Here is a 49,096-nt window from a genome sequence, read left to right on the forward strand (position 1 = left end):
GTGAGTATGGGACAGTGACACGCCGACACCACGGCGTGTCACTGTCCCATACTCACCGCAACTCAGGGCATCCGCGGGCATGGCGTGAGAGCACACCGGTGCCGTGCGTCGTCGGCTCATCCCGCTGGCGTGGTGCGGTCACCTCGGCCCACACCGTCTTCCCCGGTCCTTGGCGATCCCGCACACCCCAGCGCTCGGCGAACGCATCGACCAGAAGCAGGCCCCTGCCGTGCTCGTCGTCCCGCTCGGGCATGACCCGTGCGGGCCGCCTGTCGTGCGTGTCCGACACCTCGATGCGTACGACGCCGGTCTCGTCGTCGTACCGGAGCAGCAGCGCGAAGTCCCGCCCCGGGACGAGGCCGTGCACCACGGCGTTGGCGGCCAGCTCTGCGACGACCAGGGCAGCGGCCTCGAAGCCGCTACTGCCCCGGGGGATCCCCCAGGCGGCGAGCTGATGCGCGGCCAGGAGCCGGGCCAGCCGGGCGCCACGGCGAGTGGCGGAGAAGCGCTGGGCAAAGGTGCATACGGTGACAGGCACTTGGGCCTGGGGAGCTGTCATGGCGGAATCGTTGTGGCGATGGGGCCTCGCCATACAGGCATGACACCCACCCAGATCAGCCTGTATCAGTTCACGCCATGGACTGGGTCGGTGACTTTCTGTGAGTATGAGGAGTTGATCGGAACGGCGCGGGGGTGCACAGGAGGCGACGCGGCGATGGCAGCGGACAACAGCGGCAACAACACCGGCGAACCTGAGATGTCGGACAGTCTCAAGACCTTTGGCGCGGTTTTGAAGGCGTTGCGGGAGGAGGCGAGGCTGACGCAGGAAGAGTTCGCACCACAGGTGCGGTACTCAGCGCCCTACATCGCCAAGATCGAGCAGGGGAGGCGGTTCCCGCCGAGGGACCTCATCGATCGCTCGGAGGAGGTCCTGGGCGCGACGGCCGCCCGCGTCCTGGCGGCTGCGGCCCGCAGCCTGACGCGCAAGGCGGGGCTGGCGTCGTGGTTCCAGCAGTGGGCGGGGATCGAGGAGGAGGCGGTGTCGCTGTATGCGTATGAGTGCCGCGTCGTGCCTGGACTGTTGCAGCCGGAGCCGTACATTCGCGAGATCTTCGAGCGGCGCATCCCTCATCTCTCCGAGGAGCAGGTCGAGCGGCAGGTGGCTGCCCGCTTGGCCAGGCAACAACTGTTCACGGAACGACCGAACACGTCCTTCTGTTTCCTGATCGAACAGGCGCTATTGGACCGGCGGTTCGGTGGTACTGAGGTCACAAGGACACTTCTCGACCACCTGCTTGAGCAGGGAGGCCACCGGAATGTGGAGATTCAGGTTATGCCGCTACGGCAGGAGGACCACTTCGGCTTCGAAGGGCCGATGTACCTCGCCGAAACAGCCGACAACCGGTGGGTCGGCTACATCGAAGGGCACGAGAGCAGCATCCTGATCACTGACCCGAAAGCTGCCAGTGCCATGCTTCAGCGCTATGGCAAGATGCGCTCACAGGCTCTGAGCCCTCAGGCCACTACGAGCCTGCTGGAGCAGATGCGAGGAGCGCTATGAGCACCACTGAACTCGACTGGTTCAAGAGCAGCTACAGCGGCGGCGGCGGCGACAACTGCGTCGAGGTCGCTATCCGCCCCGACGTGGTCCGCGTCCGGGACTCCAAAGACACGCAGATAGGCTCGCTGGTGGTGTCTCGCGAAGCCTGGTCAGCGTTCACCGTCCTCGCGGCGGACGCCCAGGTCTGAGGCCGCCGGCCTCGCCGCCTCCCGGATCTCGTCGAGCAGTTCCGCCTGGCGGAGCGTGGCGGCCTCCCGCTCGCCGAGATCTCGCCCGTCCCGGACGGTGCGTACGAAGGCGGCCAGGGTGTTCGCCACCTGGTCGTCGGGGGACACCGGCAGCTCCTGGTCGCCGTCCGCGCGCCGCAGCCGGACCTGGGGCTCGAAGTCGGCGGGCGGGGTGTAGGCGCGCTCCACGGTCAGCCGTCCCTCGGTGCCCCACAGCTCGTAGCTCGCCACATAGGGGTGGTCGAGTCCGAAGGTCAGCTGGGCGGTGACCCCCTCGGGGGTGTGCAGCACGGCGGCCCCTGAGGTGTCGACCCGCCGTCCCTCGCCCTGGGTGAGCACCGCGCCCGCGACCCGCAGCCCGGGGCCCAGGAAGTGCAGTGCCGCGCGCACCGGATAGACGCCGACGTCCCACAGCGCGCCACCGCCCAGGCCGGCGTCGTAGCGGATGTCCGTGTCCTGGAGCCGGGGGATGGCGAACGCCGCGTGCATCGCGCGCAGTTCGCCGATCGCGCCCTCGGCGAGCGCCTTGCGCACGGCCTCGTGCTGGCCGTGGTGGACGAACATCACGTTCTCCATCAGCACCAGGTCCAGCTCACGGGCCAGGGCCAGCAGCTCGGCGGTGCGCGCCAGGTCGGTGGTGAGCGGCTTCTCGGCCAGCACATGCTTGCCCGCGCGCAGCGCCGCCTCCACCCACGGCGCGTGCAGGGCGGCGGGCAGCGGTACGTACACCGCCTCCACCTCCTCCAGCGCCAGCAGCTCCGCGTACCCGGTGACCGGGCGGCAGCCGTACGTCCGCGCCGTCTCCACGGCCTTGGCCGCGTCCCGGCTGGCCACCGCCACGACCTCGGCGCCCGGCGCGGCCACCATGGCCGGCAGCATCCGGCGGCGCGCGAAACCGGCACAGCCCAGTACCCCGACGCGCAGCCTGGCGTCACTCATCGGCGCGTCACTCATCGGCCGTCCCCTCCCATCGCTCCCAAGCAGGCCAGCAGCGTACGCGCTTGGACGTTGACGTAGTGGCCGTGCCGGACCAGCGAGCGCAGCTGGGCCGGGGTGGCCCAGCGGTATCCCGGCGGCGGGTCGAGCGGGGCGTCGTCACACTCCACGACCAGGGTGCGGCTGTCCGCGTTCAGGAACCGCCCGCCCTCCTCCGAGTGCACCGCCTCGTACCGCACCCGGCCGCCGCCGGGGTCGCCGGCCTCGAGGACCAGGTCGAGGAACGGCGGCCGGTCCGCAGACGGGAGGTGGTCCCAGTTCCCGGGGGTGCACTGGACGGTGGGGCCGAGCTCGACCGTGTCGAGGAAGCCGCCCTCGACACGTGCGTGCGCGAGCACATGCAGCACCCCGCCGATCCGCCGCGCCACGAACGCCGTGACCCCGGCCCCCACCGGCTCGAACAGCGGCTGGGTCCACTTGCTCACCTCACGGCTTGCGGCCCGCACCGACACCGCCACCACCTTGAAGTACCGGCCCTCCTCATGGTCGACGGACCGCTCACCGCGCACCCAGCCAGGGACGGAGGCCAGCGGGACGCGCTCGACCCGCAATTCGCGCCGGGAGCGCTCGCCAGTGAACCAGGACCGCAGCTCGGCGTCGGTGTGCAGCGCGCGCTCCCCGGCGCTCGGCCCGTGCTCGGTCCCGAGCTGCTGTCCGTACTCCGGCATACAGGACAGCACCGTGCGCGCGTCCATGTTGATGACCAGGTCCTGGTGGAGCAGTTCATTGATCTGCCCCAGGGTCAGCCAGCAGAAGTCGTCGTACAGCGGGACGTCGTCCAGCGCCTCGACGATCATGTTGCGGTTGCTCTTGCGGTAGAACCACGAGCCGTGTTCGGACTGCAGGGCGTCGGCCAGGACCTGGCCGCGCCCGGGGGTGACGAAGTAGTCCAGGTACTTCACGTCCAGTCCCTTGTGGACCTTGGTGTAGTTGGAGCGGGTCGCCTGCACGGTGGGCGAGACCTGGAGCAGATTGGGGTTGCCCGGCTCCATCTTGGCCTGCATGAGGAAGTGCAGCACCCCGTCGAACTCCTTGGCCAGGATGCCGAGAATGCCCACCTCGGGCTGGACGATGATCGGCTGGTGCCAGCCGCGGTGCGGGCCCTCGTCGGTGGCGGCGGACAGCCCCTCCACGGTGAAGAAGCGCCCGCTGCGGTGCACCAGATTGCCGGTGCCGGGCTCGAACGACCAGCCGTCGAGATCGGCGAACGCGATGCGGTCCACGCTGAAGTCATGCGCGCGCCCTCGGTCGGCGAGCCAGCCGCCGAAGTCCTCGGTGCGCAGATGGACCCCCTGGTTCGCGGCGGCCGACCGGGCCAGCCGGGCGGGCAGCCCGGGGTCCTCCCGGGGCCGCAGTACGGGGCGGGTCGGCAGGCTGGTGGTCGACACGGGGCTGCTCCTCGGGCTGGAGATACATGGGTTCGGATCGGCGGTGCCGGTGTGGCCTGGATGTGGCCTGGTGTCGTGTGCCTATGGTGCAGGTGACGCTTGTGCCGGGCTTACGAGCCTGGTCACCGCCTCGTCAGGACCCGGCATCGACAGCACCTCGGCGCGCAGTTCGCGCGCGGCGGCGGCGTACGAGGGCTGCTCCAGCAGCGCCGACAGCTCGGCGAAGAGGCGGGCGGGCGACGCGTCCGCCGGCACCAGCCGCCCGGCGCCCACGAGGGCCAGCCGCGCCCCGTTGAGCTGCTGCTCCGGGCGCGGCGCGACGATCAGCTGCGGCACCCCCGCCGCGGCGGCGGCCACCACGGCCGTACCGCCGCCCTGGTGGAGCACCGCCCGACAGCCCGCCGGGAGCCGGTACGGCGGCCCGGCCGCGCCTCCCGGGCCTGGCCACGACACCACCTCCGCGCCGCGTGTCTCGGCGTGCCGGAGGGCGGCGCGTACGGGCTTCGGCGGACCGCCGGGGTCGTCCCAGGCGACACAGACCCGATACGCGGCCTTGCCCTGCTCAGGCGCTCCGTCCTGCCCGTCCGGCACAAAGCGCACCGCCATCCGCCGCGCCGACGAGGGCAGGGCCAGGCTGGGCGGGCACGGGTCAAGCCACAGGCCGGGCTCGTACGCCGGGTCCACGCCGTAACGCCGCATCAGACGGGCGTAGCCGGGCAGCGGCGGGCCGTGCAGATCCTGCCGGTCCAGCCGGAGTACGGCCGCGCTCCCCCACATCTGGCCTACCGCGGGCACCCCCAGCACCGCCGCGGCCACCGTGCCCGCGTACGCGCTCGCGTCGTGCACCACCAGGCCGGGCTGCCAGCAGCGGGCGAAGGCCACCAGGCCCTGCGCCATCGCCTCGGCGATCCGCACCTGTTTCTCGCCGAGCGCGCGCAGCATGCCGCGCTCCTCCGCGCCGAGCCCGGCGGGCCGCACCGGCCAGTCCGCGGGCCAGTTTCCGATCCGGCGGGGCACCGCGCCCGCGGCCCCGGACGCCTTGGGCATCGGGCCGACCGGGACGGGGACCAGACCGGCGTGGGCGACGGCAGCCGCGCAGCCGGACGGCACCGCGACCCGCACCTGGTGGCCGGCCGCCAGGAACGCCCGCGCGAGCGGCACCATCGGGGCGAGATGCCCGCCCGAGGACCAGGTGGTGAACAGAACGCGCACGGGACTCCTCCGGAAGGTCGAGAGCGCGATGGCCCATAAAGCGGTTCGCTCACCGCCCGCCGGACACCGTCAACACCTCGCCGGTGATGTTGCCGTTGGCCGCCGAGCACAGGAACAACAGCGTCCGGGCGATGTCCTCGGGTGTGCTCAGCCGCCCGGTGGGGGTGGCGGCGAGCTCCCGCTCCCGGACCGCGCCCGGCAGGCCGGCGAGCACCCGCTCGGTCGAGGTCAGCCCCGGGCATACGACGTTGACCAGCACCCCGTCGCCGCCCAGGTCCCACATCAGGCTCCGGGCCAGACCGTGCAGACCGGCCTTCGCCGCGCCGTAGAACTCCTGGCCGCGGGCGCCGTCCAGCGCGTTGTGCGAGGAGACCAGGGCGATCCGGCCCCAGCCGCGCTCGCGCATCCCGGCGACGGCGCACTGGACCGTACGGATGGCGGGGGCCAGGTTGTCGGAGACGATCGGCAGCCACTCCTCTTCCGGTACGTCCTCGAACCGCTCGCGCGGTCCGCGCCGCACCCCCCACCGCCATGCGTTCGCCACCAGTACGTCCAGGCTCCCCCAGCGCCGCTCCACCGCGGCCACCACCCAGCGCGGCGAGGCGGGGTCGTCCAGCGCGTACGGCACGGCGAACGCCTGCCCCTGGCCTGCCGCCCCGCACAGCTCGGCGGCGAACGCCTCGGCCGCCTCGCGCTGATGGCGATAGGCCACCGCCACCCGCGCGCCCTGCGCGGCGAAGGCGCGCGCCGTGGCCCGCCCGATGCCGCCGGTGGCGCCGGTGACCAGGACCGTACGTCCCTCCAGGCCGAGGTCCATCACGCCGTGGCCGCCCGGTGTCCGGGCGCCGGTTGAGTCCGCAGCGCCTGCCCCGCGCCCCGCGCCCCGCGGGTCGCCACGAACTCGCGGATGGACGCCGCGACATAGTCCAGCATCTCCTCGGTCAGCCCGGGATAGACGCCGACCCAGAAGGTCCGCTCGGTGATCAGATCGCTGTTGCGGAGGTCGCCGGACACCCGGTGCGGCAGCCCGATGTACGCCGGGTGGCGGGTGAGGTTGCCCGCGAACAGCAGGCGGGTGCCGATCCGCCGGGACTCCAGGAAGTCCACCAGCTCGGCGCGGCCGAACGGGGCGTCAGGCGCCACCGTGACGACGAACCCGAACCAGCTGGGGTCGGAGCGCGGGGTGGCCTCGGGCAGCAGCAGATGCGGCACACCTTCCAGGCCCTCGCGCAGCCGCCGCCAGTTGCGGCGCCGCGCCGCGCCGAAGTCGTCGAGCTTGGCCAGCTGGGTCAGCCCCAGCGCGGCCTGGAGATCGGTGGCCTTCAGGTTGTAACCGACGTGGGAGAAGATGTACTTGTGGTCGTAGCCCGCGGGCAGCGTCCCCATCTGGTAGTCGAAGCGCTTGAGGCACTTGTTGGACTCGCCCGGCTCGCACCAGCAGTCCCGGCCCCAGTCCCGCAGCGACTCCACGATCCGCGCCAGCGCCAGGTTCGAGGTCAGCACACAGCCGCCCTCCCCCATCGTGATGTGGTGCGCGGGATAGAAGCTCACGGTGGTCAGATCGCCGAAGGTGCCGGTGAGCCGGCCGTCGTAGCGGGAGCCCACCGCATCGCAGTTGTCCTCGATGAGGAACAGCTCGTGCTGCTCGGCGAGTTCGGCCAGCTCGGTCGCGGGGAACGGATTGCCCAGCGCATGGGCGACCGCGATGGCGCGGGTGCGCGGGCCGATGGCGGCAGCGACGCGGTCGGCCGTGGTGTTGTACGTGCCGAGGTCGACATCGACGAAGACCGGCACCAGTCCGTTCTGCAGGATCGGATTGACGGTGGTGGGGAAGCCGGCCGCGACGGTGATCACCTCGTCGCCCGGCCGCAGCCGCCGGTCCTCCAGCTGCGGTGAGGTCAGCGCGGCGACGGCCAGCAGATTCGCCGAGGAGCCCGAGTTCGTCAGATGCGCCTTGCGCAGCCCCAGTTTGCGGGCGAACGCGGACTCGAACTTGCGCGAGCTGCGCCCCGCGGCGATCCGCATCTCCAGGGCGGCCTCCACCAGCGACACCCGGTCGTCCTCGTCCAGCACCGCGCCGGACGGCCAGATCTCGGTGACTCCGGGGACGAACGCCCGGCGGGGCTCCCGCTGCTCCCGCTCCTGGTGGTACTTGCGGACCTCATCGAGAACAAGCGCCCTGTGGTCGCTCATCGCCATGTCCTTCCCATCCATAACCGCTCACCGCCGGACACCGCTGTGCCGTCATCCGTCATCCGTTCCGTACGGACCGGACACTTCCGCCCCCGGCTCGAACCGCTCTCGACACCCGGTCGGGCGGCAGCCCCGCGGCGGTCAGCTGGTCCCGCAGCGAGCGGTCGGCGCGGTACCTCGGCCGCCAGCCCAGCAGTCGGCGCGCCGCGGAGATGTCCAGCAGCTGCCAGTCGGCGCCGCTCCCGGCCGGCCCCGGAACCACCGGCGCCTCGACGCCGCTGAGCTCGATCATCCGGTCGACCAGCTCACGCACCGGCCTCGCCCGCCCCGAGCCGACGTTGACGATCCACGCGCCGGTCCGCGCCACCCTCGGCGCGACCGCCGCGGCCAGTACGGCCTGTCCGACGTCCCTGATGTCCACGAAGTCCCGCCGCGCGGTCAGCGGCGCCAGCCGCAGCACGCCCTCCGCCGACCGGCCGCGCGCCGTCTCGGCCAGGTGGTGGGCGACCGTGCCCAGCAGGCTGGTGCGGGGCGCGCCGGGACCGTAGACGTTGGCGATCCGCAGCACCGTCCCGTCCACCGCGCCACTGCGCGCCGCGCGCAGCATCGCCTCCGCTCCGAGCAGCTTCGTACGCCCGTACGCGGACACCGGCGCGGGGGGCAGCCCCTCGGTGATCGCCGTGCCCGGCGCCACCGGGCCGTACTCGTGGACCGTGCCCAGCTGGACCAGCCGCGGCCGGTGCGCAAGGCCGGAGACGGCCTCCACAAGACCGCGCACCAGCCCCGCGTTGGCCGCCCCCAGCTCCTCTTCACAGCCGCCCCAGGCCAGGCCCGCGGCGTTGACGACGATGTCCGCCCCCGCCCCGGCCAGCACACCGGCGAGGCGCGCGGGCGAGGTGCCGGTCAGGTCCAGGCAGATGTGGCTCCCGCCCCGGCCGGCCGAGAGCCGGTCGGCCGTGGCGCGGGAGACGGTGAGCACCCGCGCGCCCTCGGCCTCGAACACCTCGCTGATGTGGCGCCCGAGCGAGCCGGTGCCCCCGAGTACGACGACCGACACCCCGGCAGCGACCGACACCCCGGCAGCCTGCGACACCATCGGCGTCTCCTCACGGCAGTCGACATCATCTGACAGCGCCGCCATCGTGCTCGCCACGACTCGAGTCCCCCTCGACCCGCACCGCCTACCGTCGGGGGACCATGGAGATCCATGAGACCGCCGTACCGGACGCCTACCGCATCGTGCCGCGTCACCACACCGATGCGCGGGGCAGCTTCTTCGAGTCGTACGCGTACGGGCAGCTGGCCCGGCAGACAGGCCATGTGTTCGTCCCCCTACAGGTCAACTACTCGGTGTCGGCCCGCAACACGCTGCGCGGTGTGCACGGTGTGCGGCTGCCGCCCGGGCAGGCCAAGTTCGTGACGTGTGTGCGCGGGGCGCTGCTCGACGTGGTGGTGGACCTGCGGCTCGGCTCACCCACCTTCGGCGCGTACGACACCAACATGCTCGACGCCGAGCAGGGCACCGCGATGTACGTGGCCGAGGGGTTGGGCCACGGCTTCGTGGCGCTCACCGACGACACCTGCATCAGCTATCTGTGCTCCACGCAGTACGTCCCCGGCACCCAGATCGACCTCCAGCCGCTGGACCCCGCGCTCGGGCTGCCGTGGCATCTCGGGCTCACCGACGAGCCCCTGATCTCGGAGAAGGACGCCCGCGCCCCGTCCCTGGCCGAGGCCACAGACCAGGGACTACTGGCCACCTACGACGCCTGCCGCAAACACTACGAACGGCAGCTGCGCGCCGCCGGCGCCGCCGAGCCCACCGCGCACGTCTTCGCGAAGGCGTCGAGAACACGCCGGTAGTAGCCGGGGCCGAAGCCCATGCGGGCCGTCTGGGGGACCAGGGCCCGCAACTTCTCGGTGCAGATGACGTGCTGGGCCCCGGCCTCCCGGTACTCCCGGTCGGCCACCAGGCCCAGCCGTCCCTCCAGATGGTCGACGATCCGCTCCACCGGAACCGCCTCCCCGGAGGCCACATTGACCGTCTCGCCCCGCAGATCCTGGGCCAGCAGCAGGTCGATGACGCGGACCACGTCCACCACGTCGATCAGATCCCGCGCCGCCCCCTTGTGGATACGGACCAGGCCCTCCCGCATCTGCCGCACCAGCGCGGGCAGCAGCTGATGCGGCGGCTGCCCGGGGCCGACCAGATGGCCGAGGCGCAGCACCAGCCAGTCGGCCCCGGAGGCGTGCAGCTGCCGCTCCAGGCCCAGCTTGTGCTCGCCGTACGGGGTGCAGGGGACGATGGCGCTGTCCTCCCGGCCCGGGCCGTCCACCGCGCCGTACATCCCGGTGGCGGCGGTGGAGAAGAACAGCAACCGCCGCCCGGTGGCCCGGCACCCCCGCGCCACCTCCCGCAGCAGCGCCGCCTCCCGCGCGAAGTCCGCGTCCGAGGTGCCGCTCGCCCAGGACACACCGGCCGCGAGGACCACGGTGTCCGGGTGCTGATGGGCGATCGGCTCAAGGCTCCGGGCGAGAAACCCGTTTCCCACAATCTCCATGCCACGTCCTGAGGTTGAGAGTCGGTGCGGGGGTGAGGGGCGTGCGGTAGGTGAGGGGCGGGGCGCGGCTGCGCGTGCAATCAGCCGCGTACCAGCAGCGCGTCCGCGGCCAGCTCTTCCAACCGGGACACCAGCGCCGAGGGGTGGGGGCCCGCCGCCATCTCCTCCTGGAGCCGGAGGGCCGTGGCCCGGTACGCCGGGTCGCCCAGCAGGGCCCGGGCGGCCGCGCGGATGGCCGGGACGTCCGCGGTGGCGTTGGGCAAGGCGATCCCCGCGCCCGCCGCCACGATCCGGTCGGCGATCGTCTCCTGGTCGAGGCCGCACGGCAGCATCAGATGCGGCACACCGGCGGCAAGACCGGTCATGGCGCAGCCCCCGCCGGCGTGGTGGACCACCAGATCGCAGGAGGGCAGCAGCAGATGGAGCGGGGTGTGCTCCAGCAGCCGCACCCCGGGCGGCAGGGTGCCGATCCGCTCCCGGTCGGCGCCGGTGACGGTGAGCAGCACCTCGACGTCCAGCTCGGCCAGCGCCTTCACCACCTTCGGCACGGCGAAGGAGCCGGGCCCGAACGTGACGCTCACCGAGGTGCCCCACACCACGCAGACCCGCGGCCGCCCGAACGACGCGCCCGACTCGGGCAGCGCCTGCAGCCATGGCGGCATGGCCCCGGGCCCGTTGTAGGGCACATGGCGTACGGGGATGCGGTGGGCGGTCAGCGGCGGGGCGGCGCCGGCCGGGCAGGGGTCGATCGCGTACTCGTAGGTCTCCCGCCGCAGCGCCCCGACCTCGTAGCGCTGAAAGGCGCGGCTGGTGTCCAACGGCACCAGGGGCACCCCGCGCACCCGGTCGTCGGGCCCCACCGGGCCCCACAGATGGAGCAGCGCGGGCACCCCCAGCACCCGTCCGACCAGCGGTCCTTCGAGGCTCAGCAGGTCGTGCACCACCAGCTGGGGCCGCCACCAGCGGCCGAAGGCCACCGCCGCGTCGGTGGAGCGGTGTGCCATGTCGATCAGCTGCTCGTGGTGGTCGCGCAGCCAGGCGCCCGGTTCGAACTCCTCCAGTGAGGCGACCGGGTGGCCGGTGACCGGGTGCGGCGGAAGCTCCCGGTAGGGCCAGCGCCCGCCCTGTGCGGCGGAGTAGTTGAGCAGCCGGGCCATGAACGCCAGGTCCGGCGCGTCGAGTACGGCGAGCGGGGTCAGCCCGGCCCGCCCGACGGGCTCCGCCTGGCTGGGCGCGCACACCACCCGTACGTCGTGTCCGGCCGCCTGGAGCGCCCAGCCCAGCGGCACCATGGAGAACCAGTGTCCTGGCCAGTTGGACACCACGAAGAGAACACGCATCAGCGCTCGCCTCCCCGCGCCTCGGGCCGCTGCGCGGCCTGCCCGGCCTGCCCGGACTGCCCGGCCGGCGGCGCCACCAGGTGCAGCACCGGCCGCAGCCCCAGCGCACCGAGCGCGTCGCGCGGGCGGTCCGAGGCCGTGCCGCGGGCCGCCGCGTAGCCGTCCGGCCGGATCAGCAGCCAGCCGCCGGGCGCCGCGCGCAGATCGGCTCGCAGCCGCGCGCCCGGGTCGGCCAACGGGCCCGGCGCGCCCTCGACGGCGCCTTCGGGCCCATCCGTCACGGCCGTCACGACCGTACGGACGCTCAGACAGCCCCCGTACGCCTCGGCGAGCGCGCACAGCGACGGGTACTGGTCCGGGGTGGCGAAGGCGAGCAGCGTCCAGCCGGGCCGGGACAGTTCGGCGATCAGCTCCCGCCATCCGGGGCTCCGCGCCGCCCGCCGCGGCCCGACCGTGGCCACCCGGGTGCCCGCCGTCTCCCCCAGGACCGCGGGCCCGGACCCGTACACCAGGTCGAGCGCGGTCATCCCGCCCATGATCCGGCGCTGGATCCGGGCCTTGAGCGGTGGCAGCGCGCGGACCACACCGAACGCCGCGCGCAGCAGCGAGGCGGCGGTACGGCTCTTCAGCTGCACCAGGGCGGTGGCGAACCGCGTGGAGTGCAGCAGCCGTTCACCGACCGGCACCCGCTCCGCGCCGTAGGACTCCAGCAGCCGCGGGCCCGCCTCGCCGCGGATGACGGCGGCGAGCTTCCAGGCGAGGTTGACCGCGTCCTGGACACCGGTGTTCATGCCCTGCCCGGAGGCCGGGCTGTGCACATGGGCGGCGTCGCCCGCGACGAACACCCGCCCCGCGCCCATCCGCGGCACCATGCGCTGCTGGATGGAGAACACCGACACCCAGGTGGGGGTGGAAACCCGCGCGGCGCGGCCGGTGCCCGCCCGGATCTTGGCGGCGAACCGCCGCGCCACCGCCGCGTCCTGCGCCTCGCCGCCGTCGTATTCGACGTCCGTGGTGTCCAGCAGCCGCCACTTGCCGGGCTCCGGGAAGGGCACCATCATCACGGTCCCGGCCGGGGTGCGCATCCAGTGGATGCTGTCGCGCGGCAGATCGCAGTCCACCTCGGCGTCCGCGATCAGCCAGGTCTCGCTGGAGTCGCCGAGCAGCGGCAGCCCGAGTTTCTTCCGTACCGTGCTGTGCCCGCCGTCGCAGCCGACCAGCCACCCGGCGCGCGCCTCCTCCACGCGGCCGTCCGGGTGGCACAGCCGGGCGCGTACGGCGGTGCCCAGGTCCTCGAACCCGTCCAGCCGCACGCCCCACTCCACCTCGATCCCGTGCCGGGCCGCGGCGCGGCGCAGCACCTCCTCAGTGATCACCTGGTCGACCATGAGGGTGAAGGGGAAACGGGTGGGCAGCCGGCTGTAGTCGGTGTCCAGTCGGATGAGGCGGCGGCCGTTCTGGTGCAGGGTGAAGTGCTCCACCCGCTGTCCGCGGGCGATCAGTTCGTCGGCCACGCCCAGCTGGTCGTAGGTCTCGAGGGTGCGCGCATGGGTGGCCAGGGCGCGGCTGGTGGTGGCCGGGCCCGCGGCACCGTCGACCAGCCGTACCCGCACCCCGTGCCGGGCCAGTTCATGCGCCATGGCGAGCCCCACGGGCCCGGCGCCGACCACGAGCGCCTGGGTGGCGACGTGGTCCCGCGAGTCTTCCCGCCGGGCTTCCTGCGGCTGCGGGGCGTCCCCCGGGTGGTGCTGCCGCGTCGGACTCATCCGCGCGTCACCTGCTTCCACCAGCCCGGGTTGTCGCGGTACCAGGCGACGGTGGCGGCCAGGCCGGTGTCGAACGGCACGCGCGGGGCATAGCCCAGCTCTTCGCGGATCTTCGTCTCGTCCAGGGAGTAGCGCAGATCGTGCCCCTTGCGGTCCGGGACATGGCGCACCATGCGCTCATCGGCGCCGCACAGCTCCAGCAGCCGCCGGGTCAGGGCGGCGTTGGTGTACTCGTTGCCCCCGCCCACGTTGTAGATCTCGCCCGCCCGGCCCCGGTTGAGCACGAGGTGGATGGCGCGGCAGTGGTCGTCGGCGTGCAGCCACTCGCGCATGTTGGAGCCGTCGCCGTAGAGCGGGACCTGCTTGCCCTCCAGGAGGTTGGTGACGAACAGCGGTATGAGCTTTTCGGGGTGCTGGTACGGGCCGTAGTTGTTGGAACACCTGGTGATCGACACATCGAGGCCGTGGGTGCGCCAGCAGGCGCGGGCGATCAGGTCGGAGGCCGCCTTGGACGCCGCGTACGGGGTGTTGGGCGCGAGCGGCCACTCCTCGGTCCACGAGCCGTGCTCGATGGAGCCGTAGACCTCGTCGGTGGACACATGCACCACCCGGGGGATACGGGCGCGCAGACAGGCGTCGAGCAGGATCTGGGTGCCGCAGGCGTTGGTGGTCACGAAGTCTGCGGCGGCCTCGATGGAGCGGTCGACATGCGACTCGGCGGCGAAGTGCACCACCGCGTCGTGGCCCGGCAGCACCTCGTGCAGCAGCGCGGCGTCGCAGATGTCGCCGCGTACGAAGGTCAGGCGCGGATCGGCGGCCGGGAGGCTGTCCCGGTGTCCGGCGTAGGTCAGCTTGTCCAGGACGGTGACCCGGGCGCCCGCGCAGCCGGGGTAGCCGTCGGCGAGCAGGGTGCGGACGTAGGTGGAGCCGATGAAGCCGGCGCCGCCGGTGACCAGGATCCTCACGCGGCCACCTCGATACGGGTGTGATCGCCGACGACGAGCCGGTGGCGGCTGGTGGCGGGGGTGCCCGCGGCGCTCTCGGCGGGGGCCGGCTCCGGGGCCGGGACGGTGGCGATGGCCGCCGAGCGGCCGATGACCGAGCCGTACAGCCCGCGCACCCGCACCAGGGACGCGCCGTCCAGCACGATCGAGTCGTCAAGCCGGGTGTCCCGCAGCACACAGTCGCTGCCGACCGAGGTGTGCGGCCCCACGTGACTGTCCTCCACCAGCGTGCCCGCGCCGATGATCGCCGGTCCCTCGATCCGGGACCGCACCACCCGGGCGCCGGACTCGACCACCACCGGGCCGGTGATCTCGCTGGCCTCGTCCACGTCCGCCGCCACCGAGCGGGTGAGGGTGCGCAGCAGCTCGCGGTTGCAGTCCAGGACGTCCTCGACCTGGCCGGTGTCCTTCCAGTAGCCGGAGTACTCGCTCGCCCGTACCGTCTCGCCCCGGGCCACCAGCCACTGGACGGCGTCGGTGATCTCCAGCTCGCCACGGGCGCTCGGCGCGATCGCGGCGACGGCCTCGTGGATGGCGGGGCTGAAGAAATACACGCCGACCAGGGCCAGATCCGAACGTGGCCGGGCGGGCTTCTCGACCAGCCGCAGCACCGAGCCGTCCACCGCCACTTCCGCCACCCCGAACGCCTGCGGATCGGGGACCTTGTGCACCACCACCTGCGCCGCCGGCCGCCTGGCGCGGAACTCGGCCGCGATGTCCGCCACCCCGTCCGGGAGCATGTTGTCGCCGAGGTACATCACGAAGTCGTCGTCGCCCAGGAAGTCGCGGGCGATGGCGACACAGTGGGCGAGACCCAGCGGCTCGTCCTGCGGGATGTAGGTGATCCGCACGCCGAGGTCGGAACCGTCGCCCAGCGCCGCCGAGATCGCCCGGAGCTGATTGCCGACGACGATGCCGACGTCGGTGACGCCGAGGTCGCGGATCGCCGTCAGGACGTGTTCGAGGACCGGCTTGTTGGCGATGGGGATGAGCTGCTTGGGCATTGAATAGCTGAACGGGCGCAGGCGGGTCCCCGACCCGCCGGACAGCACGAGAGCCTTCATGTAAGTCCTCCTTAGCGGACAGCGCGAGCATGTGAGCGCCCGGTCGAGGACCCCTCGAAGACCGGTGAACCCCCGGCGAAGACCGGTGAACCCCCGCCGCGGGTCCGCCATGTACCGGACCTCCAGCCCGGCTTGAGCCGCATTGCCGACCATCTGCCGGGTCCTGCACATCGAGCACATCGAGCACATCGAGTGCGGCGTCGGGCGTCGGGCGTCGGAGGAGAGAGAGTCCATGCGCTGGGAGAACATCCACATCGCCGCGGTCGGCACCTGGCTTCCGGAGCCGGTGGCCGTCGAGGCCGCCGTACGGTCGGGGGAGCTGACCCCGGAGCGGTGCGAGGTCTTCGGCTACCGGTCGGTGCTCGTCGCCCCCGACGGGATCGCCCCGCCGGACATGGCCGTGCACGCCGCCGAGACGGCGCTCAAGCGCTCCGGTATCGCCCCCAAGGAGTTCGGGCTGCTGCTCCACGGCAGCCTGTGGTTCCAGGGTCTTGACGTCTGGCCGGTCGGCTCGTACATCGCCCAGCGCACCGTGGGGCGCACCGTCCCCGCGCTGGATGTGCAGCAGCGCTGCAACATCGGGGTCGGTGGCATCGAGCTCGCCGCGACCCACCTGGCCGCCGGGGCGCGTGGCTCCGCGGTGATGCTCACCACCGCGGACCGCTGGGACGGCGGGGTCAACCGGTGGTCCCTGCACGAGGACCATGTGTACGGGGACGGCGCCACCGCGATGGTCCTCTCCCGCCGGGGCGGTTTCGCCCGGCTGCTGTCCACGGCGACCGTCGCCGACAACTCGCTGGAGCCGATGGCGCGCGGCGACGAGCCGTTCCACCCGGTGTCCCCCGCCGCCCACGTCCCGCTCGACCTGACCCGCAGGTCCCGCCAGTACAAGGCCGAACACGACGAGGACGAGGCCGCGCTGCGGCACGCCCGGGTGATGCTCCAGGCGAAGGTCAAGGCGCTGGCCGCGGCCCGTATGCCCTCCTCCGCCCTGGCCAAGGTGGTGATCCCGGCGACGGGGCGGCGCAAGGGCGAGTACCAGCTGCACCATCTGCTCGGTGTGGAGGAGCACCAGACCACCTGGGAGTACGGGCGCACCACGGGCCATATCGGCGGCGGGGACCTGGCCGCCGGCCTGGCCCATCTGGTGGAGACGGAGGCGGTCGGGCCCGGTGATCGGGTACTGCTGTTCGGCGGCGGTTCCGGGTTCACCTGCACCACCGCCCTGCTGGAGATCACCGAGGTCCCGCAGTGGACATGACCGCCACCCCCAGCCCGCCCCGGGCCACCTCCGGCACCGTTCACGCGCTGCTGGAGACCGCGGCGGCCACCCGGCCGAACGCCCGGGCGGTCCGGGACCGTACGGGCGCGTGGACGTACCGCCAACTCGCCGAACAGGCGACGGCGTTCGCGGCGTGGCTGGACGAGCGGGGCGTACGGCGCGGTGAGCGGGTGCTGGTCCGGGTCGGCAACCGGCGGGAGTTCGCCGCCATGCTGTTCGGTACGGTGCGCCACGGAGCCGTGTTCGTCCCGGTCAACCCGGCGATGCGGCCGTTCCATCTGACCACGGTGGCGAACGACTGCGACCCCGCGCTCGTCATCGCCCGCGCCGACGACCCCGCGACGCTGCCCGGGCTGCGGAAGGTGACCGGCCGCCCCGTCCATGACCTGGACGCGGTGTGGCGAGAAATGGAAGCGCTACGGCCGCCACCCGACGAAGCGGCCAGTGCCACCGGCCGCGAGGCGGCGCCGGTGTCCCCCGACGACCTGGCGCTGCTCATCTACACCTCCGGCTCCACCGCCGCGCCCAAGGCCGTGATGTGCCCGCACACCGCCATCTGCTTCGCGGCCCGCGCCATCGCCTCCCGGCTCCGCTACCGCCCGGACGACGTCGTCCTCACCGCCCTCCCGCTCTCCTTCGACTACGGCCTCTACCAGATCTTCCTGGCCGCTCTCGCGGGCGCCGAGGTCGTCCTGACCGAACCGGACCACCACATCGGGCTGCTGGCCACGGTGCGCGAACACGGCGTCACCGTCGTCCCCGTGGTGCCCTCGCTCGCCGAGATGCTGCTCCGGCTGGCCGGCCGGGAGCGCTCCGCCGCGGCCCCGCCCGTCCGGCTGTTCACCAACACCGGCGCGGCGCTCACCTCCCCGCTGATCGCGGGGCTGCGGCGGACGTTCCCGGGCGCGGCGGTGGCCCCGATGTTCGGCATCACCGAGTGCAAACGGATCACCGTGCTCGAACCCGACGGCGACCTCGGTAAACCGGACTCCGTCGGCACCGCCCTGCCGGGCACCCACGTGGCCATCCTGGACGACGCGGGGCAGCCGCTGCCCGCCGGGCACACCGGGCAGATCGCGGTCCGCGGCCCGCATGTCATGCGGGGCTACTGGCGGGCGCCGGAGCTCACCGCGGCCCGGTTCCGTACGGATCCGCTGACCGGCGAAACCACCCTGCACACCGGCGACTTCGGCCACCTCGACGAGGACGGCCATCTCTACTTCCACGGGCGCCGCGACGACCTGTTCAAGCGGCGCGGCGTACTGACCGGGGCGCTGGAGATCGAGGCGGCGGCGCTGGACATCGACGGGGTCACCGCGGCCGCCGTACTCCCGCCCGGCCCGGACGCGGACCTCACGCTCTTCGCCGTCACCGAGCTGACGCCGGAGCGCGTGCTCGGCTCGCTCGGCGAACGGCTGGAGGGCTCAAAGGTTCCGGCCGACTGCCGGGTCCTCCCCTCGCTCCCGCTCACCCCGAACGGCAAGACGGACAAGCAGCGGCTGCGGCAGCTGCTCCAGGCGCCCCGTAAGTAACAGAAAAGGAAGAGGTCACCGCCATGCACTCGGATCGTTCCGGCCCGCCCGGCTCGTCCGGCCCCTGGGAGCAGCGCTTCGAGGACCTGGTCCTCGGTGTCCTTCCCCAGCACTCCCGGCACGCGCCACTCGACCCCGCCCTCGACCTGAAGACGGCCGGGCTCGACTCGATGGCCACCGTCGAGCTCCTGGTCCGCCTGGAGGAGGCCTACGGTGTGGACTTCCCCGACGCCACGCTGAGCGGGGAGACCTTCGCCACCCCGGCCGCGCTGTGGCGCGTGCTCGCCGCGCAGCGCACGGACGACGCGGTCACCTCCGAGGGGGAGCCCACATGCGCGTCCTGATGACGACCACGCCCTCGCCGTCCCATCTCGCCCCGATGATCCCGCTCGCCTGGGCGCTGCGGGCCGCGGGCCACGAGGTGCTGGTGATGGGGCAGCCCGACATCCAGAAGACGGCCCACTCGGCCGGGCTGACCAGCGTGAGCGTCGGCGCCCCGTACTACGGCAACGACTCGGTGCTGCCGTATCTGCCACCGGGCATCCGGCCGCTGCAGGCCCTGGGCCGGAACAACAAGGAGGTCCTGTCGGGCGCCGCCAAGGTGTACGCCACCCACGCCCGTTACATGGTCCGCGGCTATCTGGACGTGGCCCGCGAGTGGCGGCCGGACCTGGTCGTGGGCGAGCAGTTCGACTACACCTCGCTGATGATCGGCGGCGCCCTGGGCGTACCCGCCGTACACCACCGCTGGGGCGTCGACCCGCTGACCGGCCCGGCCCGGCCGATCGCCGCCATCTTCCTGGACGGGCTGTGCCGCCGGCTCGGCATGGACGGCCTGCCCGAGCCGCACGCCGTCCTCGACCCGTGCCCGCCCTCGCTCCAGGACCCGGACGCCGCGCGCGGCACCCCGATCCGGTTCGTGCCCTTCAACGGCGTCGGCATCAGGCCCACTTGGGTCACCGAACCGCGGGCCCAACGCCGCGTCTGTGTCACCCTGGGCCGGCAGACCCTGGTGACGAACGGGCTGCCGCTGCTGCGCCATGTGCTGGAGGCGTTCGACGGGCTGGGAGACGAGGGAGACGAGGCCGTCGAGGCCGTGGTGACGGTCGACCCCCGCTTCCGGGACCAGGTGGGCGCGGTGCCCCCGGCCGTACGGATCGTCGACCCGACCCCGCTGAATCTGTTCCTCCACACCTGTGACGCGGTCATCCACCACGGCGGCTGCGGCAGCGCGCTGACGGCGACCGCGGCCGGGCTGCCCCAGCTCGTACTGCCCCAGCTCCTGGACCAGTTCACCGTCGGCGACGCGCTGGCCGACGCCGGCGCCGGGATCAGCCTGGACACCGCGGCGGCGCAGGACGATCCGGAGCGGGTGCGCGCCGCGGTGTCCGACCTGCTCACGGACGGGGGACACCGCCGGGCCGCCGCCGAACTGGCGGACGAGGTACGGAGCATGCCCTCGCCCGCGGCTGTTGCCGCCGATCTCGAACAGCTCGTCTCGGCGGCCACCGACAAAGTCTCTGCCCCGGCCCTGGCCGCCGCGTCATGAGCACCGGGTCCGACCGGCCCGCCATGTCCGAGGGGCAGATCCAGCTCTTCTCGCTGGGTGCCCTGCTGACCATGCTGCTCTCGCTGCTCGACGAGAACATCGTGGCCACCGCCGCCTGGCCGATCGCCCAGGACCTGGATCCGGCCGGCGGCGTCGGCGCCATCCCCTGGCTGATCACCGCCTACGCGCTGGCCGCGACCGCGTCCCAGCCGCTGTACGGGAAGCTCAGCGACACCCTCGGCCCCCGGCGGGTCTACCTCTTCTCCGTCCTCGTCTTCCTCCTCGGCTCCGCGCTGTGTGGAACCGCCACCCATATGGGGGAGTTGATCGCCTACCGCGCGCTGCAGGGTCTGGGCGGCGGTGGGCTGATGAGCCTGACGCTGATCATCCTCGCCACCGTCTACCCGCCCCGGCAGGGCAGTGGCGGCGGTGGCATGGGCATGGGCGGCGGACTGGTGGCCCTCGGCATCCTCGCGGGTCCGCTGCTCGGGGGCTTTCTGACCGAGCATCTGTCCTGGCGCTGGATCTTCTACGTCAATCTGCCGCTGGGCGCCGTCTCCGTCGCCATCACCCTGGCCACTCTGCGGCTGCCGCACCGCGCCACCGGCCACCGCGTGGATGTGACGGGGGCGGCGCTGGTCACGGCGGGCGCCACCGGGCTGCTGCTGGTGGCCGAGTGGGGCGGCTCGCACTACGCCTGGTCCTCCGCGCCGATTCTCGCGCTGGGCGCGGGGAGCACCGCCCTGCTCGTGGTGTTCTGCTGGTGGGAGACGCGGGTGGCGGAGCCGATCCTGCCGATGTCGCTCTTCCGCGACCCGGTGTTCCGGATCGCCGCGCCACTCCAGTTCATCGGCGGCTTCGCGGTGCTGGCCTCCCCGCTGTTCATCGTCGCGTATCTGCAGATCGCCCGCGGTGTGCCGGCGGGCGACGCGGGGCTGCGGCTGGCCCCGGTGGCGGCGGGGGTGATGGTCGTCATGGGCGTGTCCGGGCTGGTGATCACCCGGCTCGGGCGCTACAAGCCGCTGCTCATCGCGAACACCGCCGTCGCGGCGCTCGCCCTGGCCCTGTTCGGCACGGTCGACACGCACACCTCGGGCCTGACGCTCGGACTGCTGCTGGTGCTGCTCGGCATCGGGCTCGGCGGGGTCGTACAGGTCGTCCTGCAGACCGCTCAGGCGGCCGCGCCGCCCGGCAGCCTCGGTGTCATCACCACCGGCACCCGGTTCTTTCTGATGCTGGGCAAGGCGTGCGGCGCCGCGGTGCTCGGCGCGGTCCTGGACCACCGCTACTCCGGACACCCGGGGACGGGGGCGGGGACGGCACACTCGGTGCACTCCTACGTACTGGCCACCGACACGGTGTTCCGGTGCGCCGCCGGGGTGATGCTGGCCGGTCTGGTGCTCGCGCTCCTCATGCCGGACGTACGGCTGAGCGCCGCCGACCCCCGGCCGGCCCCCGTCCCCGTATCCCCCGCCACCGCCGACGCCCCGCAACCGTCCACCTGAGGAGAGCAGATGCGCGTCCTGATGATGTCCACCCCCGTGTCCTCCCACTTCGCGCCCCTGGTGCCACTGGCCTGGGCGCTGCGCAGTGCGGGACACGAGGTGCTGGTGGCCGGGCAGCCGGATGTGATGGGTCCGGCCCGTTCGGCGGGGCTGAGCGCCGTGAGCATCGGCGACTGGTTCCACGTCGACGACCTGCTGCTCGGCGGCCTCCCGGAGGGCAAACGGCTCGTCGAATCGCTCGGCCGCCCAGCGTCGGAGCAGGTGGCCGGAGCGGCCCGGATGTGGATGGTGCACACCAAGTACCTGCTGCCGGACTATCTCGACTTCGCCCGCGCCTACCGCCCGGACCTGATCGTCTCCGATCTGCTGGAGTACACCGCGCCGATCCTCGGCGGGGTGCTTGGCGTGCCGGTGGCGCACTACCGCTGGGGCGTCGATCCGTACACCCGCCCCGCACGCCCGGCGGCGCGCCTCGCCCTCCAGGGCGTGTGCGAACGCCTCGGCCTGGACGGGCTGCCCGACCCCACCGTGCTGCTCGACCCCTGCCCGCCCGCGCTCCAGCTCCCGACGGCGCAGCAGGGCACCCCGATCCGGTACGTACCCGCCAACGGCAGCGGTGTCATGCCGGACTGGCTGCGCGACGAGAGCATCGCCGAGGCGGGCTCCCGGCCCCGGCGGGTGGGCATCTCCATGGGACTGCGCACCCTCGTCCTCAACGGCGTCCCGCATCTGCGGCAGGTGCTGCGAGCCTTCGACGGGCTGCCGGACGTCGAGGCGGTCGCGACCGTCGAGCAGGAGTACCGCGAGGAGCTCGGCCCGGTCCCGGACAACGTACGGATCATCGACCCCACCCCGCTCCATCTGTTCCTCGGCAGCTGTGCGGCAGTGATCCACCACGGCGGGGCGGGGACCGCGCTCACCGCCTCCGCCTTCGGCCTGCCGCAGCTCGTACTGCCGCAACTGGCCTGCATGTTCGCCACCGGCGACCGGCTGGCGACGGTGGGCGCGGGCATCACGCTCGACGACGCGGCCCGCCAGGACGACCCCGAGGTGCTGCGGGAGTCCCTGACCACGCTGCTGTCCGAGCCCGGCTACGCCAAGGCTGCCGGGGAGCTGCGGCAGGACATGGAGCGGATGCCGGTGCCCTCGCGGGTCGTGGCCGATCTGGAGCAGCTGTCCGAGTTGCAGCCGGTGTGAGCGGCCGCGTGTGAGCGGCCGGATCCGAGTGGCCATGTGTGAGGGCCGGCCCCGCGGGGGCCGGCCCTCAGCTGTTCCACCACTCAGGCCGGTTCAGGCCGCGCGGCTGGCCGCGCCGTCCATGGAGGCCTCGGCGATCACCTCGTAGATCTCCTCGTCAGGACCCGCCCCCGCGGCCCGCGCCGCCTCCGCGTCCCGAAGGCGCAGCAGGCTCACACATCCGTCCTTGCGGCGGTCGGAGGCGACGACCGAGCCGGAGACGAAGCCCTCATGGCGGGCCGCGGCGTCGAGCCGTGCCACCAGCGGCGCCTGGTCTGCTTCGTCGCCCGGCTCATGGGAGGTCACCACGCAGTACTGCCCGGCCTCTTGACCGTCCGTCCCCGAGGCCGAGGCCAGCACCGGGCCGTGGTCGTTGTCGAGGTCGGCGAGTTCCATCAGCCCGGCGGCGGTGAGCAGGAGGAAGTCCGGGACCATGACGGCGGCCTTGTAGGCCGAGTTGTCCCGCCACTCGGTGACGATGACATGCCGGTCGGAGTGGTCGGGCGACCGCAGCAGCGAGGTGTGCAGAAATCCGTGCTGGGTCGTCATGTATTCGCGGTAGCCGTCGAACGCCTCCTCGAAGGCCTCCGTGTCCTGCTTGTGCCTGTCCGTCAGCACAAAGCGCGCGACCACCGTCACAGGGGCGGGGCCGTGCTTCTTCTCCGGCATGACATAACCCTTTCTTCCGAGCCGTCCGAGATACGGATCGACGGATTGCCGTACGCGATGCGGTGGAGGATCTTGCGGTAGAGCGGGGTGTGCCGCAGCACCCGCGCGAGCCGGGGGCGCACCCGGCTGGCGAAGGGGCCCTGCGAGAGCATCGCCTTGCTCTGCAGGGCCTGCAGCCTCATGACGGCCGCGATATCGGGGCTCCGGCGCTCCTCGAAGGCCGCGAGGCGCGCCGCGCCGATGTCGCCCGCGGCCAGCGCGCCGACCAGGACCGGGTGCAGCACCACCGCGTCCTGGACGGCGAGATTGATGCCCTGGGCGCCGATCGGGCTGTGGGTGTGGGCGGCGTCGCCGATCAGCACAAGCCCGTCGTCGGCCCAGCGCTCGGCCCGCGACGAGAACACGTCCAGCAGGCTGAGGTCGCCCTGCGAGCGGACCTGTTCGCGGATGAGGTGGGCGTACGGCGGCACGGCCCGGCAGAGTTCGTCCCTGACGTGGTCAAGGCCCTGTCCGGCGATATCGCGATAGCCCTTGTGCGGCAGGGTCCAGCCGACCTGGATGCGGTCGGGCCAGGAGGCGTAGACGAGTACGGGGCTGCCGCCGGCGCGGAACACCCGCACATCGCGCACGGGCGGCTCGACGCCTGCGTCTTGGCTCCGGTTTCCGCTCTCCTTGAGCTTGAACCACAGCACATCGTGGGCGAACGCCTCCGTGCGCCCCGCCCCGATGCCCGCCAGCCGCCGGATCCGCGAATAGCGGCCGTCCGCGCCGACGACCACCCGGGCCCGTACGGTGCACGGGCCCACCGGCCCGGCGGCCGTGACACCGGCGACGCGGCCCTCCCGGCGGACAAGACCGCCGACCCGCCGCCCGTCCAGCCAGCGGAAACCGGTGAAGCGATGGCAGTGCGCGAGCAGTTCGTCCAGCACATGCGCCTGCGGGATGCTCAGCAGGTGGTCGTACGGGGCGGGCAGCAGCCGGTAGTCGGCCTCCAGCAGCACACGGTCCCCCTCGACCAGCCGGAACCGGTCGTGCTCGTGTCCGCCGCGCGCCCGGGCCCCGGCCAGTACGCCGAGGTCGTCGAGCAGTGCCATCGCGCCGGGCTGCAGGATCTCGCCGCGGAACTCCCGGTGGTGCGTACGGGAGCGCTCCACCACCGTCACCCGCGCCCCGGAGCGCAGCATCAGCAGCGCCAGGACCAGCCCGGCCGGGCCGCCGCCGACCACGCACACATCGGTGTCGAACTCCTCCTCGGCCACCTGCGCTCCCTTCTGACGCGCCGCGGGTGCGCTCACGCGCGCAGCCCCAGACCGCCGTCCGCGGTGATCACCTGGCCCTGGATCCAGCCCGCCTCCGCCGTGCACAGCAGGGCCACCACATCGGCGACATCGGCCGGCGTGGTCAGCCGGCCGCCCGGGGTGCGCGCGGCCAGCGCCGCGACGGTCGCCGGGTCGGGGGTGTCAGGCCCCTTGTCGAGCTTCGCGGTGGCGACCGCGTTCACCGCGATCCGGCGGCCCGCCAGCTCCACGGCGAGATAGCCCACCAGGCTCTCCAGCGCCGCCTTGGCGATACCGGGGCCGACATAGCGCGGCACGGCCCGGTGGGCCCCGCTGCTGGACACCGCGACGATCCGCCCGGGCCCGCCCGCCATCAGGTCGGCGATCGCGGAGGCGCCGTACAGCAGCGGGGCCAGGGCGGCCGAGAGGTCGGCCCGTACGCCGTCGGGGCGCGCCCCGACGGCGGGCATCGGGTGCCAGGACGCGACGCTGTGCACGAAGATGTCCAGCCGGCCGTACCGCTCGCCCACCTCCGCCAGCAGCGCGTGCAGCTGCTCGGGGCTGGTCACATCCGCCCGCCGGGCGATCGCGCTGCCCTTGAGCCCCGACAGGTCGCGGAGCGCGCGTTCGGCGTCCGCCTCGCTGTGCGCGTAGTCGAGGATCACCTGGGCGCCCGCGGCGGCCAGCTTGCGGGCCACCGCAAACCCGACGCCGCGCGTCGCCCCGGTCACCAGCGCGACCTTGCCGTCCAGCCCCAGCGTGGCCGGTTCGGGGCCGGACTCCGCGGGCTCGGCCTCCGCGGGCTCGGCCTCCGCGGGCTCAGCCGACACGGTCCGCCGCTTTCGGCGCCGTGGCATGCGCCGTTGCATGCGCGGCGAGGTGCACGGCGCACTCGGCCGTGCCGAAGGCCGGGGCGTCGGCGCGGGCCGCCCGCCATGCCTCCGCGTCCGACCACCAGGTGACGAAGGTGTAGTTGCCCGGCCGCGTCAGCGACCGGCTGAAGTCGGCGTGCAGAAAGCCCGGCCGCGCCGTCAGGGCACGGGCGTACTCCCGGTAGGAGTCGTCGAACGCGTCGAGGCTGGGACCCTCCACGCCGAGTCGTTCGACGACGACCACCGGCGCGCCCTCCGTGACATCGCCACCCGTACGCAGCACATTGCGGGACGGGTCGGCGTCCACCTCCACCACTTCGTGGAACTCCTTGGCGTGTGCCTGGAACACCTCGCTGCCCCGCACCCGTTGGAAGGACTCGGGCGAGCGCCAGCGGCCGAGGTTGATGTACACCCCGGGCCGCTCCACCAGCCGCACCGCCTGGTGTGAATCGAAGCCCTCCTGGGCGCGCATCCACGCCACATGGTCGAGAAAACGGCGCTCGAACTCATCGGCCCGGCCGTGGTCCTTGAGCGTGAAGGTGTTGATGACGGTGAACAGACCGGTCGGGTGGTCCACGGTACGGCCTTCCTGGGTTCGGACAGAGGCGTGGGCAGAGGCGTGGTCAGGGGTTCGCGACTGGAGGCGTGCGATGAGGGCGTCGCGCAGAGCGCGGCGCTGCACCTTCCCGTTCGCGTTGCGCGGGATGGCGTCCACCGCCTCGATGTGGTGAAGCCGCTGGTAGTACGGGAGCTGATCGGCCACGGCCGCCGCGATGGCCTCGGCCCCGCCCGCGTCCGGCTGAAGCACCACCAGCGCCGCGGCGAGCGCGCCCCGCGCGGCGTCCGGCAGGCCGAAGACCACGGCCTCGCGGACCAGCTCATGGCCGAGCAGCACCTGCTCGATCTCCGTCGGCGCGACGAGGAAGTTGTCGCATTTGAAGGTGTCCCCGAGCCGGTCGACCAGGAACAGCCGCCCCTCCCCGTCGATCCGCCCGACGTCGCCGGTGGAGAACCAGCCGCCGTCCTCCAGGCCGGTGCCGTCCGGGCCGCCGAGGTAGCCCTTCATCACCTGCGGGCCGCGCACCTGCACCTCTCCCGCCTTGTCGGGCGCGAGCACCGCACGGCGCTCGACGTCCACGACCCGGCACTCGGTGCCCGCCACCGGGCGGCCCACCGAGCCGGGCACCGGGCGGCCGGGGTCGTCGCTGTGGGTCAGCGGGGAGGTCTCGGCGAGCCCGTACCCCTGGAACACCGGCACCCCGAACCGCTCGGCCAGCCGCGCCGCGTCCCGCACCGCAAGCGCCGACCCGCCGGACGCGATCTGCCGTACGGTCGCGAGCCGTAACCCGTCCAGGGCATGGGCGGGGGCGGCGGCGAGCCGGGCGAGGCGGACCGGGAGGCTGTAGAAGTGCGTGGCGGAGTGGCGGTTGGCCGCCTCGACCGCGTCGATCGGGTCGGGTGCGGCGCACAGCACCTGTGTGGCGCCCGCGAACAGGGCCGAGTTGAGGTGCATGGGGTGGTAGGTGGGCAGGTGGTTGAGGGCGACCGAACCATGGCCGAGGCGGTGTGCCTCGGCGATCTGCGCGGCGTTGACGACCAGGTTGCGATGGGTGAGCCGGACGGCCTTGGGCAGTCCCGTCGTCCCGCTGGTGAACTGGACGCACACCACGTCGTCCGGGCTCACCGCACCCGGCGGCCGGACGAGCGTCCGATTCTCCATGTTCGCCAGGACACCGTCGAGGCGCGGTACGTCCCGGTAGGCCCCGGCCGCGACCGGGCCGATCAGCACCACCTCCCGCAGCGCGGGCAGCCGGTCGCGCACCGGGGCGAGCCGCGCGTACAGCCCGGCGTCGACCAGCGCCAGCCGCGCCTCGCTCACCGACAGGATGTGCAGCAGCGCCTCCTCGCGCAGCAGCGGATTGACCACCGCCACCACGTTTCCGCTGCGCGCGGCCGCGTAATAGGCCACGGCGAAGTCCGGGTGCAGCACGGAGGCGACCGCCACCGTCGCGCGCTCCCGCCCCGGCAGCAGCCGGTCCAGGGCATACGCGGCGCGCGACACCCGGAGATCGAGGCTCGCGAAGTCCAGCGCCGCCGGCCCGCGGTCCGGGGCGGCCCCGGCCCCGGCCCACACCAGCGCGGTCCGCGCGGGGTGGGCGCGGGCCGCCTCGGCCGACAGCCCGTCGAGCCGTTCGGTCCCGCCGACGGCCCCGACTCCGGCCCCGCCGCTCGCCTCACCCACGAGCGGCCGCCGCCTCCGCGAACTCCCGCGCATGGCGCAGCGTCGTGGCGCTGTTCGTGCTCAGCGCGCGCTGTACGTACGTCCGGGCGTCGGCGACGGTCTTGTCCTGGCCGAGCACCCGCTCCACGGCCCCCGGGTTGAGGATCACGGTGTGCCGGGAGGTGACGGCCAGCCCGTCGCCCGCCGGGGTGATCGTCCAGCTTCCGGTGTGCGCGGTCATCAGCGCGGGCACGGTGGTCTGCTTGTAGACGATGCGGTCCGCCCCGAAGCAGACCCGTACGGACTCGGTGGTGTGCACCGAGCCGTCGGCGGTACGGGTGTCCATCGCCATCACCTGCACCCGCGGCTCGGCCACGTCGTCCCCGACCGGGTCCTCCTTGAGGTCGAGCCGGGACACATGCGGCAGCCGCTCGGGCCACAGATCGGCGCGGTACAGATAGTCGTAGACCAGCGCGGCGTCACCCGATGTGAACACCGTGTCCTCGAAGGAGAACTCCAACTTCCCTAATTCATCGCCGAGTTCGGCGAGCTTCTTCACCGCGGCCAGCTCGGATTCGCTGTTGCGGTCCACCGCCGCGGTGATCCAGCGGACACCCGACGGGTCGTCGTCGACCGCGCGGAAGTCATGGCGCAGCTCAAGCCGGGACACATTCTCACCATGGGCGGTGACGATCCACTCGCCGCCCATGGCCGCCACCGGCGGCGCGGACACCTCCTGCCGGAAGGTGACGCGCAGCCCGTCCGGGTCCAGCTCACGGCGCGATGTCCAGTTCTTCACCACGCCGCCCGCGGTGGCCCAGATCCGGATCCGCTCGCCACCGGGCGTCTGCTCCAGGGGTTCGACGTGCACATTGGGGGCGAAGCGCTGGGGCCAGTCGGCCACGTCGGCGATGATGCCGTACACGGTGCGGGCCGGTGCCAGCACGGTGATGGCGTGTGTGGTGAGGTAGGTCTCGGTGATGGTCACGGCACCCGCTCTCGTCAGTAATTCCCCAGCCCGCCGCAGACGTTGAGCGCCTGGGCGGTGATGGACGCGGCGGTGTCGGTGACCAGATAGCCGACCAGGCCCGCCACCTCCTGTGGTGTGGAGTAGCGGCCGAGCGGGATCTTGGCCTGGAAGCGTTCGAGGATGGCCTGCTCGGTGGTGTCGTACACCGCCGCGTACCCCTGGCGGACGCGCTCGGCCATCGGCGTCTCGACATACCCGGGGCAGACCGCGTTGACCGTGATGCCGGTCTTGGCCAGCTCCAGGCCGACCGCCTTGGTGAAGCCGACCACGCCGTGCTTGGAGGCCGAGTACGGGGCGCCGAGCACCACGCCCTGTTTGCCTCCGGTGGACGCGATGTTGACGATCCGGCCCCAGCCGCGCTCCCGCATCCCGCCCTCGGCCAGCACCTCGCGCGTGGTGAGGAAGACACTGTTGAGGTTGGTGTCGATCACGTCGTACCACAGCTCGTCGGCCAGCCCGACGGTCTCACCGCCGCCGCTGCGCCCGGCGTTGTTGACCAGGACGTCGATCCGGCCGTACCGCCCGGTCGCGGCCGCCACCAGATCGCGCACGTCCTTCCGCTTGCTCACATCGGCGGGGGCGCCGTCGACCTCGTGGCCCGCGGCCCGTAGCTCCTTGACGGTCATCTCCAGGGACTCGGCGGTCCGCGCGCAGATGAAGACCGTGAAGTCCGCCGCCGCCAGGCCCCGCGCCACCGCGAGACCGATTCCGCTCGTGCCTCCCGTGACCAGCGCCACCCGCCGCTCATCGCTCGCCATGCGCGTCGTCCTCCCCGTGCTCCTTGGATGCGTTGTCTGCTCCGAAGAGTGACCGTGGGCTCTCGATCCTCGATCGCACGGTGGTCGAGCGGGCCGTTCGACCGCCCGTCAAGGGGCGTACGAGGGCCCGCGGCGACGCTGCCGCACGACACACAGGCACGACACCCAGGCACGACACACAGGACGCGAGAGAGGGACCGACCGCCATGACCGTCGCGGCACACCCCGCCAGCGCAACAGCCGACCCCACCGCACCAGCCGTGCCGGCCGGACCCGCCGGGCCCGCCGAGCTGTACGCGGAGATCCAGCAGTTCTACGCCCGCCAGATGCAGCTGCTCGACGACGGCGAGGCCGAGGCCTGGGCGGAGACCTTCGCCGAGGACGGCGTCTTCGCCGCCAACGCCCACCCCGAGCCGTTCACCGGCCGCGCGGCCATCGCCGCCGGCGCCCGCCAGGCCACCGACGACTTCGCCGCGCGGGGCGTCAGGCGCCGCCACTGGCTGGGCATGCTCGTAGCTGAACCCAGGGACGAACACACCGTCTTCGTCCGCTCGTACGCCCAGGTCCTGGAGACCCCGCGCGCCGGGCAGGCCGTGCTGCGTGCGTCCACCACCTGCGCGGACCTGCTGGTGCGGCGCGACGGCCGCTGGTTGGTGCTCGACCGCCGGATCCACCGCGACGACCTGGACTGATCCGGTGCGGGTGCTGTTCGCCACATGGGCCGAGCCGGGCCATCTGTTCAGCCTGGTGCCGCTGGCCTGGGCCTGCCGGGCCGCCGGGCACGACGTACGGCTCGCCGCCCCGCCCTCGTGCATGGCCTCGGCGGCGCGCGCCGGGCTGACCGGGGTGCCCGTCGGCCGGGACGTGGCCGTGGAGCAGATCAGAAGCCGCGCGGACCTCGCGCCCTGGCGCAGCCCCGGCCGCTGGCCGGAGGGCTGGGCATCACGGCCCGGTCTGCTGGACGACGCTCAGCACACGGTGCTCCGCGCGCTGGCCGACAAGCAGTTCACGGTCGCGGACGCGATGGCCGACGACCTCCTCGCCCTCGCCCGCCACTGGCGGCCCGACGTGGTCGTCCATGACGCGCTGTGCTTCGCGGGCACGGTGGCCGCCGCCGCGCTCGGCGTCCCCGCGTACGGGCACGGCTGGGGCACGGCCACCATCATGCGCGTGGAGAACCACGAGCTCGGCGCCCGCCCGCTGCCGGGCTACCGGCGCCTCTTCGAGCGCCACGGCGTGCGCCCGCGCTCCGGCCCCAGCGCCTGGTTCGACCCCTTCCCGCCCGCGCTGCGCCTCCCCGATCCGGCGCCGCGGCCCCGGCTCGATATGCGCTACGTCCCGTACAACGGCCCGGGGGACGTGGCGCGCTGGGTGCTGGAGGAGCGCGCCAGGCCGCGGGTGTGCATCACGGCGGGGGTCTCCGGGCACAAGGTCCGCCCCGGCGCCCTGCCCCCCTTGCTGACACAGACCGCCGACGCGCTGGCCGGTCGGGGGTTGGAGGTGGTGCTGGCGATCAGCGCCGACCAGGCGCGGACGCTGACCGCGGCCCCGGAGAAGGCGCGCATCGCCGTGGGCCTCCCCATGTCCGAGCTGCTGCCCACCTGCGCGGCCGTGGTCCACCACGGCGGCTCGGGCACCGGCCTCACGGCGGTCGCGTCCGGGACCCCGCAGCTGGTGCTGCCCCAGATCCCGGTCACCGCCGAGATCGGCGAACGCCTCCACCGCCATGGCGCCGGGCTCATCCTGCCGCCCGAGCGCCAGTCCGACCCCGTCGCCGTCAGCGAAGCGGTCGAGGCCCTGGTGGACGACCCCCGCCACGCCCGTGCCGCCGCCCGCCTCCGTACGGACATACTGCGCATGCCGAGCCCCGCCGACCGGGTCATCGCCCTGGAGGAAGCCTTATAGGGCTCAGCCGCGCGGGCGCGCGTGGAGGTCAAGACCGCTCGTCCCGGCCGCCTCCACGCCCGGCAGCAGGCGCATATCGCGGCCGTAGTCGCCGCCGTTGAGCGCGCGGAACGGGACCGGCTCGTCCGTGAAGAGCCGGTCGAGCCGCCGCCCGTACTCCCGTTTCACCTCCTCGAACCGCTCCTCCGGCACATCGAGCGAGTCGTAGAGCGCGAACGGTTCGAGCGGCGCCATGCCGGTGAACCAGAACAGGCCGTGCTGGAGCGGGAAGAGGACGTCCGACAGCTGCCCATGGATACCCCGGTTCGCGAACGCCGACTCCCGGGCGCCGACCGTCACCGACAGCAGCGCCCGCCGACCCGCAAGGGCGCCCTCGCTGTACGGCGGGGGGACGGCCGGGCCGTGGGCGAACTGGAAGGTGAACACCCGGTCGATCCAGCCCTTCAGGATCGCGGGCACCGAGAACCACCACATCGGGAACTGCAGAATCACCGCGTCCGACCAGCGCACCTTCTCCTGCTCGGCCGCGATGTCCGGCGACAGCCGCCCCGCCAGCGTGGCCTCCCCCGAGGCCGTCAGCACATCAAGACGCCGGTCCCCGGCGTGGTCGGGGAAGTCGTCGGCGTCCACCGCCGCCTTCCACTTCATCGCGTACAGGTCGGACACCCGCACCTCATGCCCCGCCGCGCGCAGCTCCTCGGCCGCGAAGGAGGTCAGGGAGGCGTTGAGGGAACGGGGTTCGGGGTGGGCGCTGACGATCAGGATCTTCTTCCGCGGCTGCCGCTGCGGCATGGCTTCGCTCATGGCACCACGCTCTCCCGGGCGCGGCACCGTAGCCAGCACCCTGTGTTACCGGCGGAACGGGAATCCTGGTATTGCGAGGGCCACCCATACTGGAAGGCATGGACAGCAACGGCATCGACCGCATCGACGGCGTCGGGGACACCCGGCGGGCGCTCGGCGGCTTTCTGCGCGCCCGCCGTGGGCGCGTCGCGCCGGAGCACGTCGGAATCGCCGGCGGCGGGCGCCGACGGGTGCGCGGGCTGCGCCGCGAGGAGCTGGCCCAGCTGGCCGGGATCAGCGTGGACTACTACGTCCGCCTCGAACAGGGCCGCGCCACCCAGCCCTCCCCCGAAGTGCTCGACGCGCTCGCGAAGGCCCTCGGCCTCGACGCGGCGGAGCGCAAGCACCTGGCCACCCTGACCGGCACGCGGGGCGGACCCCCGCCCGAGGCCCGGGTCAGCCCCCTGTTGCGGCAGATCCTCGACGCCATGTCCCCCGTCCCGGCCTACGTCACCAACCACCGCCTCGACGTGCTCGCCTGGAACGATCTCGGCGGCGAGCTGATCGGCGGCCTGGCCGACCCGGGCGGCCGCGACCACAACCAGGCCAGGTACTTCTTCCTCGACCCCGCCTCCCGGACCGTCTTCCCCGAATGGGAGGACCGGGCGGCGGAGAGCGTGGGCCAGCTGCGGGTCTCCGCGGGCCGGTACCCCGACGACGCGGAACTGGCCGCGCTCATCACCGAACTGTCCACGCACAGCGCCGACTTCCGGCGCGTCTGGGCCACCGGCGAGGTCGTGATGTGCGGGGCGGGGCGCAAGCGGCTGCGCCACCCCGAGGCCGGGCTGCTCACCCTGGACTACGAGACGCTGCACGTGCCCGCCACACCCGGCGAGACGGGCCTGGTGATGCATGTCTTCGGCGCCGACGAAGGCAGCCGGGAGGCCGCCGCCCTCGCCCGCCTGACGACGGCCATAGGACGTGAGGTACCGGCAACCGCTTAGGCCCGCCCTCAGGCTGTGCGGGGCCCGTCCTCAGGCCGCGCGGGAACCGGCGACCCGCGATACGCCGATGCGCGGCCCGGCCAACTCCTCCAGCTCGCCGACCACTTCGGCGGGGGTCGGCATGGCGGCCATCTCCTCCCGCAGCCGGCCCGCCGCCACCCCGTACGACCGGTCGTCCAGCAGCTCGCGGAGCGCCGTACGGATCGCCTCGGGGTCCCGCTGCTCACCAGGGTCGAGCGACCGGCCGGCGCCGCAGGCCGCGATCCGTTCGGCGTAGACACCGAGGCTGGGCAGCGGTGGGGCCAGGACGAGCTGGGGCAGGCCGTAGTGCAGGGCCGTCAGCCCGGACCCGGATCCGCCGTGGTGGATCAGGGCCGTACAGCGCCTCAGGAGCTGCGACAGCGGGGTGGGCTCGATCACCCGTACGTTGGCCGGCAGCGCTCCAAGCTCCTCGGCGCGCGCCCGGGGCAAGGTGAACACGCCCCGTACGCCCTCCAGGCCCTCGAACGCGGCGGCCGTCGCCGCCAGGGTGGCCATGCCCGACCGCTCGATCGTCTGGGCGCTGAACGATACGCATATCGTCCGCTGCTCCGGCGAGCGCAGCGGCCCCCGGGAGGGGTAGCTGCCGGGGCCGTTGTACGGCACGTAGCGCACCGGCCTGGCCGGGGCCGCCCGGGGGTGCCGCAGCAGCGGCGGACACGGGTCGAGCAGCAGATCGGGGTCGGGCAGCAGGCCCCCGGGGATGCCCGCCCGCTCGCAGACGGACCGCAGCGCGGCGCGGGCGGGGCCGCGGGCCAGCGTGGTCAGGACGTCGGTGCCCCAGCGGTGGACGACGGACGGTACGCCCAGCGCGCCCGCGACGATCGGCCCGCAGAACTCGACCGGATCGGACAACACGAGGTGGGGCCGCCATTCGCGGGCGAACCTCAGATAACCGTCGAGCACCCGGCCGACCCGGGCCCGCCAGCGGACCGCGAGCGCTTCCCAGTCGGGTTCCCACACCGCCGCGGGCTCCCCGCCCATCGGCCGCCGGGCCGGAGCCGGGGGCGGAGCGTCGGCGGACAGCGGCTGGGCCTCGACGGCGAGGGTGTGCAGCCCGGCGGCGCGCGCCGCCTCCACGGCCCCGGGCTCCCCGGCGCACATCACCTCATGGCCCGCGCCGGCGAGCGCCCAGGCGAGGGGGACGAGTGGTTGAAGATGGCTGCTGACGGGGGTGACGACCATGAGTACGCGCATGGCAGCGCCCCCTAGGCCTGGGCCGGGCGGGTGCGCGCCTCGGTCAGGCCCGCGTTGACGAACTGCAGCAGCAGCCGGGGCGTGGCGGCCTCGGCGACCGTGTCGTCGGCCAGCAGCACCCCGTATTCGCGCTCGATACGGCCCACTGTCTGCAGGACCGCGAGGGAGTCGTAGTTGAGGTCGGCGAAGGGGGTGTCCAGCACATCTCCGTCGAGGTCGACGGTCTCGTCCTCGCCGGCGCATTCGCGCAGCAGGGTGGTCAGCTCGGCCAGCGTCATCTGGGTCATCTGTGTCATCTCGTGATGCCTCTCTCTTGGGATGGCGAACAGCGGGGGGGGCGCTCAGCGGGGGCTGCGCCCAGCGGGGTCGGGCTCAGTGGGGTTGCGCCGAGTGAGGTTGCCCTCAGTGAGATTGCGCTCAGTGGGATTGGGCTCAGTGGGATTGGGCACCGACGACCACGGCCGCCGCGTTGAAGCCGCCGCGGCCACGGGCCAGCACCAGGGCGGCGCGTACGGGGCAGGGCCGCGGTTCGGCGCTCACCAGGTCGAGTTCCAGACCCTCGGCAAGCCGGGTGACGTTCACGGTCGGCGGGATCAGCGCATCGCGGATCGCCAGCAGGGCGGCGGCGAGGTCGAGGGCGGCCCCTCCCGCGTACAGCCGCCCCGTCATGGTCTTGGGCGCGGTGACCGGCACCCGCCGGGGCCCGAAGACGGCGGTGATGACCTCCGCCTCGGCCCGGTCGAGGTCGGGTACGCCGGAGGCGTCGGCGAAGACGACGTCGATGTCGTCGGGGGCTAGGCGGGCGTCGGCGAGGGCGAGTTCGACGGCGCGGCGCAGGCCGGGCACGCCGCTGAGGTGCTGCTCACTTCCGGGCCTGGCGTCGAAGGTGGCGGCGTAACCGGCCAGTTCGCCGTACACGCGGGCGCCGCGGGCGCGGGCCGCGGCGGCCTCCTCCAGGATCAGGATCGCCCCGCCCTCGCCCGGCACATAGCCGCGGGCCGCGGCGTCGAAGGGCAGATAGGCGCGCGTGGGGTCGTCGGCGAGGCTGAGCCGGCCGCCCGAGAGCTGCGCCGTCCAGCCCCATGGGCAGACCGCCCCGTCCACGCCGCCGGTGACGATGAGCCTGCTCCCGCCGCGCAGCCGCCTGCGGGCCTGGGCCACCGCGTCGAGGCCGCCCGCCTGCTCGCTGACGAGAACGCCGCTGGGCCCGCGCAACCCGTGCCGGATGGAGATCTGGCCGGTGTTGACGGCGTAGAACCAGGCGAAGGACTGATACGCGCTGACGTACTGCCCGCCCTTGCTCCACAGCGCCTCCAGCTCGCGCTGGCCGAACTCGAAGCCGCCGGCCGAGCTGGCGGTGACCACCCCGGCGGCGTACTCGGGGAGCTGGGCGGGGTCGGTGTCCGCGTCGTCGAACGCCTCCTGGGCGGCGGCCAGGGCGAGCCGGGTCATGTGGTCGGTCTGCGGGAGCAGACGGTTCGGGATGTGTTCGGCGGCGTCGAAGCCGGGCACCTCGCCCGCGAGCCGGGCCGGGTAGCGGGAGGCGTCGAAGCGGCTGACCGGTCGGATGCCGCTCTCGCCGTTCAGGGTGGCCTTCCACCACACCGGGGTCGACAGGCCGTTGGGCGCGGCGACGCCGATGCCGGTGAACACGGCGACGGCGCTCACCACGTACCCCTCTCGGCCCCGTGCTCGTCGGGCCGGGCCAGCACCATCGCGCTCTGGAAACCGCCGAACCCGCTCCCCACGCTCAGCACCACCTCGACGCGCTGCTCGCGGGCGACCAGCGGGGTGTAGTCGAGGTCGCATTCGGGGTCGGGCTCGTGGAGGTTGGCGGTGGGCGGTACGACACCGTGCTCGATGGCCAGGGCGCTGGCGGCGATCTCCAGGGAGCCGATGGCGCCCAGCGAGTGGCCGACCATCGACTTGATCGAGCTGATCGGCGTGGCCCGGGCGTGCTCGCCGAGGGCGCGTTTGAAGGCCGCGGTCTCGTGGCGGTCGTTCTGCTTGGTGCCGGAGCCATGGGCGTTGATGTAGTCGACGGCCGTCACCGGCAGCCGCGCCTCGTCGAGGGCGACACGGATGGCCTCGGCCATCTCCCGGCCGTCGGGGCGCAGCCCGGTCATGTGGTACGCGTTGCAGCGGGACGCGAAGCCGACGATCTCCGCGTAGACATGGGCGCCCCTGCGGTGCGCCAGGGACAGCTCCTCGAGGACGAACAGCGCGGAACCCTCGCCCAGCACAAAGCCGTTGCGGGTGCGGTCGAAGGGGCGCGAGGCGTGTTCGGGGTCGTCGTTGCGCGGCGAGGTGGCCTTGATGGCGTCGAAGCAGGCGACGGTGATCGGGGAGATGGGCGCGTCGGTGGCCCCCGCGACCATGATGTCCGCGCTGCCTTCCCGGATCAGCTCGACGGCGTGGCCGACCGCGTCCAGGCCCGAGGTGCAGCCGGTGGAGACCACGGACGCCGGCCCCTGGGCGCCCACGGCCCAGGCGACCTCGGCGGCGAAGGAGCTGGGCACGAAGTGGTCGAAGAGATGCGGCACCGCGTACGTGTAGTCGACGTGCCACTTGGCCCCGCCGTCGCTGACCACCCGGTACTCGGTGTCCAGGCTGGTGGTGGCGCCGACCGCGCTGCCGACGGTGACGCCCACGCGGTACGGGTCGGGCCCGCCGGCCCCCAGCGCCCCGGCGGCCTCTAGGCCGCTGTCGGACACCGCCTCCCGGGCAGCGACCACCGCGAACTGCGCGGCGCGGTCCATCCGGCGTACCTCTTGCGGGGTCAGGCCCTCGTGGTGCGGGTCGAAGTCGGCCTCGGCGGCGATCCGGGAGCGGAAGCGGGTGGCGTCGAAGAGGGAGATGGCGCGGGTGGCGGTGCGGCCCTCGGTCAGCAGCGACCAGAACTCCTTGGTCCCCACGCCGCCCGGGGCCACCACGCCTATGCCGGTGATCGCCACCCGACGCCTCCCCCGTCGATCGATAACGCGCTGATGCATCACGTCGGTTCGACCTCCCTGCTCGGTACCGTCTGTATCACTCGATTCGCCTCCGGGGCGCTACAGCCCCTGTCGACGGTCGACCGTGCTCGACCCCTCGTTCCTCGGGGTCTCCGCGCGCTCTCCCTTTCGACAGCGGCGCGCCCCTCCGGCTGCGACGGTGTCGCCCGTATGACAGTGCCGCCGCGTCACAGTGCCGCCCGGCTCTCAACCCGCGCTCGACTCGGGACGGAGCCCTACGACGCCGGGTGGGGGCCTGTCACTCGTCGAGCAACGCCACCGCCCGCGTCCAGCCCGCCCCCGCGCCCGCGATCTTCACGGGGAAGCAGGCGACCCGGAACCCGGTGGGCGGCAGCGTTTCCAGCCGCGCCAGCCGCTCGATCTGGCAGTACTCGCGACGGCGGCCCGCGAAGTGGGCGGGCCACAGCACCGACTGGTCGCCAGTGGCGTGGTAGCGGCGGATCATGTCGCAGAACGGGGCGTCGAGGCTGAACGCGTCGGTGCCGATGACGCGGACACCGAGGTCGAGCAGATAGTCGGTAGCGGGCCCGTCGAGGCCGGTGAACTCCGTGAAGTACCGGGATGTGCCGACCCACCGGGAGGCGCCGGTATGCAGCAGGACGATGTCCAGCGGCTGCGGCCGGCAGCCGATACGGGCCAGCTCCTTCTCGATATGCGGCACACCGACGGTGCGGGTTTCCGGATCGGCGTCGGTGATGTCCAGGACGTGAGCCGGGCGCAGAAACCAGTCGAGGGGCATCTGGTCGATGGTGCGGGGCACTCCGTACGTCCCGGTGGAGCCGTAGTGCGCGGGGGCGTCGACATGGGTGCCGGTGTGGCTGGTCAGGGTGAGCGTGTCCAGGGAGAGCAGTTCCTGGCCCGGCAGTTCGGACGGGTCGAACTCGATGCCGAAGTGTTCGCGCATCTCCTCGCTCATATGGTGGGCCGCCTCGGCCGGCGTCATGATCTCGTGGACCAGCGGGTCCGGCTCCCAGCCCGAGGCGTCCACCGGTGTCGACAGGTCGATGATGCGCAATGCGGCCCCCTATGGCTGGTGTCGGGCGAGGTCGTCCGCCGGACGGTGTCAGGAGCCCCTGGAATACGGCTGGAACGGCCGACGCGACAGGAGCGACAGGAGCCACAGGAACGACAGAACCAACTGAAGCGCCCGGAACCGTACGCGGACAGCACTACGGCTCCGCTCGCCCGCGCGGGGGGTGTCGGGGAGCGGAGCCGTAGCCGGCCCGGCAAGAAGGGCGGCGCCGGGCGTTCAGGGGAGGTGCGATCGGATGGTGAACCGGCAGGGACCTACGCGGCGAACAGGTCGAGCACCGGGCGGCGCCACTGCCCGCCCAGCTCCAGGTCCAACGCGGGGTCCGAGGCGAGCACCGCCTGCTGCAGCTTCTGCAGCCGCGGGGAGGGTTCGAGCCCCAGGTCCTCGACGAGCCGGCCGCGCAGCCCCTGGTACACCTCCAGCGCCTGCCACGGGCGGCCGGACCGGTACAGGGCGGCCATGCACTGGGCGTGCAGCCCTTCGTGGAGCGGATGTCGGGCCGTCAGTTCGGTGAGCTCCGTGAGTAGTTCGGCGTGGCGGCCCAGGCGCAGGTCGGCCTCGATCCGACGCTCCAGGACCCCGAGACGGCTCTCCTCCAGCCGGGCCAGCTCGATCTCCAGGATCGGTCCGACCCGCACGTCCACGAGAGCGGGACCGCGCCACACCGCCAGCGCCTCGCGGAACAGAAACGAGGCCTCGACATCGTCGCCGACGTCGAGCGCGTCCCGCCCGGAGGCCACCAGCCGGTCGTACTCGTGGATGTCCACCGCGCCCGGCTGGGCCTCCAGCACATATCCGCCGTACCGCGTAGCCAGCACGCTCTTCGATGCCTCGGGCGCCTGCGGCCCGTACGCCACGGCCAGTCTCCGCCGGAGCTGGAGGATGTACGTCTGGAGCGTGGTCAACGCGCTGCGCGGCATCTGCGCGCCCCAGATTTCCTCCATAAGGGTGGGCACCGGGAGCATCTGGTTGGCGTACACGGAAAGCAGTGCGAGGATCTGCCGCGGCTTGCCCGCGCTGGGCACGATCGACTGACCGCAGGCCTCGACGCTCAGCGGCCCCAACACCTTGATTTCCATGGTCCTGTCACACCTCCGTCAGACGGTCCACCAGGTGCCTCTTTGGCCGCGCGGCCCTGCCATTGAGGCACATATGAGCCTCGCGTGCGGGTGGTGGGCACGGCCAGTGCCGGACTCCCGAACCGTGCATGAGTCCTGTGAGGCGGAGGTCATGACAAGTTCACACCCTGGTTATGAGGAAAGCACTGGCAAGCCGTGGATCCGTCATCGCAGACTCCTTGCCAGGACCGCCTCTCACCCCGAGGAGAGCCCACAATGACCGACACATCCCCCCTCCCCGCGAGCCCTTCGCCCCTGTGCGCCGCGGGCCCCGGCCCCGCCGACCCAAGCGACCTCGGGGAAGTGAGGCACGCCCCCGCGCCGCCCGGCACGGCACCTCGCCGCGTTGTCGCAGCACCCAAGTACGCCCAGTACGAGGGCGCCGCTCCGCCTTGCGATGCACCGCACCGGACGACGCAGGAACGCACCCCACCTCCCCGAGGCCGCTTAGGCGTCGACGACTTGGTCATCGAGGACCTCTCCGCCGAGCCATGGCCCGCCCCCACCCCGGGCATCTGCATCTGCACCATCAGCGTCGGCTGAGCCGGCTGATGGGCACATTGGGCTTCTCCCCGCACCTACGCGTCGAGCGGGTGCCGGGCGAGGCCGTCTACCTCGTCTCGGAGCGCGGCGTCACGGCGCTGCACGGCCAGACGGCCGAGACGCTTGCCCCGCTGCTCGACGGCTCCAGGGACCTGGAGCACATCCTCGCCGAGGCCGGCGTACGCACCGATCCCGCCGCTGTACGCACCGATCCCGCCGCTGCCGCGGCGCTGGTCACCCGCGTCATCGCCCGGCTGTGCGAGGCGGGTCTTGTGTGCGAGCGCGGACGCTATCCACGCCCCGAGGACGCGTACTGGGGGCTGGCCGGCGTGACCGCCGCCCCCGCCCCGCCCCCGGTCGCCCTCCCGATGACGCCCTGCGCCGGGGCCCTGCGGTCCGCCGTCGTGGCCCCTGTGGCCCTCGGCTGCACCGAGCTGGACGAGGCCGTCCAGGCGCTGCGTGCGGCGGGCATCCGCGCCGTGGAAGGAGACGAGTTCGGGGCGGGGGCCGGGGACGGGCCTGGGCCATGTCAAATCGACAAGCGTCAACGCGGCGACGCGTATCTCACTCTTGTGGTCTGTGACGACTACCTCGATCCACGCCTCGCCGCGCTCGACGCCGAGCACCGGGCGTCCGGCCGCCGCTGGTTGCCGGTCAAGCCGGTCGGCACGACGGCGTGGATCGGCCCGTTCCTGGGCGCCCAGGACGACCCGTGCTGGTCCTGTCTGGCCGACCGGCTGTGGCGGCGACGGCAGGCCGAGGCACATCTCCAGCACCGACTCGGCCGTGCGGGCCCGGTGCCCCGCCCGCCCGCGTCCCTGGCCGCCAGCCGGGCCGCCGCGCTGCAACTGGCCGCGTTGGAGGCGGCCACCTGGCTGGCCGGGCACCGCCACCCGGGGCAGCGCGCGCTGTGCACTCTGGACACCCTCACCTCCGCCCTGGAGCACCACGCGGTCAGCCGCCGCCCGCAGTGCCCCGCATGCGGCGACCCACGGTTGGTCGCGGCGCGGATACGGGCGCCCCTGGCCCTGGTCACGCGCGCCGACGACGCCCCGTGGCAGATCGCCGACAGCCCACCGCGGCGGATCATGGAGACGTACGCGCATCTGATCAGCCCCGTGACCGGGCTGGTGAGCGAGATCCGCCGAGACCCGCGCGGGCCCGCCTTCCTCAACTGCTTCCACGCCACACACCCCGCGTACGCCACCGTCGACCTCACCGCCAGACCCGCCGGCCCCACCAGACCCGCCGGCCCTGTCGGCCCCACCAGCCCCGTCGGCCCCGCGGCGCCTCCCGGGCTCGACACCGTACGGGCCGGGCTGCGCACCGCAGCCCATGGCAAGGGCATGACGTCCGAGCAGGGTCAGGCGAGCGCGCTGTGCGAGGCGTTGGAGCACTACAGCGGCCACTTCCAGGGGGACGAGCCGCGGCAGCGCGCCCGCTACCGCGATCTGGACCCCGAGGACGCCGTACATCCGAACGCGGTGCAGCTCTTCGACCCACGGCAGTTTCGCGACCGGGGCACATCCGCGCGCCACCGGGTCTGTGATCCGTTCGACGAGCGGGCGGAGCTGGACTGGACCCCGGTGTGGTCGATCACCGCGCAGCGGCACCGGCTGCTGCCGACCGCCCTGCTGTACTACGGCACGCCCCAGCCGGCCGGACGGCGCTACTGCCGGGCCGACTCCAACGGGGCCGCCGCCGGGGGCAGTCTGGCCGATGCGGTGCTGCGCGGCTTCCTGGAGCTGGTGGAGCGGGACGCGGTCGCCCTGTGGTGGTACAACCGCACCCGTCAGCCGGCGCTCGACCTCGACGCCCAGGACGATCCGTGGATCGCCGAACTGCGGCGCGTCCACACCGAACTGCGCCGCGAGGTGTGGGCGCTCGACCTCACCTCCGACCTCGGCATCCCCGTGGTGGCCGCCGTCTCCCGCCGTACCGACAAGTCCGCCGAGGACATCACCCTGGGCTTCGGCGCCCACTTCGACCGGCACACCGCGCTGCGCCACGCCCTGGCCGAGCTCAACCAGATGCTGCCCCCCGTGGTCGAGGCCCGCGTCGACGGCGACGGGTACGGGGTGACGGCCGATCCGGAGGCGCTGTGCTGGTTCCGCACCGCGACCCTCGCCAACCAGCCGTATCTGGCCCCGTCAGGGGTCGTGGCGGAGGGCGCGGGCATATCCGGTCCGCACAGAACCGACGCCCTCGGCCTCCTCGACCTCATAGCCGAGGTGGTCCGCGGGCACGGCATGGAGCTGCTCGTCCTGGACCAGACGCGGCCGGACGTCGGGCTGCCCGTGGCGAAGGTGCTGGTGCCCGGGCTGCGTCCGCACTGGGCCCGCTTCGCTCCCGGCCGGCTCTTCCAAGTGCCGGTGGCCCTGGGGCGGCTGGCCGAGCCCACCCCGTACCACCGCCTCAACCCTGTCCCTCTTTTTCTGTAATCCCTTGTGATTGACTGTGAGCACCAGTAACCCTCTGTGTAAAGTCAGCGTCCTACGCCACCTCTCCACGACCGGAAAAGTTCGGATACTCTCGGGCAAGTTACCCAATCCAGCCCGACCATCCGGAGGACGAGTGCAGGGCACCTCCTTGCCCGGCGATGCCGGGAGCGACTCGGCTCGTCACCGCGACGATCTCGCGCCACGGCTGGCCGTGGTGATCACCGCGGTGGTGCTCGTGGGCTACTTCTGCGTCGCGGTCACCTATGTGGTCGACGCCCGCCCGTCAGGACGGGCCCTGGACGCCGCGCTGTTGATGCTGGCGCTGCTCCCCGTACTTGCCGCCCTGTTGGGGCTGCAGCTGACGCACTCCTTCCCCGGGCTCGCGCCCCGGCTCAGCGGGGCCCGGCACTGGACGCTGGCGCTACAGGCGCTGCTGACCTTCCTCCCCTTCGCGGTCTTCAAGCACGCCTGGCTCGGCATGCCGGGGTTCCTGGCGGGTTCCTCGCTGCTGGTGCTGCCGCCCCCGCTGTCCTGGGTGGCCTTCGCCGCGATCATGGGGTGCACCGATGTGCTGCTGTTCCAGGTCGGGTTCGGCTGGGGCGAGGTCGCGTACACGACGGTCTCCACCGCCCTGACCGGTCTGGTGGTCTTCGGCCTCTCACGGCTGTCCGGGCTGGTCGCCGAGGTGTCCCGGTCGCGGGCCGAGCTGGCCCGGCTGGCGGTGGCCCAGGAGCGGCTGCGGTTCGCCCGCGATCTGCACGACCTACTCGGCTACAGCCTGTCCACCATCACCCTCAAGTGCGAACTCGTCCACCGCCTGGTGCCCCCGCGGAACTCCCGCGCCCAGCAGGAGCTTGCCGAGATCCTGCAGACCTCGCGCCAGGCGCTCGCGGACGTACGGGCGGTGGCCAGCGGATACCGCAAGATGTCACTGTCCGCGGAGGCGGGCACGGCCAAGTCCATGCTGGCCGCGGTCGGTATCAGCACCACGGCGGAAGTCGACTGCGGGGAACTGCCCGACCTGGTGGACACCGTGCTGGCGAGCGTGTTGCGGGAGGGGCTGACCAATGTGCTGCGGCACAGCAAGGCGGAGCACTGCTCGATCGAGGCGCGGCGCAGCGACCGCACCGTGCTGCTGACGCTCACCAACGACGGGGTGGGCAAGCCCTCGACCATTCTGCGTGCCGACAGCTCCGACAGGTCGGACGGCGGCAGCGGAATCGGCAACCTCAAGGTCCGGCTGGAGAATCTGGGCGGACGGCTGCGCGCGGGCGTACGGGACGATGGCCGGTTCGAGCTGCGGGCCGAGCTCGAACTGCCCGTGGATTCGGCCCCGGAGGGGCGCGAGCGTGGCTCTGAGGACGAGTACGGCCCGGCCGTGACGGCGTAGCGCCATCGCCGTCACGACCTGCACGGCAGCGTCTCCTCAGGACCCGTACCCGCGCGGCGGCGCCGCCGTCACAGCCAGCCGGCCTCGCGGGCGATCCGGATGGCATCCACCCGGTTGCGCGCGTTCAACTTGGTGACGACGGACGTCAGATAGTTGCGCACCGTGCCCACGGACAGATACAGCCGGGCCGCGATCTGCGCGGAGCCCTCCCCCTGGGAGGCCAGCAGCAGCACTTCCAGCTCGCGCGGGGTCAGCGGCTGCGGCTTGTCGTCCAGGGCGGCGAGGACGAGCTGCGGGTCGATGACCCGCTCCCCCTTCGCGACCGCACGGATGGCGTCGCACAGCTTGTCCGGGGTGCTGTCCTTGAGCAGAAAGCCCGAGACATGGGCCGCCAGGGCGCGGCGCAGATTACCGGGCCTGCCGAGGCTGGTGAGCATCATCGTCCGGCACTCGGGCACGGCGGTGTGCAGCTCACCGGCGGCCGTCAGGCCGTCCATCCCGGGGAGGTCGATGTCGAGAACCGCGACATCCGGGCGGAGCTCCTTCGCACGCGGCAGGATTTCGGCGCCGCTTGAGAACTCGGCGACGACTTCGATGTCCGGCTCGAATTCCAACAGTGCGACAAGTGCCTTGCGCAGCATGTGCATGTCTTCGGCTATCAGCACTCTGACCACGTCGCCCCTGCCCCTGCCTGCTCAACCCCCGTCGTATACCCGCATACGATTATTCCCAAATCTTCTCGGCCGCTCCACCAATTCTCGGCCGAATCCGCCCACCGAACACTCGTACTGCCGCCAAACCGAGCTTATAAAATGACTTCCTGCCGAATGATCGCTGTTAACTTCCGAAATAGCGAATCGCCACCCACCACCCGATACGACAGCATCGAACTCGAATTCGGCGAACGCCAGTCGCATTCCGCGCCCCAGCGCCTTTGTGTATGCCTCCTTCAGCGTCCACAACCGCAGCAACGCCCGCTCGCGCTCCGGTTCCGCGAGACCGGCCAGCGCCGCGCGCTCGGCGGGGGCGCACAGCCGCCGGCCCACATCGGCGTACCGCATCGGCCGCCCGGACGCCTCGACGTCCACCCCGATGCGTGTCCCCCGGCTGACGCCCGCGACGAGCAGACCCCCGGTATGGCTGAGGCTCAGCTCCACCCGGCCGGCCCCGGCGCAGCGGGCGTACGGCCGTCCGCCCGGCTCGTACGCGAGGCACACCGCCTCGGGCGCGCCGCCCGACACCGCCGCGACGAGGTGTTTGAGCAGCAGCCGCGAGGCCACGAAGCGTCCGCGGGCCGCCGGGCGGGGCAGGGTGCGCAGGCGGCGCCGGTCGCGGTCGTCGAGCATCCCGCACAGGTCCTGATCGAACGCCAGGTCCTGGGGATGGGTCGGCAGCCACTCCCGCCACCGGCCGTGGACGACCGCCCGGCCGTGTGCGGCGTACGCCTGGCGCACCGGTCGCCAGGGGCCGCCGGGCCCGGTCAGCGGAAGGGGCGACGGGCCGGGTCCGTCGGGTGTCACACCACGCCCCCGGCGGCGGGCTCACGCGGCAAGGGGACGAAGTCCTGGTACAGCGGCCGGACTTCGCCCCGTAGAAACTGCTCGCGGAGCGTGGCGCGGGGCACCTTCTGGGATCCGGCGCGGCGGACCGTACCGGGGCGGACCAGCAGCACCCTACCCGTGGCGGCGCCGAACTCCTCCGCCACGCATTCGCGTACCCGCCCGGCCAGCCCGGCGAGCGCGGCGTGCGAACCGCCCGCCGCACCGACCTCCTGGACCACCACCAGGGGCCCGGTGCCCGGCCCCGCGCAGAACACCCGGGCGGAGCCCAACGGCCGCCCGCAGCGCAGCAGTTCGCGCTCCACATCCTGTGGATGCAGGGGCATCCCGTCCACCATGAGGCTGTCGGCGAGGCCGCCTTCATGGGTGCGGCCCGTCATCCGGATCTCGCCGTCCCGCGCGATGCCGAGGTCCCCGGTGCGCAGAAACCCGCCCGCGGCCTCGGTGTCGCGCGAGCGGCCCCAGTGGCCGGCGGCCACGGCGGGGCCGCGCACCCAGATCTCACCGGCCATGCCGTCGGGCTGCGGCCGGCGGGTCGCCGGGTCGACGACGCGGAGGTCGAGACCGGGCACCGGGCCCCGGCCCTCGGCGGTGAGGAACGGCGCGGCCTGCGCCGGGGCGTATCCGGCGACCAGCGTGCCGGGGCGCAGCCCGGCGGCCGCGCAGCGGCGGTGGAAGGCCGCCATGGTCGCGGCCGAGACCGGCTCGGCGGCGTTGAGCGCCGTACGGAGGCGGGAGAGGTCGAGCCCGGCCAGCTGCTCGTCGGTGGCCTCGGCGGCACAGCGGGCGTAGCAGGTGTCGGGCGCGACGGTGTGGGTGATGGCGTGGCGGCTGAGGGCGCGCAGCCAGGCCACGGGGTCGGCGAGGTGCGGGCGTACGGGCAGGGGTACGGCGGTGGCGCCGAGCCACAGCGGGTGCAGCAGCTGGCCGATGAGGCCGGGGGTGTGGTGGCGCGGCAGCCAGCCGCCGATCCGGGAGCGGCGGCCGGTGTCCAGCGCCTGGCGCAGGGCGGGCATGGCGGCGAGGAGGTTGCCGTGGGTGATCAGCGCCCCGCGCGGCGCGGTGGCCGGACCGGCGTCGTACGCGAGGAGGGCGAGGCTGTCGGGCGTGGTGCGCGCGGGTGTGGCGTCGGGGGTGATGTCCGGTACGGCGGTGCGGTTGTGCGGGGCGGCGGGGGCGTACGGGGCCGGGTGGGCGTGTGGGCTGAGGCCGTCCACGGCCAGGCAGGTGATGCCGGTGCGGCCGATGAGGGAGAGCCTGCGGGAGGTCTCCGTGGCGTGTGCGGTCTCGGTCAGGACCAGGTCCACGGCCGCGTCCTTGGCGATGGCCGCGGTGCGCTCCGCCTCGGTGCGGGAGGCGGTCGGCGCGGGCACGGGGACCGCGACCGCCCCCGCGTACAGGCAGCCGAGCAGCGCGGCCGCCGCGTGCGGGCCGGGGTCGAGGGCGAGCAGCACCTGGCGGCCGGGCGCGTCGCGGGCGCGCAGCCAGGCGGACACGGCGCGGGCGCGGGCGTCGAGGGCGGCGTAGCTGATCCGCTGTTCACCACCGCCACCGCCTTCGGCCGGGTACACCAGCGCCTGATCGGCGGCGCACAGCATGGCCCGGTCCATCAGGGCCTCGGCCAGATTCTTATGTCGGTGCATTCTCGTCTCCCCAGCGCCTGACGGAACCCGGCCCCACACCGCCTCGCTGCCTCGGTAGAGGGGCATCGAGGTGTCGAGGCAGCGAGGCGGCGACTGGAAGGGAGTGTCGGGGCGGCGGCTCGAAGGCGGCTCGAACTTGGGCAGGTCATAGGACAAGCAGCAAACCTGTGCGCCTCATATCTCGCACCATGACATTTGTCCTGCCGGAATGCGGACTGTCGACACTGTCGCCGACCGGTCACGGTCCGTAGCGTTTCCTTCATGACGAGTACGACGAGTACAGCGATGACGGCGGCGGACCCGCCCGTGGTGGAGTTCGCCGGTGTGGCGAAGCACTACGGCGGGGTGCGCGCGGTCAAGGGCATCGATCTGACCATCCGGCGCGGCGAGTCGATCGCCCTGCTCGGCCGCAATGGCGCGGGCAAGTCCACCTCGATCGGCATACTGCTCGGTTTGCTGCCGCCGAGCTCGGGCCGGGTGCGGCTCTTCGGCGGCGCACCGGAGGCAGCGGTCCGCTCGGGGCGGATCGGCGCGATGCTGCAGGAGGGTGCGCTGATCACCCGTGTGACGGTCCGTGAGCTGGTCGCCTTTGTGGCCGGCACCTACCCGAGGCCGCTCCCGATCGCCGAGACGCTGGAGCTGTCGGGGCTGACCGAGCTCGCGGAGCGGCGGGCGGACCGGCTCTCCGGCGGGCAGGCGCAGCGGCTGCGGTTCGCGCTCGCCATGGCGGGCGGGCCGGAGCTGGTGGTGCTGGACGAGCCGACGGCGGCGCTGGACGTGGGGGCCAGGCGCGAGTTCTGGGCGGCGATGCACTCCTACGCGGCGCGGGGCAACACGGTCTTGTTCTCCACCCACTATCTGGAAGAGGCCGATGACAACGCCGACCGGATCGTGGTGATCGACAAGGGCCGCAAGGTGGCGGACGGCACGGGCGAGGAGATCAAGCGGACGGTGGGCGGCAATGTCGTCGCCTTCGACCTGGGCGACCGCTCCTCCGAGGGGCTTGAGCTGCTTCCGGGGGTGACGAGCGTCGAGATCCGGCGCGGCCGGGCGTATCTGCGCAGCGCCGAATCGGATGCGACGGTGCTGGCGCTCGCCGAGCGCGGGGATGTGCGGAATCTGGAGGTGCGGGTGTCGCGGCTGGAGGACGCCTTCGTCGCGCTCACCACCGGCAGGGACGAGCGAGAGGAGGCGGTGGTCCGATGCTGACGTCCATCGCGTTGGAGCTGCGCAGGATGACCCGTGACCTGGCCTTTCTGGTCTTCGGGGTGGCCCTGCCGGTGGTGATGTATCTGCTCTTCACCAACGTCGGCGGCGAGGACGGCGACAAGGGCTCCCATGACACCGCGGCGATGATCGGGATGGCGGCGTACGGCGCGCTCGGCGCCGCCCTGGCGAACGGCACGGGTGTGGCGGAGGATCGGGGGCGCGGCTGGCTGCGGCAGCTGCGGATCACGCCGCTGACTCCGCTGGAGGTGGTGGGGGCGCGGGCGGTGACCGGTTCGCTGGTGGTGCTGCCGTCGATCGTGGCGGTGATGGGAGCGGGGTTCCTGGTCAACGGGGTGCGGATGCCGGTGCTGCGGGCGCTCGCCCTGGTGGCAGTGTTGTGGCTGGGCACCCTGCCGTTCACGCTGCTGGGCCTTGGCAACGGCTACCGTCTGTCGGCCCAGAGCACGGGCATGGTCAACACGGCGGCCAGTATGGGGCTGTCCATCATCGGCGGGCTGTGGATTCCGCTGAGCGCCTTCCCGGACTGGTTCGGCTCGATCGCCGAGTGGACGCCCACGAATCGCTTCGCGCAGTTGGGGTGGGATGTGTCCGAGGGCGCGCTGCCGGCGGTCGGAGCGGTGGCGGTGCTGGCGGGGTGGTTCGCGGTGTTCGGCGCGTATGCGGCGGCCGCGTACCGGAAGAGCACCCACACGAGGTGAGTCGTGTTTCCCCCTTTTTTTGAGGCTCGGTTCTCCCCCAGCTACCGCTGGGAGGTGCCCCCGGCCGTCAGGTCAGACACCCCATGTCGTTGGGGTGTCAAGCGGGCTGGGGGTAGGCGTGGTGTGACCATGCGGTTGCTTCGTCGTAGGTGGTGCGGGTTTTGAGGCAGCCGTGGAGGATGCCGACGAGGCGGTTGCCGAGCTGGCGGAGAGCGGGGTTGTAGCCGACCTCACGGGCTCGTTGTCTGTCGTAGTA

44 protein-coding genes and 1 pseudogene are annotated in these 49,096 nt (G+C 72.8%); 16 read left to right on the forward strand and 29 right to left on the reverse strand.

Going from position 1 to position 49,096, the window contains the following annotated elements:
• Nucleotides 1–52: 52 nt before the first annotated feature.
• Complete coding sequence (locus ACWDSL_RS22395) at nt 53–559, reverse strand: ATP-binding protein (protein WP_450487981.1); 507 nt, start codon at nt 557–559, stop codon at nt 53–55.
• A 156-nt stretch (nt 560–715) separates the two neighbouring features.
• Between ACWDSL_RS22395 and ACWDSL_RS22400 the strand changes: the two genes are divergently transcribed.
• Together ACWDSL_RS22400 and ACWDSL_RS22405 are read left to right on the forward strand one after the other, a co-directional pair.
• Complete coding sequence (locus ACWDSL_RS22400; RefSeq protein ID WP_450488065.1) at nt 716–1,561, forward strand: helix-turn-helix domain-containing protein; 846 nt, start codon at nt 716–718, stop codon at nt 1,559–1,561.
• The gene (locus ACWDSL_RS22405) at nt 1,558–1,749 is read left to right on the forward strand and encodes a DUF397 domain-containing protein (RefSeq protein WP_450487983.1); all 192 of its coding nucleotides are present in this window, start codon (nt 1,558–1,560) and stop codon (nt 1,747–1,749) included. Before ACWDSL_RS22400 ends, ACWDSL_RS22405 begins: the two co-directional genes overlap by 4 nt.
• Here ACWDSL_RS22405 and ACWDSL_RS22410 read toward each other — a convergent pair.
• The 6 genes from ACWDSL_RS22410 to ACWDSL_RS22435 all read right to left on the reverse strand — a co-directional run bounded on the left by ACWDSL_RS22410 (nt 1,711) and on the right by ACWDSL_RS22435 (nt 8,673).
• On the reverse strand, nt 1,711–2,727 hold the full coding sequence (locus tag ACWDSL_RS22410) for a Gfo/Idh/MocA family protein (RefSeq protein WP_450487985.1): 1,017 nt from the start codon (nt 2,725–2,727) through the stop codon (nt 1,711–1,713). The two genes, ACWDSL_RS22405 and ACWDSL_RS22410, sit on opposite strands and share 39 nt — an antisense overlap.
• An 11-nt stretch (nt 2,728–2,738) precedes the next feature.
• Nucleotides 2,739–4,172 carry an NDP-hexose 2,3-dehydratase family protein gene (locus ACWDSL_RS22415; protein WP_450487987.1) on the reverse strand — a complete coding sequence of 478 codons (1,434 nt, stop codon included), beginning with the start codon at nt 4,170–4,172 and terminating at the stop codon, nt 2,739–2,741.
• A gap of 81 nt (nt 4,173–4,253) precedes the next feature.
• Nucleotides 4,254–5,384 carry a nucleotide disphospho-sugar-binding domain-containing protein gene (locus ACWDSL_RS22420; protein ID WP_450487989.1) on the reverse strand — a complete coding sequence of 377 codons (1,131 nt, stop codon included), beginning with the start codon at nt 5,382–5,384 and terminating at the stop codon, nt 4,254–4,256.
• 49 nt (nt 5,385–5,433) lie between these two features.
• Nucleotides 5,434–6,201, reverse strand: coding sequence for an SDR family NAD(P)-dependent oxidoreductase (locus ACWDSL_RS22425; protein ID WP_089512970.1), 768 nt, complete (start codon nt 6,199–6,201; stop codon nt 5,434–5,436).
• Nucleotides 6,201–7,577: a lipopolysaccharide biosynthesis protein RfbH gene (rfbH, locus tag ACWDSL_RS22430; protein ID WP_450487992.1), complete on the reverse strand. Its 1,377-nt coding sequence runs from the start codon at nt 7,575–7,577 to the stop codon at nt 6,201–6,203. Before rfbH ends, ACWDSL_RS22425 begins: the two co-directional genes overlap by 1 nt.
• A gap of 58 nt (nt 7,578–7,635) precedes the next feature.
• Nucleotides 7,636–8,673 (reverse strand): NAD-dependent epimerase/dehydratase family protein, encoded by a 1,038-nt coding sequence (locus ACWDSL_RS22435; protein ID WP_450487994.1) that lies wholly within the window; start codon nt 8,671–8,673, stop codon nt 7,636–7,638.
• Nucleotides 8,674–8,774: 101 nt separating this feature from the next.
• Here ACWDSL_RS22435 and ACWDSL_RS22440 point away from each other — a divergent pair, with 101 nt between their 5' ends.
• Nucleotides 8,775–9,440 (forward strand): dTDP-4-dehydrorhamnose 3,5-epimerase family protein, encoded by a 666-nt coding sequence (locus ACWDSL_RS22440; RefSeq protein ID WP_450487996.1) that lies wholly within the window; start codon nt 8,775–8,777, stop codon nt 9,438–9,440.
• On the opposite strand, the gene ACWDSL_RS22445 is transcribed toward ACWDSL_RS22440, so the two are convergent.
• The 5 genes from ACWDSL_RS22445 to ACWDSL_RS22465 form a co-directional block, all read right to left on the reverse strand.
• Nucleotides 9,359–10,138, reverse strand: a complete 780-nt coding sequence (locus tag ACWDSL_RS22445; protein ID WP_450487998.1) for an NAD-dependent epimerase/dehydratase family protein — start codon at nt 10,136–10,138, stop codon at nt 9,359–9,361. The genes ACWDSL_RS22440 and ACWDSL_RS22445 overlap by 82 nt on opposite strands.
• An 80-nt stretch (nt 10,139–10,218) precedes the next feature.
• Nucleotides 10,219–11,478, reverse strand: coding sequence for a nucleotide disphospho-sugar-binding domain-containing protein (locus ACWDSL_RS22450; protein WP_450488000.1), 1,260 nt, complete (start codon nt 11,476–11,478; stop codon nt 10,219–10,221).
• Nucleotides 11,478–13,244, reverse strand: a complete 1,767-nt coding sequence (locus tag ACWDSL_RS22455) for an FAD-dependent monooxygenase (protein ID WP_450488002.1) — start codon at nt 13,242–13,244, stop codon at nt 11,478–11,480. The genes ACWDSL_RS22450 and ACWDSL_RS22455 overlap by 1 nt, the downstream gene beginning before the upstream one ends.
• A complete protein-coding gene (rfbB, locus tag ACWDSL_RS22460) occupies nt 13,241–14,209 on the reverse strand; it encodes a dTDP-glucose 4,6-dehydratase (RefSeq protein WP_450488004.1) in 969 nt (322 codons plus the stop codon). The genes ACWDSL_RS22455 and rfbB overlap by 4 nt, the downstream gene beginning before the upstream one ends.
• On the reverse strand, nt 14,206–15,312 hold the full coding sequence (locus ACWDSL_RS22465; protein ID WP_450488005.1) for a glucose-1-phosphate thymidylyltransferase: 1,107 nt from the start codon (nt 15,310–15,312) through the stop codon (nt 14,206–14,208). Before ACWDSL_RS22465 ends, rfbB begins: the two co-directional genes overlap by 4 nt.
• 142 nt (nt 15,313–15,454) lie before the next feature.
• On the opposite strand from ACWDSL_RS22465, the gene ACWDSL_RS22470 reads away from it, so the two are divergent.
• From ACWDSL_RS22470 to ACWDSL_RS22495, 6 genes are read left to right on the forward strand one after another with little or no spacing between them, the layout of a single operon-like run.
• Entirely contained in the window at nt 15,455–16,573 is a 1,119-nt protein-coding gene (locus ACWDSL_RS22470) for a ketoacyl-ACP synthase III family protein (RefSeq protein WP_450488007.1), read from the forward strand.
• Complete coding sequence (locus tag ACWDSL_RS22475; protein WP_450488009.1) at nt 16,570–18,126, forward strand: class I adenylate-forming enzyme family protein; 1,557 nt, start codon at nt 16,570–16,572, stop codon at nt 18,124–18,126. Before ACWDSL_RS22470 ends, ACWDSL_RS22475 begins: the two co-directional genes overlap by 4 nt.
• A gap of 23 nt (nt 18,127–18,149) precedes the next feature.
• Nucleotides 18,150–18,470 (forward strand): phosphopantetheine-binding protein, encoded by a 321-nt coding sequence (locus tag ACWDSL_RS22480; RefSeq protein ID WP_450488011.1) that lies wholly within the window; start codon nt 18,150–18,152, stop codon nt 18,468–18,470.
• The gene (locus ACWDSL_RS22485; RefSeq protein WP_450488016.1) at nt 18,458–19,675 is read left to right on the forward strand and encodes a nucleotide disphospho-sugar-binding domain-containing protein; all 1,218 of its coding nucleotides are present in this window, start codon (nt 18,458–18,460) and stop codon (nt 19,673–19,675) included. Before ACWDSL_RS22480 ends, ACWDSL_RS22485 begins: the two co-directional genes overlap by 13 nt.
• The gene (locus tag ACWDSL_RS22490) at nt 19,672–21,180 is read left to right on the forward strand and encodes an MFS transporter (RefSeq protein WP_450488018.1); all 1,509 of its coding nucleotides are present in this window, start codon (nt 19,672–19,674) and stop codon (nt 21,178–21,180) included. Before ACWDSL_RS22485 ends, ACWDSL_RS22490 begins: the two co-directional genes overlap by 4 nt.
• 9 nt (nt 21,181–21,189) lie before the next feature.
• Nucleotides 21,190–22,377 carry a nucleotide disphospho-sugar-binding domain-containing protein gene (locus tag ACWDSL_RS22495; protein WP_450488020.1) on the forward strand — a complete coding sequence of 396 codons (1,188 nt, stop codon included), beginning with the start codon at nt 21,190–21,192 and terminating at the stop codon, nt 22,375–22,377.
• Between the two features lie 93 nt (nt 22,378–22,470).
• On the opposite strand, the gene ACWDSL_RS22500 is transcribed toward ACWDSL_RS22495, so the two are convergent.
• From ACWDSL_RS22500 to ACWDSL_RS22525, 6 genes are read right to left on the reverse strand one after another with little or no spacing between them, the layout of a single operon-like run.
• Nucleotides 22,471–23,085, reverse strand: coding sequence for an antibiotic biosynthesis monooxygenase family protein (locus ACWDSL_RS22500; protein ID WP_450488023.1), 615 nt, complete (start codon nt 23,083–23,085; stop codon nt 22,471–22,473).
• A complete protein-coding gene (locus tag ACWDSL_RS22505; protein WP_450488025.1) occupies nt 23,052–24,380 on the reverse strand; it encodes an FAD-dependent monooxygenase in 1,329 nt (442 codons plus the stop codon). Before ACWDSL_RS22505 ends, ACWDSL_RS22500 begins: the two co-directional genes overlap by 34 nt.
• Nucleotides 24,377–25,192, reverse strand: coding sequence for an SDR family oxidoreductase (locus ACWDSL_RS22510; protein WP_450488027.1), 816 nt, complete (start codon nt 25,190–25,192; stop codon nt 24,377–24,379). The genes ACWDSL_RS22505 and ACWDSL_RS22510 overlap by 4 nt, the downstream gene beginning before the upstream one ends.
• The gene (locus ACWDSL_RS22515) at nt 25,182–27,476 is read right to left on the reverse strand and encodes an AMP-binding protein (protein WP_450488029.1); all 2,295 of its coding nucleotides are present in this window, start codon (nt 27,474–27,476) and stop codon (nt 25,182–25,184) included. Before ACWDSL_RS22515 ends, ACWDSL_RS22510 begins: the two co-directional genes overlap by 11 nt.
• Nucleotides 27,469–28,443: an aromatase/cyclase gene (locus ACWDSL_RS22520; protein WP_450488031.1), complete on the reverse strand. Its 975-nt coding sequence runs from the start codon at nt 28,441–28,443 to the stop codon at nt 27,469–27,471. Before ACWDSL_RS22520 ends, ACWDSL_RS22515 begins: the two co-directional genes overlap by 8 nt.
• A 14-nt stretch (nt 28,444–28,457) precedes the next feature.
• Nucleotides 28,458–29,243 carry an SDR family NAD(P)-dependent oxidoreductase gene (locus tag ACWDSL_RS22525; protein WP_450488033.1) on the reverse strand — a complete coding sequence of 262 codons (786 nt, stop codon included), beginning with the start codon at nt 29,241–29,243 and terminating at the stop codon, nt 28,458–28,460.
• 206 nt (nt 29,244–29,449) lie between these two features.
• Between ACWDSL_RS22525 and ACWDSL_RS22530 the strand changes: the two genes are divergently transcribed.
• Entirely contained in the window at nt 29,450–29,935 is a 486-nt protein-coding gene (locus ACWDSL_RS22530; protein WP_450488035.1) for a nuclear transport factor 2 family protein, read from the forward strand.
• A gap of 4 nt (nt 29,936–29,939) precedes the next feature.
• Nucleotides 29,940–31,148, forward strand: a complete 1,209-nt coding sequence (locus ACWDSL_RS22535; protein WP_450488037.1) for a nucleotide disphospho-sugar-binding domain-containing protein — start codon at nt 29,940–29,942, stop codon at nt 31,146–31,148.
• Nucleotides 31,149–31,151: 3 nt separating this feature from the next.
• Here ACWDSL_RS22535 and ACWDSL_RS22540 read toward each other — a convergent pair whose 3' ends face one another.
• Entirely contained in the window at nt 31,152–31,952 is an 801-nt protein-coding gene (locus tag ACWDSL_RS22540) for an NAD(P)H-dependent oxidoreductase (protein WP_450488039.1), read from the reverse strand.
• A 98-nt stretch (nt 31,953–32,050) separates the two neighbouring features.
• Between ACWDSL_RS22540 and ACWDSL_RS22545 the strand changes: the two genes are divergently transcribed.
• Nucleotides 32,051–32,935, forward strand: coding sequence for a helix-turn-helix domain-containing protein (locus tag ACWDSL_RS22545; protein ID WP_450488041.1), 885 nt, complete (start codon nt 32,051–32,053; stop codon nt 32,933–32,935).
• A gap of 30 nt (nt 32,936–32,965) precedes the next feature.
• On the opposite strand, the gene ACWDSL_RS22550 is transcribed toward ACWDSL_RS22545, so the two are convergent.
• The 6 genes from ACWDSL_RS22550 to ACWDSL_RS22575 all read right to left on the reverse strand — a co-directional run bounded on the left by ACWDSL_RS22550 (nt 32,966) and on the right by ACWDSL_RS22575 (nt 39,297).
• Nucleotides 32,966–34,171, reverse strand: coding sequence for a nucleotide disphospho-sugar-binding domain-containing protein (locus tag ACWDSL_RS22550; RefSeq protein ID WP_450488043.1), 1,206 nt, complete (start codon nt 34,169–34,171; stop codon nt 32,966–32,968).
• A gap of 11 nt (nt 34,172–34,182) precedes the next feature.
• The gene (locus ACWDSL_RS22555) at nt 34,183–34,458 is read right to left on the reverse strand and encodes an acyl carrier protein (protein WP_450488045.1); all 276 of its coding nucleotides are present in this window, start codon (nt 34,456–34,458) and stop codon (nt 34,183–34,185) included.
• A 145-nt stretch (nt 34,459–34,603) separates the two neighbouring features.
• The gene (locus tag ACWDSL_RS22560) at nt 34,604–35,839 is read right to left on the reverse strand and encodes a ketosynthase chain-length factor (protein ID WP_450488047.1); all 1,236 of its coding nucleotides are present in this window, start codon (nt 35,837–35,839) and stop codon (nt 34,604–34,606) included.
• Nucleotides 35,836–37,164 carry a beta-ketoacyl-[acyl-carrier-protein] synthase family protein gene (locus ACWDSL_RS22565; protein WP_450488049.1) on the reverse strand — a complete coding sequence of 443 codons (1,329 nt, stop codon included), beginning with the start codon at nt 37,162–37,164 and terminating at the stop codon, nt 35,836–35,838. Before ACWDSL_RS22565 ends, ACWDSL_RS22560 begins: the two co-directional genes overlap by 4 nt.
• Before the next feature lie 259 nt (nt 37,165–37,423).
• Nucleotides 37,424–38,200: a cyclase family protein gene (locus ACWDSL_RS22570; RefSeq protein WP_450488051.1), complete on the reverse strand. Its 777-nt coding sequence runs from the start codon at nt 38,198–38,200 to the stop codon at nt 37,424–37,426.
• A 272-nt stretch (nt 38,201–38,472) separates the two neighbouring features.
• Nucleotides 38,473–39,297, reverse strand: coding sequence for an AfsR/SARP family transcriptional regulator (locus tag ACWDSL_RS22575; RefSeq protein ID WP_450488053.1), 825 nt, complete (start codon nt 39,295–39,297; stop codon nt 38,473–38,475).
• Between the two features lie 530 nt (nt 39,298–39,827).
• On the opposite strand from ACWDSL_RS22575, the gene ACWDSL_RS22580 reads away from it, so the two are divergent.
• Both ACWDSL_RS22580 and ACWDSL_RS22585 read left to right on the forward strand, forming a co-directional pair.
• Nucleotides 39,828–42,320 carry a TOMM precursor leader peptide-binding protein gene (locus ACWDSL_RS22580; RefSeq protein WP_450488055.1) on the forward strand — a complete coding sequence of 831 codons (2,493 nt, stop codon included), beginning with the start codon at nt 39,828–39,830 and terminating at the stop codon, nt 42,318–42,320.
• A 133-nt stretch (nt 42,321–42,453) separates the two neighbouring features.
• On the forward strand, nt 42,454–43,710 hold the full coding sequence (locus ACWDSL_RS22585; protein WP_450488057.1) for a sensor histidine kinase: 1,257 nt from the start codon (nt 42,454–42,456) through the stop codon (nt 43,708–43,710).
• Between the two features lie 68 nt (nt 43,711–43,778).
• Here ACWDSL_RS22585 and ACWDSL_RS22590 read toward each other — a convergent pair whose 3' ends face one another.
• From ACWDSL_RS22590 to ACWDSL_RS22600, 3 genes are read right to left on the reverse strand one after another with little or no spacing between them, the layout of a single operon-like run.
• Nucleotides 43,779–44,384 carry a response regulator transcription factor gene (locus tag ACWDSL_RS22590; protein WP_404746610.1) on the reverse strand — a complete coding sequence of 202 codons (606 nt, stop codon included), beginning with the start codon at nt 44,382–44,384 and terminating at the stop codon, nt 43,779–43,781.
• Nucleotides 44,385–44,405: 21 nt separating this feature from the next.
• Nucleotides 44,406–45,230 carry a 4'-phosphopantetheinyl transferase family protein gene (locus ACWDSL_RS22595; protein WP_450488059.1) on the reverse strand — a complete coding sequence of 275 codons (825 nt, stop codon included), beginning with the start codon at nt 45,228–45,230 and terminating at the stop codon, nt 44,406–44,408.
• The gene (locus ACWDSL_RS22600; protein ID WP_450488061.1) at nt 45,227–46,912 is read right to left on the reverse strand and encodes an AMP-binding protein; all 1,686 of its coding nucleotides are present in this window, start codon (nt 46,910–46,912) and stop codon (nt 45,227–45,229) included. The genes ACWDSL_RS22595 and ACWDSL_RS22600 overlap by 4 nt, the downstream gene beginning before the upstream one ends.
• A gap of 285 nt (nt 46,913–47,197) precedes the next feature.
• On the opposite strand from ACWDSL_RS22600, the gene ACWDSL_RS22605 reads away from it, so the two are divergent.
• Both ACWDSL_RS22605 and ACWDSL_RS22610 read left to right on the forward strand, forming a co-directional pair.
• Nucleotides 47,198–48,121, forward strand: a complete 924-nt coding sequence (locus ACWDSL_RS22605; RefSeq protein WP_450488067.1) for an ATP-binding cassette domain-containing protein — start codon at nt 47,198–47,200, stop codon at nt 48,119–48,121.
• Nucleotides 48,115–48,840, forward strand: a complete 726-nt coding sequence (locus ACWDSL_RS22610) for an ABC transporter permease (protein WP_450488063.1) — start codon at nt 48,115–48,117, stop codon at nt 48,838–48,840. The genes ACWDSL_RS22605 and ACWDSL_RS22610 overlap by 7 nt, the downstream gene beginning before the upstream one ends.
• Nucleotides 48,841–48,937: 97 nt before the next feature.
• Here the strand turns inward: ACWDSL_RS22610 and ACWDSL_RS22615 are convergent.
• Nucleotides 48,938–49,096: pseudogene (locus ACWDSL_RS22615) on the reverse strand (IS110 family transposase); the annotation flags it as partial.

Source organism: Streptomyces sp. NPDC000941, assembly GCF_053599555.1.

Bases quoted from the DNA above. Each gene is read 5' to 3' on its own strand.
- ACWDSL_RS22395 (WP_450487981.1), bottom strand. From the start codon at position 559: ATGACAGCTCCCCAGGCCCAAGTGCCTGTCACCGTATGCACCTTTGCC.
- ACWDSL_RS22400 (WP_450488065.1), top strand. From the start codon at position 716: ATGGCAGCGGACAACAGCGGCAACAACACCGGCGAACCTGAGATGTCG.
- ACWDSL_RS22405 (WP_450487983.1), top strand. From the start codon at position 1,558: ATGAGCACCACTGAACTCGACTGGTTCAAGAGCAGCTACAGCGGCGGC.
- ACWDSL_RS22410 (WP_450487985.1), bottom strand. From the start codon at position 2,727: ATGAGTGACGCCAGGCTGCGCGTCGGGGTACTGGGCTGTGCCGGTTTC.
- ACWDSL_RS22425 (WP_089512970.1), bottom strand. From the start codon at position 6,201: ATGGACCTCGGCCTGGAGGGACGTACGGTCCTGGTCACCGGCGCCACC.
- rfbH (WP_450487992.1), bottom strand. From the start codon at position 7,577: ATGAGCGACCACAGGGCGCTTGTTCTCGATGAGGTCCGCAAGTACCAC.
- ACWDSL_RS22435 (WP_450487994.1), bottom strand. From the start codon at position 8,673: ATGGTGTCGCAGGCTGCCGGGGTGTCGGTCGCTGCCGGGGTGTCGGTC.
- ACWDSL_RS22440 (WP_450487996.1), top strand. From the start codon at position 8,775: ATGGAGATCCATGAGACCGCCGTACCGGACGCCTACCGCATCGTGCCG.
- ACWDSL_RS22445 (WP_450487998.1), bottom strand. From the start codon at position 10,138: ATGGAGATTGTGGGAAACGGGTTTCTCGCCCGGAGCCTTGAGCCGATC.
- ACWDSL_RS22450 (WP_450488000.1), bottom strand. From the start codon at position 11,478: ATGCGTGTTCTCTTCGTGGTGTCCAACTGGCCAGGACACTGGTTCTCC.
- ACWDSL_RS22455 (WP_450488002.1), bottom strand. From the start codon at position 13,244: ATGAGTCCGACGCGGCAGCACCACCCGGGGGACGCCCCGCAGCCGCAG.
- ACWDSL_RS22465 (WP_450488005.1), bottom strand. From the start codon at position 15,312: ATGAAGGCTCTCGTGCTGTCCGGCGGGTCGGGGACCCGCCTGCGCCCG.
- ACWDSL_RS22475 (WP_450488009.1), top strand. From the start codon at position 16,570: ATGACCGCCACCCCCAGCCCGCCCCGGGCCACCTCCGGCACCGTTCAC.
- ACWDSL_RS22480 (WP_450488011.1), top strand. From the start codon at position 18,150: ATGCACTCGGATCGTTCCGGCCCGCCCGGCTCGTCCGGCCCCTGGGAG.
- ACWDSL_RS22485 (WP_450488016.1), top strand. From the start codon at position 18,458: ATGCGCGTCCTGATGACGACCACGCCCTCGCCGTCCCATCTCGCCCCG.
- ACWDSL_RS22490 (WP_450488018.1), top strand. From the start codon at position 19,672: ATGAGCACCGGGTCCGACCGGCCCGCCATGTCCGAGGGGCAGATCCAG.
- ACWDSL_RS22495 (WP_450488020.1), top strand. From the start codon at position 21,190: ATGCGCGTCCTGATGATGTCCACCCCCGTGTCCTCCCACTTCGCGCCC.
- ACWDSL_RS22500 (WP_450488023.1), bottom strand. From the start codon at position 23,085: ATGCCGGAGAAGAAGCACGGCCCCGCCCCTGTGACGGTGGTCGCGCGC.
- ACWDSL_RS22525 (WP_450488033.1), bottom strand. From the start codon at position 29,243: ATGGCGAGCGATGAGCGGCGGGTGGCGCTGGTCACGGGAGGCACGAGC.
- ACWDSL_RS22530 (WP_450488035.1), top strand. From the start codon at position 29,450: ATGACCGTCGCGGCACACCCCGCCAGCGCAACAGCCGACCCCACCGCA.
- ACWDSL_RS22540 (WP_450488039.1), bottom strand. From the start codon at position 31,952: ATGAGCGAAGCCATGCCGCAGCGGCAGCCGCGGAAGAAGATCCTGATC.
- ACWDSL_RS22545 (WP_450488041.1), top strand. From the start codon at position 32,051: ATGGACAGCAACGGCATCGACCGCATCGACGGCGTCGGGGACACCCGG.
- ACWDSL_RS22550 (WP_450488043.1), bottom strand. From the start codon at position 34,171: ATGCGCGTACTCATGGTCGTCACCCCCGTCAGCAGCCATCTTCAACCA.
- ACWDSL_RS22555 (WP_450488045.1), bottom strand. From the start codon at position 34,458: ATGACCCAGATGACGCTGGCCGAGCTGACCACCCTGCTGCGCGAATGC.
- ACWDSL_RS22565 (WP_450488049.1), bottom strand. From the start codon at position 37,164: ATGCATCAGCGCGTTATCGATCGACGGGGGAGGCGTCGGGTGGCGATC.
- ACWDSL_RS22575 (WP_450488053.1), bottom strand. From the start codon at position 39,297: ATGGAAATCAAGGTGTTGGGGCCGCTGAGCGTCGAGGCCTGCGGTCAG.
- ACWDSL_RS22580 (WP_450488055.1), top strand. From the start codon at position 39,828: ATGGCCCGCCCCCACCCCGGGCATCTGCATCTGCACCATCAGCGTCGG.
- ACWDSL_RS22600 (WP_450488061.1), bottom strand. From the start codon at position 46,912: ATGCACCGACATAAGAATCTGGCCGAGGCCCTGATGGACCGGGCCATG.
- ACWDSL_RS22605 (WP_450488067.1), top strand. From the start codon at position 47,198: ATGACGGCGGCGGACCCGCCCGTGGTGGAGTTCGCCGGTGTGGCGAAG.
- ACWDSL_RS22610 (WP_450488063.1), top strand. From the start codon at position 48,115: ATGCTGACGTCCATCGCGTTGGAGCTGCGCAGGATGACCCGTGACCTG.